Here is a 57,671-nt window from a genome sequence, read left to right on the forward strand (position 1 = left end):
CAATTGCCCACGGGTCAAGTTGGTTTCGCCCTGCCAGCGGATGCGTCCACCCTCCAGCGTTGCCGAGCCCTCCAGTTTGGCCAAGCCCACAGATGCGCCCGTGGGCCACTTCAGGTCATTGGCCTTGAGCACCACATCCCCCAGCGACAGCTGGGTGGGCACAGGTGTGCTGGCATCGACCCAATGCACTTGCCCGCCCGAAATGTTCAGGCGCTGCAAACTGAATACAGACGTCGGCCCAGAAGTCGTATCGAGTGCAGGCGCATCGTGGCCGGGTGCCTTGTCCGAAGCCACTGGCCACAAGGCCTGTAACTGTCCCTGTGCATTCCGGCGCACATGCAGCACCGGCTTGACCACGTCCAGCGAAGCGAGCTTGAACACCTGCTCGAGCGGTCGCCATTCATCGACTTTCAGCGCCAGGCTGGCCACTTCAAACAGCGACAAAGCGGCATTTTGTCCGGCAGCCTTTTCCTGCAATTGCACGCCCTGTGCCGACAACTGCCCCGAGATCCCTACTTGGGGACTGTCCGTTTGCTTGAACGTGACCGTCAAGTCCAGATCCCCACGCCCCTGCGTCCAGCGCACGGGCCAGGCAGCAGGCCAGTAGCGCACATAAGGCGCCACATCCAGCCCTTTGATGTGAAGCTGGGCCTGGGCGCGCCTGTCTTGGGCAAAAGGCGCCGTTTCGGCTTCGCTGTCGAACGCCACACCGTTGAGCTTGAATGCCAAACGTGGGTGTGTGCTGACCTCGCGGCGCGCACCGATGTTGCTCAAAAACGGGATGTGCAGCGTCACCTCATCCAGGGTGTGCGTCAGCGACTTGGGCGCATCGTGAAACACCACACGCCCCCCTTCAATGCGCACATTGAACAACGAAAACCGAGGCATCTGTCCTGGGCCATCGCCTGGACTGCGCCCCAGGCCCAGCAAATCGTCCACATCAAAATGCCCCTGCCCTGAATGCGTCAGCTGCCACAGTGGCTGGCGCACCACCACTTCGTCCAGCACAGGCGCCCCATGCCACAAAGACGCCAGCGCCAGATTCAGGCGCACCTCCTCAATTTGCAAGGGCGGCGACGCTGTAAGCTGCGCAGCGCCTGCCGGCCCCACGCGCAAGCCCCGCAGCACCAGCGCCATCGACCAAGGCTGAAACGAAACGGAATCGACCTGGACGACACGCCCCAGCGCCTGACTGCCCTGCGTCTGCACCAGCCAACGCGTCCCCAAAGGAACGCACAGGGCGCTGAGCCCCCACAGCAGCGCCCAGCCCACCAGCACACCCGCCACCCAACGCCAGCCGCTGTGCAGGCGACGCCATTTTGGAAATAATTCTTTGTGATTCATAGAGGCCCCGATTCTCTATGATCCTCGGGCCCCCCATCGCTGCCGATGGTGCATCGACTCACTTCAGCCGAAAACGCTGCAAGGCTTGCACGGCCACCGGGGACTGTGCAAGCCAAGGCAGCACAAAAAGGCTTTGGAAGCAATTTTTCCTAACCCGCGCCATTTGCCTGCGCGCGCCTTCCTATTGATTCGGCACGCTGAAGTTTGAATTTTTTGCGCCGTCACTGCTTATAAATTCGGCCCGATGAAGTCTGAGCCGTGTGTGGCCAGTTGGGAGGATTTTGTGGGAGCTTGCCAGCCAAGCGAAAAGCCTGTGGTCCACAAGCGTCTGATCGCCAGCAGGGCTAGCTCCCACAAGGTGCAAGATTGAAGTCACCCTGCAAACTTCACAGGGCCGGATCAATAGAAAGAACGCTCAAGTAGCACTTGCTCTACCCCCTCACGTCCCGGAAACAGGCTGCACAGCATGAGGCTGCAGGGAATGACGACACACCGTATCCACATCCAAGTCAGTCAAAGTACCCGGGCCTGTCATGGGTCGGAATTTATCGATCAAGCTGCTGGATGCGGAAAGCACTCGCCCATCCTTGTCCTTGAACCACTCCATGCCGGACGGCTTGACTGAGAAATCCTGATGCTGCTGACGCTCTTGCTCCAAAAGATCGGCCATGAGCTTTTTCTCCTGAGTCACATCAATCAAGACCAGCGCACACTCCTCACCCAAGTCATCAAGCGTACCCTCAATACGCACGGTCATGTCTGCCCGACGTCCTGTACCGGACAAGGTGACCTCCAAATGGTCGCGGCACTTGCCGCTGAGCACCGACTGGTGAAACGCCAGGAATCGTTCGTGATCCTCTGCAGAAATGAAGCTCAAAAAAGAATGCTTGCTGCGACTCGATCGCTGAACACCCAGCATGATGGCCCCCGCCAAATTGGTGTGAACGACCTGACACTGGGCATTCAAACTGACAAAACCCACCGGGGCGAAATCGTAGGCATCTTGATACTTTTGCAACAAACGCGCATCCGGTGTTGACAATGCATCGCCTGTCTGAAGCGTCTCTGATTCAACGCTGCTCATGCGCAGGGCACGCTCGTACAAGCGTTGCTTTTCCGCTGTTACCAAAGAAAAACATTCACACACCTGCCGCGTCAAACCTTCGCGGTCCAATATGGCAATTTTTCCACGTCCACTGGACACCAGTCCTGCCGATTGCAACTTGCCCAAAGCCTGCGTCACAGATTCCCGGCGAACACCCAACATGTGGGCAATCATCTCATGGGTGATTTTGATGGGCTCTTCAGGCAGGGCATCGCCATTGAACAGTAGCCAATAACACAGTCGCTCACTGACCGCATGGTGCCCAATGCAAAGAATGCTTTGCGACATTTGCGTGATCATGGCTTGCACATAAGACAAAGCCAAATGCTGCAAAGCCTTGGAATGCAGCAACTCTGCCTCAAAAACATCGGCAGACATTCTGAACGCACGCCCAGCGCGCTGCACCATGACACGGTGATTCATGGATGCCCCACCCAAAACCAGGGGGATACCCACCAACCCATCACGACCTGTCATCGCCAGCTCGGAGGTTTCACCATCTTGCGTCTGCAACACGAGACTTGTCGTGCATGTGGTTGGGAAATACACAAAGTCCAAACTCTCCCCTGGTTCATAAATCACTTGCCCTGTGAGCAGATCAATTGACTTCAAGTGCTCTGCAATGCGGGCGTATTGACTCAAGGGCAATGCGGCTAAAATAAGATTTTTGCGCGCACTTTCAAGCATAGGGTAAGACATAAATATCCTCTTCAAGCGTTGTGAAAATGCAAGCCGATACAGCTTTCACGCCAGAGACAGGTCCTAAAAAAAACCCATTGGCTCTACTGCATGGTCTGCGAATGGTTCTCCAATTGCTATTGATCAAACGATATGAAATCATTGGCATTTCGATATCTATCTTTCGATCTATCCGGCAGCACTATGGACTCGTACACACCGCGCATTGAGCATGCACTGATCGAAGCTTTGAACCCTCTGCAAGAAGCTCTGACATCAAGTTCAGCGACACACCTTGATGATGTGAAAGCGTCCATATCACTGGCACCCAAGTCCTTAATTTAGTACCTATCGCGTGGCCTGTCCGTTCGTTGAACGACATGCCACCTGCAGACGCCAAGCAGGAAGTAACCCAAAACACACAACCGAATTTTGCGTGCTCTGGCGCACATACTTATTGCCCTAAAAAATGCACCATATGCGGTGCACAGGGACAAAAAATTCAAAAATGGTCAGACATACCAGTGCTGATTTTTCCGCGCCAGGGCGGCAAATTTTCACGGCATGTCTGCACAAAGAGCCCATCTGCCAGACCCATTGACCGGGTTTCAAGCGCAAATGACCTGGGGGTATCAAGCCCCAGATGAATCCATTGCACCTGATCTTCAACCTTCACCGAGGACTCTCCATGAGTGGCATCATCGGCGCAGTCTCGCAAAGAAACATCGTTCCCGCATTGGTCAAGGGTCTGCAGCATATGGCGTTACATGCTCATGACACTTGCGGTCTGGCCGTGCATGGCATGTTGAACGCAAAAATTGCACCCTCCAAATTGCTCAGGATGCGCAGTGTCCACGGCATGGCCGACTTAGCTTCACGGTCCACAGACCCACTGCTGGGCCTGCAAGGCACAACCGGAATGGGACACATACGATCAGCCACGCAGGCCGAAGCCACCCTTTGCAATGCACATCCGCACTTCAGCTATGGCCCACACGCAGATCTGAGTCAACCGGCACAGGTGGCCTTGGTGCATAACGGCACCATCGACAACCACCAGGGTCTACGCACCAACCTCATGGAACGGGCCTACACCTTCACCAGCCAAACAGACACCGAAGTCATTGCACACCTGATGAACGCCACCTACCAAGGCGATGCCCTGCAGGCCGTTCAACGGACTCTGGGACTGCTACAAGGCACTTACGCCTTGGCCGTCATGTTTCATGACCAGCCTCAGCGCATCCTTGCAACTCATTCGGGTTTACCTTTGATTTTGGGCATCGTTCAGCAGGCGCTTTATATCGCCAGTGACAAGATGGCCTTGCCTGAAAACACAGAACATGTGGTGTACCTGTGCGAGGGCGATGTGGTCGACATTCGCCACAAGCAATACGCCATCACTGACCGGACGGGCAAACACCTCAATCGCCCCATTCACGACGTGCGGACTTGCCACTGACAGCGCAAGCCTGGATATGTAAGCCCGGGCCTTCAAGCCCACCCTGGATGCAGACCGCGAGCTGCTCAATCAGGTGTCTGAAGTGACTCGCCCATTCGCGCCACACGGCGCAGCACCTCGGCAGTTGTGGTGGGCAAGCCGAAAAATTCCAGATAGGCCGGGATCTGTTCGTACAGCATGTCGGTGCCCACCTGGGTGCAGCAGCCGCGTGATTGCGCTTCGGCCAGAAATGCGGTGGTTTCGGCACGCATGACCACTTCGCCCACGAAGGTGCCCGGTGAAAAGCGCGACACATCCACCGGCAGCGGGTCGCCCTCGTTCATGCCCAGGGGCGTGGCGTTGACCACCAGGTCGTGGTCCGCCGGGTCATTTGATCCGGTGCGCACTTCAATTTGGGGGTGAGTGTTTTTCAGGCGTTGGGCCAGCGCGTTGCAGCTGGCGCCGTTCACATCGAACAAACTGATAGCCGCCACGCCTGCGCCAGCCAGCGAGGCGGCTATGGCACACCCCACGCCCCCCGTGCCCACCACCAGCACGCGCTTGGCGGCCACATCAAAACCTTTGCGCTGCACACCGCGCACAAAACCCGCACCGTCAAACATGTCGCCCACCAAGCGGCCATCCGGTAAGCGCTTGACGGCGTTGCACGCTCCGGCCACGCGCACGGTGTCTGTGACCTCATCCAACAAGCCAACGGTGCTGACTTTGTGCGGCATGGTGATCAAAGCGCCACGGATATTTTCAAGCGTGAACACCGACTTCAAAAATGCCGGGTAATTCTCGCTTTTGCAACCCATGGGCACGACGACGGCGTTGATACCCGCCTGCTCAAAATAAGGGTTGTAGATCATCGGCGACTTGAAGCTGTGGGTGGGGTAGCCGATGTGGGCAATGATGTCTGTGTGGCCGTTGATCATGGGAAAAGTTGGCGTGTCAAAAAAGGTCGGGCCAACAAGCAAGCCAGCCCAGCGGCCTCACGCAGGCGAAAGACGCAGGCGTGAGGCTGCTTGTGTGGCTTTACTTGCCCGACTTCTTGGCCGGTGCAGCAGCAGTGCGCACCTTCTCGATTTCGGCTTGCAGTTCCTTGACCAGGTCCTGTCCCACGGTCACGCCGTATTTGGCGGTCACGGGGCGCATCTTGTCGCGCAGCTTGGCCATTTCGGACTCAGGCAGTTGCGACACTTGCATGCCGTTTTTCTTCAGGTTGTCCAAAATGCTGGCTTCCAGAGTGCGGGCTTTTTCGCGTTGAAACTTGGCCGATTCGGTGGCCGCATCGGACACGATTTTCTTTTCGGCAGCCGACAATTTATCCCAGAATTTCTTGCTGATCACGACCGACTGGGGGTTGTACTGGTGACCGGTCAACGCCAGGTGCTTTTGCACTTCGTACAGCTTGGCACCATTGATGGTGGCCACCGGGTTTTCCTGTCCGTCCACGGCTTTTTGCTCCAACGCCGCATAAAGCTCAGGAAACGGCAGCGGTGTGGGGTTGGCCCCCAAGGCTTTGACCCAGTCCACGTTGATCGGGTTGGGGATCACGCGCAATTTGAGGCCTTCGAGGTCTTCCACCTTGTTGATGGCACGCTTGCTGTTGGTGATGTTGCGAAAGCCCAGCTCGTAAAAGCCCAGGCCGATGATGCCCTTGTCCTCGAGTTTGGCGTGCAGCTTTTTGCCAAACGCGCCGTCCACCGCCGCATCAGCTTCTTTGCCCGAACCGAACATGAAGGGGAAGTCAAAAATCGCGAACTCCTTGACCTGCGAGGCAAAGATACCCGAGTTCATGGAGGCCATCTCCAAAGTGCCGCCCTGAATGGCCGACACGTTGGCCTGGTCGCTGCCCAGTGCGCCGCCAGGGAACACGTTGACCTTGATTTTGCCGCCCGAATTCTTCTCGACAATTTCCTTGAACTTTTCCATGCCCAGCACGATGGGGTGGCCTGCTGCGTTCTGGTTGGCGAACTTGATGGTTTTGTCCTGCGCCGAAGCCACGCCCATGGCGGCCAGCGCCACGGTGGCGATCAGGGATTGGATGAATACACGTTTCATGAGATGTCTCCAGAAAAAAGAAGGACGTACGCTGTGCATCAAAGGGAGGTTGTCAGGCGTACCCGGTCAGACAACCCTACCCACATCAAATCAATAGAACCAACGCGCCGGCACCATCACCAAAGCCGGGAAGGCCACCATGGCGAACAGGATGGTGAACTGGGCCAGCATGAAGGGCATCACGCCGCGCGTGACTTCATCCATGCTGATTTTGCCCACCCCCGCCACCGCGTTGAGCACCGTGCCCACAGGCGGGGTGATCAGACCAATGGCGTTGTTGATGATGAACAGCACGCCAAAGTAAACCGGGTCAATGCCCGCAGCCTTGACCACCGGCATCAACACGGGTGTCAACAGCAAGATGGTTGGCGTCATGTCCAGCGCGGTGCCCACCACCAGGGTGATCACCATGATGGTCAGCATCAGCAGGCGTGGGCTGTCCAGCAAAGGCTGCAGCAACTCGATCAACTGGGCGGGCAAATTGGCCACCGTGATGAGCCAGGCCGAGACCATGGCCGCGGCCACCAAGAACATCACGATGGCGCTGGTTTTGGCGGCACTCACAAACAAGGGGTACATGTCTTTCAGACCCAGCTCGCGGTAAATGAAGGTCGAAATGAACAAGGCATACACGGCGGCCACCACCGCCGCTTCGGTCGGGGTAAAGACCCCAAACTTCAGTCCAAAAACCACAATGAGCGGCATCACCAGGGCCCAGGTGGCTTCGCGCATGGCCACGCCAATTTCACCCATGGATTTGCGCGGAGGCACCTGCACCACTTCGCGCCGCGCCAACCACCACCAAGTGACCCAGAGGGAAACGCCCAGCAGGATGCCCGGCACGATACCGGCCATGAAGAGCTTGGAAATGGACACATTGCCCGCCACACCAAAGATCACAAAACCAATGCTGGGCGGAATCACCGGAGCGATGATGCCGGCCGAAGCGATCAAGCCCGCCGAGCGAGCCCGGTCATGGCCTGCCGACACCATCATGGGCAAGAGCAAAGCCGACAAGGCCGCCGCATCGGCCACCGCCGAGCCCGACAGCGCCGCCATGATCACCGCAGCCATGATGGTCACATAGCCCAAGCCGCCTTTGATGTGCCCCACGCAGGCCATGGCAAAGTTCACAATGCGGCGCGACAAACCGCCCGCATTCATGACCTCTCCGGCCAACATGAAAAACGGCACGGCCAGCAAAGGAAAGCTGTTCGATCCTTCGAGCAGGTTTTGCGCCAGGATTTGCGCGTCGAACATGTCCAGGTGCCACATCAAAGCCACACCGCAAAGCAGCAGTGAAAAAGCGATCGGGATGCCGATGGCCATCGCGCCCAGCAGAGACAAAACAAAAATGGCAATCGTCATGTCGGTCCCCTGCCCGCTCAGGCTTGGCCTGCGCCGTGGGGCGACTCTTCGGATTCCTGGACCATGACCAGGTCTTCATCGCGCATTTGCCCCGTGAGCAAACGCAGCAACTCGGTCAGCAGCATCATGCCCCCCAACACCGCAAACACCACACCGGGCGCATAAACCCAGGCCATGGACACTTCCATCACTGCACTGGTGCTGTCCCAATTGATCAGGGTTTGCTGGTAGGCACCGCTGAACAACAGCCAGCAGATGTACAGCATCAAGCCATAAGACAGCGCCAAGCAAAACTTTTTGCCGCCGGGCCCCAACTTGCCCACCAGCATGTCAGTGCCCAGGTGGCCACGCTCCTTCAAGGCCACGATCGCACCCATGAAGGTCATCCACACAAACAACCAGCGCGACAACTCTTCGGACAAGGTGATGCCCGAGTTGAAGGCATAGCGCATGACCACATTGCCAAACACCAGCACCACCATCACGGCCAGGCAAGCGGCCATGACCATGCTCAGGGCGATGCAAAACCTGTCGATGACTTTTTGGACCATCGCACGACTCCAAGTATGAATTCGCCGATTATGTACGAACTGGTTAGTTTTTCAGGGGCGGATTTACCCGTACAGGCCCACGACATCAACACATGCACCGATGCATCCGGCTTGTTGAAGCCCCTCCACCAGCTGCAAGGCGTTGGGCTTTGAACCGAATCAAGCGGGCGGAATCGACCGGCTGACGAAACGCAAAATCAACTCGACCACATGCACCCGCTTGAGGGTATTGGCCTTGTCCTGGCTGGCGCGGTCCTGAAAAATCAGGCCAAAGGTGTGGCGGTTGGAGACGTTGAAGAACGTGAAGGCTGAAATCGCCGAGTGGATGTCCACCGGGTCCAGCCCAGACCGGAACAGGCCCTCGGCCACACCCCGGTCATACACCTCGCGCACCGACTCGATGGCCTTGGAGTTGAGCTGCTGGATGCTCTGGCTTTGGCGCAAATAGTCGCCGCGCTGAATGTTCTCGTTCATCACCAAGCGGATGAAGTCTTCATTGTCGCGGTGGTGGTCGTAGGTGAATTCCACCAGCCGCTGCAAGGCCTGCACGGGCGGCAAATCGTCCAGATGCAGGTCAGATTCGATGGCCCGCATGCGCCGATAGGCTTCTTCCAGCACCGCCAGATACAGGCCGTCCTTGCTGCCGAAGTAGTAATAGATCATGCGCTTGCTGGTGCGCGTGGCCGCTGCGATCTCGTCGATGCGGGCCCCGGTGAGTCCTTTGTCGGCAAACTCATGCGTGGCCACGGCCAGAATCTCGGCCATGGTGCGCGCCGGGTCGTTGGTGCGGCCGGTGCCTGTGCTCGTGGGCGGTTGTGGCTCTGAAAAATGCACCGGTTCATTCATTCGGGGAGTATAGAGGGCCTGCGCTTGCTTCTAAGCCGCCCTGCTCGCCAGATTGGCAAACAAGTGACGCCCTGCTGCGCAAGTCCCGGCTACAGTTGCCGCCAATCTGTTCACTCAAAGGTACACGCATGAAAACAATCGGCATGATCGGCATCGGCATGATGGGCCACGGCATCGCAAGCAATTTGCTCAAGCACGGCCAAAGCCTCATGGTGCTCGAACACCCTGGCAACCAGCCGCTGGATGCCCTGCTGGCCGCAGGCGCACGCACCTGCACCACGCCCCAGGCCTTGGCGGCGCAGTCGGATGTGATCATTTTGTGCGTGACCGGCACGCCCCAGGTCGAGGCCGTGCTGCTGGGTGAAGACGGCGTGCTCAAGGGCATGCGTCCCGGCACCATCGTCATCGACTGTTCCACCGCCGTGCCCGCCTCCACCGAAAAAGTCGCGGCCTTGGTCACGGCGCAAGGCGGGCAGTTTCTGGACTCGCCCATGACCCGCACCCCCAAAGAAGCCGCCGAAGGCCGACTGAACTTGCTGGTCGGTGGTGATGCCGCCTTGTTTGAGGTTTGCAAGCCCATCCTGTCGTGCTTTGCTGAAAACATCGTGCACACCGGCCCGATTGGCTCGGGCCACCGCATGAAGCTTTTGCACAACTACGTCTCACTGGGCACCGTCACCCTGCTGGCCGAAGCCGCCGCGTGCGCGCAGCTGTCGGGCGTGAATGCCCAGACCTTTGTGGACGTGCTGGCCATGGGCGGCGGCTGGGGCGCGGCGCTGGAACGCCTCAAGCCCACGCTGGCCACAGGCGACACGTCGGGCCTGCGCTTTTCCATGAGCAATGCGCTCAAGGACCTGAGTTACTACAACCAGATGGCCAGCGACACCCACGCCGACCACACCGTGGCACAAGCCGTCAAAAACACGCTGGAAGCCGCCTGCCAAGAAGGCGACCCGAACGCCCTGGTGCCCGAATTGATTGGCTTGTTGGTCAAGCGCCAAGGGGCTTGAAACTCGGCACGGATTGGCAGCTCAAGCAACTGACCATGGACTGGCGACATGCCCTCGGGATGAAGGGCCGTGGTATGCGCGGCCTCATGGCGGCGAGGGCACCTCTGCTAACGGTGATGGTGTCTTGATCATCGTGATCACCCCAAACGGACAACGCCGGGCGCACAGGCTGCAACCGGTGCAAGCTTCGGGCTCATGCAGCACCGAATGCTTGCGCCAGGCCACGACCTGCAAGCTCAGCACATGCGGGGGACACGCCGCCACACACCAGCCGCAACCGGTGCAACGGGGGGTGTTGATGTGGGGCAACAGCATGTCAACACCCATGCTCAGCGGCTTGACGGCAAGATTTCCAGCACTGTCTGTGGTGGGCGGCACACCCGCACGCCCAAAGGTGTGACCACGATCGGACGCTGGATCAGAGCCGGGTGCTGCGCGATGAAGGCCAGCAGTTGTGCATCTGTCCACTTCGGGTTGCCCAGGTCCAGTTCTTCATATGGCGTGCCTTTTTGGCGCATTACATCGCGCACGCCGGCGCCCATGCGTTGCACCAGCGACAGGATTTCATCGCTGCTGGGCGGGGTCTTGAGGTATTCCACCACGGTGGGCTCCACACCGCTTTCGCGAATCAGGGCCAGCGCACCGCGCGAGTTGCTGCATTGGGGGTTGTGATAGATGGTGATGCTGGACATGGTGGTTTCGATTTCAATGTTTCCGATTGTCACCGTCAGATGTCAGTGATCGCAGTCTGTGAATTTTCACATCGCTGGATTCGACTTGTCTCAACCCATTTCACATTCTGCGCACACTCAGGTACCGCCAAACGGCCTTTTCGAGTTCGACCAAAAGGAACACCGCACAGGCCAGAACACCGATAAGCACCCAACTTGTGGTGTCCAGGGACTGCGTCTGAAAGGCCGCTTGCATGAAGGGCGCGTAGGTAAACAGCAACTGAATCACCACCATGAGCAGGCCCACACCGATGGCCACCGGGTTGCCGGTGAGCGTTTCCAGGCGAAAAGCCGAGCGGGTGAAGTGGCGCGCATGGAACAGGTAAAACAACTCGCTCAGGACCAGCATATTGACGGCGCCAGTGCGGGCCAACTCCAGGCTACTGCCGCGTGCAAGCTCCCATTCAAACACAAAGAAGGTGACCACCACCATGAGCAGACTGACGAAAACGATGCGCAGCACCAATGGTCGTGTCAGCAAAGGCTCTTGCGGCGGGCGTGGACCATGCCGCATGACCCCCTCTTCACCTGGCTCGAAAGCCAGTGCCAAGGACAGCGTGACGGCGGTGATCAGATTGACCCACAAAATTTGTCCTGCCGTCACCGGCATCGCCACTCCCGCAAAAATAGCCAACAAAATCACGCCCGCCTCGCCGCCGTTGGTGGGCAGGGTGAACAACAGGGTTTTCTTGATGTTGTCAAACACCACGCGGCCCTCACGCACGGCACGGGCGATGGTGGCGAAATTGTCATCGGTCAGCACCATGTCTGCGGCCTCGCGAGCCGCATCCGTGCCTTTGTGCCCCATGGCCACGCCCAGATTAGCCGCCTTCAGTGCCGGGGCATCGTTCACCCCATCGCCAGTCATGGCCACCAGATGCCCTTGTGCTTGCAGTGCGTGCACCAGGCGCAGCTTGTGCACCGGGCTGGATCGGGCAAACACATCGGTTTGCAGCGCACAGGTTTTCAGGGTCTCGTCATCCATCGCCTCAATGGCTTCGCCTGTGAGGGTGTGGTCTGCGGTCAGACCCAGTTGCGCGCCGATGGCCGCTGCCGTGAGGGCGTGGTCGCCGGTGATCATCTTCACGCGGATACCAGCCTGCTGACATTGCGCCACTGCGTCCATGGCCTCGGGCCTTGGGGGGTCAATGAGGCCCACCAAACCCAGCAACTCAAAGCGCGGCGTGATGTCGTCCATGCTTACATGCCGTGTGCCCTCGGGCACAGCGCATTGCGCCAGCGCCAGCACACGCTGGCCCAAGGCCGCAGAGTCAGCCACCGCCGCTTGCCAATGCGCCAGGTCCAAAGGCATGCCGCCACTGGTGGTGCACAGATTGAGTACCACCTCGGGGGCACCCTTGAGCAACAACAGACACTGATCCTGCGCCCCGGCATCTTGCGGCAACGCCCCCTGCACCAGCGTCGCCATGAAACGGTGTTGCGATTCAAAAGGAATCACATCGAGCCGCTGATAGGTTCGGCCCAGCACATCGGCGGTCAATCCAGCTTTGCAGGCCAAGGTGATGAGTGCGCCTTCGGTCGGGTCACCCACCATCTGCCAGACCCCAGCCGCGCCAGCAGCACCATCGTCTGCATTGCCCTTTGCAACGCGCTCAATCCGCGCCTCGTTGCACAAACCAGCACAACGGGCCAAGGCCAGCAAGGCAGGCTCTTGGGCAGGGTCCACGGCTTGATCGCCGTCCCAAAAACCGCCCACGGGTGCGTACCCTACACCTTCAATGCGCAGCTCACGCTGGGGCAGCGCCAGATGCACAGCGGTCATTTCATTTTGAGTCAGCGTCCCGGTTTTGTCAGTGCAAATGACGCTGACTGACCCCAGCGCCTCCACCGCTGGCAAGCGCCGAACAATCGCTTTTTGCCGTGCCATGTTGCGCGTACCAATGGCCAGCACCACCGTTACCATGGCAGGCAAACCCTCTGGAATGGCGGCCACCGCCAAGCCCACAACCGCCATGAACAGGTCATGCACGGGCATGTGCATCACCGCATAGCCATAGGCAAAAGACAAAGCCCCCACGCCCAAAATGAAAGCGGTGATCTGAGTCGCAAATTGATCGAGCCGGTGCGTCAACGGCGTGACCAAGGACTGCACGCCCCCCACCAGCGTGCCGATCTGCCCGATCGCTGTGCGCGCCCCGGTCGCCACCACCACACCCATGCCCTGCCCCACGGCCACCAGCGTGCCGGAATACGCCATGCTGCTGCGATCGCCCATCGGCGCAGTCTCTGGCACTGCATCGCTGTGTTTATTGACCGGCACCGACTCGCCCGTGAGCGCAGCCTCGGTGATGCGCAGGTTTTTACAGCGCACCAGGCGCATGTCGGCGGGCACCTTGTCACCCGATTCCAGCAACACCAAGTCGCCCGGAACCAGTTGTTCGGCCGTGATTTGTTGACGCACGCCATCGCGCCACACCATGGCCCGGCTGGCCAGCATGCCGCGTACCGCGTTCATGGCTTTTTCGGCCTGGCCTTCCTGCACAAAGCCAATCAGGGCGTTGATCACCACGACGAGCAAGATCACCGCCGCATCCATGTAGGCCTGTAGCGCCATGGTGAGCACACCGGCGATCAGCAAAACGTAGATCAAGGGGTTGTGAAACTGCAGCAACAAGCGCCGCCAAGCGGGCTGACCCGGCACGACAGGCAAACGGTTGAAGCCATGCTGCTGCAAGCGCAAGGCCACAGCCGAGCTGCTCAGTCCGTTTTGTATTTCTACCGCTTGGTCTTGCAACACCTGCTGCAGGTTTTGGGCATGCCAGTTGGTGGGGCGCTGCGCTGAGTTGTCAGGCGCCGCGCCAGATGGCGAGGAAACTCGCAGAAGCGGCCAAACCATGCCGCCCTCAGGCCCTCAAGACCATCACGGGCACCGTTGACTGTGCCAGCACTTTTTGCGCAACACTGCCCAGCACCAGGGCCGAAACGCCACCGCGCCCATGCGAACCCAGTGCAATCAAGTCACAGCCCAGCGATTGTTGCGCCTCCAAAATGCCTTTGATCACCGACTTGTTTTCGACCGTGGCGCTGTGAAAGGGCAGCTTCAAACCGTCGCACTCGCGGCGCAAAACGCCCAAGTGCTGCTCGGCCCATGCCATAGCCTCTTGGCTATGGGCTTGCTGCCCCCAAGTGGACGCCTGCCCCACCCCGATGTACAGGTAAGGGTCAATGACCACCAGGCCAAACACCTCGGCACCCTGGCATTGAGCAAATTCAATGGCCATGTGGGCTGCAGCCATAGACGCCTCAGACCCATCAATGGGCAGCAAAATTTTTTTGACCACGGCAGATACTCCTTTTGATGCATCGAAAGAAACATCCTAAAGACAAGCGCCGGTCAGTTTCTTGACCTAAGTCGTGAAAACCCGCTCCAATGGACTCAAGGCTTCAGTGAGGATGGATGCCATCAAGCTTGCACGGCCCTTCAAGCCTGTTGGTACTGCAAATAGTCCACCAAGCGCTTGGATTCACTGACGCCATCGTGCGGTATCAGCAAATATTTCCAGGGCTTGCCACCAACAGAAGCCGCGTAGTCTGAGGCGTGCTTGCACCACTGCACCGCCGCATCGGCTTTGGCCAACACTTCGCCAGATTTCAACTCGTCTTTGGCCTTGGTTTCGGCCATCAAAATAAAGCCATCGGTCTCGACCACAAAGTCCGGAATGTATTCAGGCTGCTCGGTGCCCAACTTGTAGAAAATCTGAAACTGCCCCTTCGCAGGTTTGAACCACTTGATCGCATCGCGTTCCAAGATCACCGCAAAGCGGCGCTCGGTGTCCGAGTCAAACTTTTGCAGCGGGTACAAACACTTGGCAAAGCCACCAAACAACATCTGGCGAATCTTGCTGACCTCCTTCAGCGTTTCGCGAATCAGCTGCACGGGCTGGCCCGATACCGCCGTGTAGTTGCAGGGCCGCAGCTCGGTAAAGCCCCGGCTGACCTTCACTTCGTAACTGCTGGCCTTCTCCCAAAAGTGCGCCATCATTTGCGCATGAATGGCGTTGGCAATCGTGCGGCGATGCCCATCCAACACATTCACAATGTCGGCCTCTTCGGTCAAATACGTCTTGAGGTGCGCCACCATCTGCCCGGCCAAGTCATACAGCAAATCAGCCTGGGTGAAGTAATCGATGTCGTCAAACTCCACCAACTCTCGGACGATGTAATCCTCCAGCCGTGACTCGTCCTGGCGCACTTGCGAAGCCAATTGCCTTTGCAAGTTGGTCTGCAAACTCTGGATCAAGATTTCGCGTTCACTCGGCTGCAAATGCAGACCGGCCACATCCAGCTTGAACGGGTGAAACCCCGTAGTCACGTCCCCCGAAGGCACCACCGCAATGCGAGGAATGTCGATGGTCTGCTGCACCACCACCTCGGCGGTTTTGGCGACCACCGCCGCAACATCCAGCAAATGGGCTTGGCTGTCGGCATCGCCCAGCACATCGCCCTGCTTGGGCTGCAGGCGGGCCTGCACCTCGGCCACAATTTGCGCCTGCACAGCGGGCGTGAGCAATGCGCCGCTGGTGGGCACGGTGTCACGCTTGACCTCGTACTGTGCAATCACCTCCAAGGCAATGACGGCTGCACTGCGCTCGGCATCGGTCGTGAACAAGGGCTTGGCCGCAGGCTGCACCGGGTCTTGAGTCGGGCTTTGCGGGGAACCTGTAGGCGATACGGTCGGCTGACCAGGTATCACTGGCGCAGCAGGTGTCAGTCCCAAGGCCGACATCACCCCCGACTGCACCTGCACACTCACCTTGCGTTCTTCTTTGTCGGTCGGCTCCAAGATGATGGTCTTGAGCTTGAGTGGCGAGTCCCCTTTGTTGGCCTCGTCGACGATCTCTTGAAACTTGTCGTGCGCCACGATGGTCAGGCGGTCCACCACCTCCACGCCCGTGCGCTTGCCGTAGGGCAGGCGCAAGCCCCGGCCAATGGACTGCTCCACCAGCGTACGGGCATTGGCTGCACGCAGCGGAACGATGGTGTAAAGGTTGGTCACGTCCCAGCCCTCTTTGAGCATGTTGACGTGAATCACAATTTCGGTCGGCTCGTCCACGCTCTCCACCGCCAGCAGGCGGGAAATCATTTCTTCTTCCTCTGCCCCGGTGCGGCTGGAGTCCACCTGAATCACCTTGCCCGTGTAACGGCCTTCAAAGAACGCAGGCGACTCGATCAGGTCTTTCAGCTGCGCGGCATGCGTGGTGTCGCGGGCAATAACAAGCATGAAGGGCTTCACCCGCTTCACGCCGTTGTCCAGCGCATAGGTTTGCAGCTCCACCTTGGTGTTTTCGTGCAGGCGCACGCCGTCTTCGAGCTTGATCTTTTCAATCTCTTCGGCGCTGTGCGCTTTCGCGTCAAAGTTGCGCTGGGTGGCTACCGCAGGCTCTTTCACAAACCCGTCTTCCATGGCCCGGGCCAGTGGGTAGTCCATCACCACGTTCTTGAAAGGCACAGGACCTTTGGTGGATTCCACAAACGGCGTGGCCGTAACTTCCAAGCCCATCAAAGGCCGCAACTCGTTGATGGAGCGCACACCCGCGCTGGCGCGGTAACGGTGCGACTCGTCCATCAGCATCACCAAGTCCGGCAAATTGGCCAAGTGGTTGAAATAGCTGTCGCCCAGCACCACTTTCATCCGCTTGATGCGCGGCTCTTTGCCGCCGCGCACTTCGGAGTTGATTTTGGAAATGTTGAAGATGTTGATGCGCACATCGTGCGCAAAGCCAACGGGCGCATCGGCCACAGCCGCACCCGACTGGTCGTAGTTGTCGCCCGTGATGATCAGCGGGGGCTGCTGCGCAAACTCGGCAATGCCCTTGAACACATACTTGGCCGTGTTGGGCGTGAAGTCGGCAATCAGCTTGTTGTAAATCGTCAGGTTGGGGGCCAAAACAAAGAAGTTGTTGATGCCATGCGCCAAATGCAGATAAGTCACAAAAGCGCCCATCAACCGTGTTTTGCCCACGCCCGTGGCCAAGGCAAAACACAGCGAAGGAAACTCGCGTTCAAAGTCTTCCAGCGTGGCGAACTGGCCCTTCAGGCTGTTCAAAATCGCGCTCACATCACGGGCCTGGCCATCCACCAGGTGGGTCAGCAATTCGGGCGCGGCATCCAAAGCTGCGATCAGCTTGGCCACCGACTCGGCCTGCGGTGGCCGCAGCGACAAGCGGCCTGCCACATGGTGTTGCACACGGGTGTTCATGCTGCGCCCTCTTCGTTGTTCTTGTTGTTGTCAAGTTGCCTGAGCATCCGGTCAAAATCACTCTCAAACATCCGATCCTGCACGATCCGGTATTTTTCGAACTCGGTTTCGGCATGGAGCTTGGCTTGCTCGTGTGAGATTTTTCCTGCCCCCAGCAAAATCTCGTTGCCATTGAACTCCAAAAAACCATCCAGCCGCTTCGCCCAGTCCTGCATGGACATGGGAATCTTGCGTAGGGTTTGCAATTCAGCAAAGTCCAAATAAATAGACACAATGCGCTGCAAATAGTCCAGTTCTTCGGCGCTCAAGTAGTTCTTCGCCACCGACACATCGGACTTCAGGATCTTGCCGCTTGGCGCTGCTTCCCACGCGCTCAAACCCATGTTCGGCTTGTCTGCATCGGCACGTTTCACAATGATTTCAGCCGCCGTGTGACGATGTACCGCCCAATGCAGCTTGTTCTGCACCAGCGCGAAGAACTCCCGCGTTGTGGGTGCACTGCTGTCGTAGTCAAAGGCAGTGGCGTACAGGTCAGTCACCTTCTGGTAGAACTTTCGCTCAGACAGGCGAATCTCACGGATGTATTCCAGCTGTCGGTTGAAATACTCGTCAGTAAACAGATGGCCTTTCTTCAGGCGATCCACATCCATCGTCCAGCCCTGAATGGTGTAGTCCTTGACAATCTGCCCGGACCACTTGCGAAACTGCACCGCTCTTGGGTTGTTCACCTTGAAGCCCACCGCGATGATGGCCTGCAGGTTGTAGTGCTTGGTATCGCGCGACACCTGCCGCTCGCCTTCGGCCTGAACTATCCGGAAATTCCGGACAGTTGCCGCGTCTTCCCCCAATTCGCCATCCGCAAAGACTTTTTGCAGGTGTTCATTGATGGTGCGTACATCGACGTCGTAGAGCGCCGCCATCATCTTTTGTGTGAGCCAAATATTCTCGTTTTCGTAGCGCATTTCCACGCTGGTTTCGGATGACCCGGTCGCCGCAACAAAAGTGAGGTACTCCGCCGCCGAAGAGCGAACCAGAGAAACTTCCTGCTTATTCTTCGCCATCAAGCTTCCTCCTCGCTGTCGTCCTGGTTCTCGCCAAACAAACCCGGTTGCGGCGCAGCTTGTTTTTTGGTCCGGGTGGCCTTGGCCGCAGGGGCTGCAACGGGCTCTTCCTGGGCCATGGGCAAATTGGCCACGTTCAGGCTGTAGTCGTCATGGCCCCATTCGCAGCGACTGAGCACCATCTTGGGGATTTTCTTGAGCGTCAGGTTGGGCCAACGCTCGGCAGCTTTGGCCGCCGTCACGCCGTGGTAGGCCGCACAACACACCAACAGGCTTTGCTCTTCACCCACCTCGTCGGCCAAGGCCTGTAGCTGGTCGGCAGACAGGTTTTGAGTGGTCACAACAATGAAATCACGCTCGCTCGAATGGCCGTGCTGCCACCAACGCGTTTCAGATGGCGCATAGGTAAACGCCTCAAGCTTGCACAAAGCCTCAGACAACTGCGCCGGGTTGTACTCGGGGTTGATGACCGGATTACCCCAACGGTCGTTCACGATCAGGCTGGGGGCCAGGCTGTAGTAACGGAAACCGCCGCCGCCTTTCCAGCCCGTGGCCTCGGTCACGCCACCGGGGTCTTGCCCGTCAATGACTTTTTGCAGGCGTGGAATGATGTGCGTGTGGCAATGCTCGCCCAGCTCCACCATGATCCAGCGGCGGCCCATTTTGTGGGCGACTGCGCCGGTGGTGCCGGAACCGGCAAAGGAGTCCAAAACAACATCGCCGGGATTAGTTGAAATATGAAGGACAAGTTTCAGCAACTCCTCAGGCTTTGGAGTCGCAAACGGTTCAATCTCTGGAAGTAACTTGCGCAAATGGTCGCGCTTTGCGGACTGATTACTCCCTGCCTCCTCTGCAGTCCACCAAGTTCTCGGAACGACTCCATCCTGTACCTCTGATAGGTACCGCTTGATAATCGGCATCCCATCGCCATTTGCACCAAAGTAAACACGCCCCTCAGCTCGGGCTTGTTCAAAGTTGGCAATAGAAAAACGCCAATAATTTCCAGACGGTGGAACTACAACTCTTCCAGAAGGCAACGTAATGGGGAATCTCGCGTTTTCACCACCACTTTTTGCAGTCCCGTTATCTCCTTGAAGCCAAGGTCCGTTTGCATCTCCATCAGGATTCCGATATCGAGCTTTTTGCGCATCTGTCCTTGGGAGTGGATTTCGAACTTTTCGCCATGTATCTCTGTTTTTGGCATAGAGCAAAACGTGATCGTGAGCACTTGAAATGTCAGTGTCGTTTCTTCGCCCTTTGTCCTTTTCCCAAGCAAATGTGGCAACAAAACTAGCTCGTCCGAAAATTTCGTCACACAAGACTTTTAAATAGTGACACTCGTTGTCATCAATCGTGATCCACAACGACCCATCGTCTGACAACAATCGACGAATGATTTCCAAACGATCCCGAATCAACCCCAACCAAATCGAATGTTCAATCCCATCGTCGTAATGAGTGAACGCACTGCCCGTGTTGTAAGGCGGGTCAATGAACACACACTTGACCTTGCCCGCAAACTCCTGCTCCAGCGCCTTGAGCGCCAACAAGTTGTCCCCAAAGATCAGCCGGTTGTCAAAAATGTCCGCATCCGAAATCCGCTGCTTCGCGTGATACGACCGTTCCGGGTCCTCCAGCAGAATGCGCGGCTCCAATTGCGGCCGCTTCTCCTTGCCAATCCAGGTCAGTTCCAGTTTTTGTTTTGTCATTTAAAAGAGGGGATTTAAGTGTTTAGTGACTGACCAATGGCTCGCAACCACCCTCTTACTTCACCATTAGCATCAGAGGATGTAAGCAACGCAGGTGTCATCTTCTGAACAAGATTGTTGTTCAGGTCTTTTTTTGCTCTGGACACCTTATTTTTACGGTCTTTCTCGGATAGTTCATTCCATGGAGTAAGCGACTCTGAAGCCGTATGCTTGGCCTCTGCAACAAGGGCTGGAACGTCATCAAAGTCCGCCCCAGTACCAGAATAATTTTGATACTCACTCTGTAGCAACGACAGATGTAAAAAATTCTCAAGCTCTAATTTGGAAGTGATCCAAGCAGTGCAATTTTCACGGCCATTCCACTCATCGACATATTTTTGGTAAGCGGCTGTCGAAGGTGGTTGAGCATCACGATCAGTCAAATAGAATTCTGGGCGATTCATGTTTTCGAGTCGATTACGCCACAAATCCAAGCTACTGCCGCCCAAAGGTACGAAAACCAAAGCTCCTGATTTTTCAGCCTCAATTAAATTAGGAATATCTGGCTCAAGTGCAGACAAAATATTTGAAATATGCCCCAAGAAACTAATGTCGTGCTTTCCTTCAACACCAAAGAAAACCTTGATATCGTTGTCTGGCAAAACCCCCAGTGTTGAGATAACTTTCGGCAATGTTGACTCATTTGAGCCAAGCTCAACTTTCGGTTCGCCATCCAGTTTATGAATCAATCGTAAGCAGCTCTGATTTACTCGCCTTGCTAATGTTGGTGTGTGCGTTGTCAAAAGAACTTGACAACGATTCTGCTCAACAAGTTGCTCAAAGGCTTTTAGCAGCATCTTTTGATGATCAGGGTGCTGGCTTGTTTCTGGCTCTTCAACAGCGTAAATGATGCCAGTATCTCGTTCCCCAACAGCACTTTCTGCTTGTGCACGGAAAAAATTCAACAAGACTAAACGTCGAGTTCCACTGCCTCGCTTATTAATCGGTATGTCATCCTCGCCTGTCAATGACACCTTAAACAACGAATCCCAATTCTTGTTTTCAACGGAGGGATTCATCTGACTAGCGAGCTCAGGGTTCATCTCTCGAATTTTCTCTACCGTCTTATTAGCGACTGATTTAAGTTCAGCTTGAATGTCTGCAATCACATTGTTCAATTCAACTTCTTTACGACGAATGACCTCTTTGATTGCTATTTTCATGGGATCTTGTGCCTCAGCATCTTGATCAGTACTGGCTCTGTCAGACTTGAACAACGCGTACACAGGCATGTACTTCTCAATTTGGTCCCAAGCATCTTTGGCGGATTCTTTTTTCAAGGCCACTTCGCGCTCTTGAACTTGAAGGTTTGTTATTGACTGCCAGATCGCTGCACGGACTTGAGCCTTTATCGTCTGGTTCACACTTGAAAGATCAACATTCAGTTGCTGCGCTTTAGCCCTGAGCTCTGTCAATTTGAGCGATAACAAATCATCAACACCCGCTGCTGAAGGATGATTTGCAATCGCAAATGCAGACATTTTCCCGCTTGCACCACTGCAATCGTATTTTTTCACGATCTCTAATCGACCATCGGATCGAACCAAGTATTCCGCCTGCAACGTAGTTGGGCTCAACTCATCAATAATGAGTGAGGCTGGAAGCTCGTCGAAAACACATGAAATTTTCACATCCGTAGAACCACTGCGGACACAGCAATCGGAGCGATCAATTTTTTCATTATTAAAGTAAATATCGAGCGCTTCTAGAATCGTTGACTTACCTGCGTCATTGCGACCCACCAGAACTGTCAACGCATCGACTGGAATTACAGTTTCCTGTTCGTATCCGCGAAAATTTTTCAGTTTAATTTCAGCCAACTTCATTTTTTATCTCCCTTGTCATTATTTATACGGCACAACATTAGTCAGACCCAATAAATCCAACTCATGCATTAATTAAATCAAATTCATGGAAATTGATCTGGCAGCTCGAAGGCCTTCAGTACTAGAAGCCCAAATTCATCAAGCTGCTGTTTGTGTCTGAGGAATGCTCTCGTCGGGCACCGCAAGGTTCTCACTGAAAAACATGACCTCATTGCCAACGTAGCGCCGCTGCGCGGTGTACTTGAGACCGTAGGTTTTTTCATTGATCAGTTGGTACATGGCGCGGATTTCATCGGCGTTGTCATACGACACGACCCAATGCCGCTTGAAGCCCTTTGCCTTGATGGTTTTCGCAATCGCAACGTGGTCATCGTGCTCGTAGTAGTTGCGGTACAGGCCCTTGCCTTTGACGTAATAAGGTGGGTCAAGATAGATCAGCGATTCTTTTGGCAAGAAGTCTTTGCAGCGCTTCAAAAGATCCAGCGAATCTTCGCTGTACACGGTGATGTCATCGGCACGGTTGGCAATCGCCAGGATGCGTGCAGCAATCACATCTTTTTTGAACCGTGCATCCAGCTTGTAAGCACCCGACTGGTCTTTGCCGCCAATCACACCCGCCTTCAAGATGCCCGACCGATTGGTACGGTTCATGAAGAGCGTGGCAAAGCCCTTTTCGACCATGCTGGCCTGGCAGTCTTCGCGCAACACCGAGCGCCACTTGAACCACTCGGCCATGGTGATGGGCGTTTTCTCCAGCAGGTCCAGCAATTCATCGGCGTGCTGCGTTACAGACTTCCAGAACGCATAAACCGCCGGGTCAGCGTCGTTGATGTGGATGTGACTGGCTTGGCCATGAAAAAGCAAATCCAGCGCCACACCAGCCCCGCCCGCGTAAGGCTCCAAGTAATGACCACCCGCAACGCCGTTGACCTCCATCAGCTTGGCGATGAAAGGTGCAAAAGGCGCTTTACCACCGGGGTAGCGCAGAGGGCTGTAGAGACGGTTAGAGAACATTGGGCACTTTCTTGAGCTTGACTTCCAATGCTGTGAGCTTGGCTTCGTCCACGGCGTAGCCGTTTTTCATGACGCCATAGATTGTGGCCTTGAATTGCTCTAAAAATTTGTTGGCGAGTGCCGGATTTTTTTCGATCCAGTGCATCCAAGCGTTGTGGGGTTTACCACCACCGCTGAATAATTTATGCAGTTCAGAGCCATTATAGAAATTCTTGAAAATATCGCGTGGCTTCTGCTCACCCTTGTAAGCCTTGATTCTTTCAACAAGATCAACTTTTACACCCTTGATTTTTAACTCTTTGATGGTTTCTCTTGCTTCATTGGTGAAAATATCACGGGTAAATTGCAAATCGTTTTTCCAAAAATCATCGGCAGCTGGTAGGTTATACAGATGTTGAAAGATCAGTTGATCAGGTGGCAATTGACCTGGCAAAAGGACAACTGTCTTGAAATTTTTACCTTTGACGTGCGTTTGCGCATCAGAATCTAGACAGACAATACTTTTTTCGCTGAATTCAGGGACTTTATTTTTTATAAGATTGACATAATTGGTGCATCCAAGAGTCACCTCTGACATTGATGTTGTGAATTTCTTTAAAGGCTGCCTAGCCATTAGCGCATTAAAAAAATCTTCCGCCTCTTTATCTTCAAAATATAAATTGATAGGTGGCAGAAAATCCTTGACGCTTGCACCGACAGTTTTCGTATGAATATCAGCACTGATATTCGCCCAAGACCAATCGTGCATGACCTGAACAGATCCATATGTATTGCTCAGATAAACAGTTTTAAATTTCTTACTATACTTCTGCTGGCTTTTCTCAAATGCATGTTCAATCATGACCGGCGAATGTGAAGTCATGATCACTTGCAAATCGAGTTTCTTGCATTCACGATCAAGGATTTTTAACAAATTTATTTGTGCCGTCGGAAACAACCCAGCATCAGCTTCATCAATAAGCAGAAGTCCACCTTTATAGTCTGGATACTCCTCTTTAAGTTTTTGGAATGACATAAGAGCCATTATAATCTGACCAGCATTATCTTCACCGGCGGAAACAGACTCATGGTTGTAATCATCACCATGAGCTACAGCAGATGTAATTGTACCGTGCGTACCTGTTGCCATAGTAGAGTTTCGATTAAGAAGTTCATTTGTCAACGCGATAAAATCTTGTTCATGATCCTTCAAATAATCAAAGTCGATAGCTTTATAATCACGATCGGCAATTGGATAAAGTCGTTTTAGGCTAAGAAAAATAACAGGATGAGTAAAGTTTCTGCTTGTGTTACCCGTAGCTGAACTATTTTTTCTGATAACGGGGCGCGGCACTATTTTGCTTGACACATTTTCAGTGCGCGTCATCAGCTCTAAATTGGCCGTTGCATCTTGATCGGTATATCCATCATGCAAGTGGATGCTGGCGGAAAGTGAACCTGGAACATCAAATTTTTTGGATATTCTGATGTGTTCACTGTATTTAGATTTAAATCCTTTGCCGCTGATTTCCTTGAAGTTTGCGAGACTTTCACTTGTGACGTAATTTTTTTCAAAATTGAAAATCTGCGCTGCAATCCCAAGGATAGAGGACTTGGATGTGCCATTCTTCCCGCAAATGACGGTGATGTAATCACCGAACTCGACTTCAACGTTGTTGAGTGCGCGAAATTTTTCTATGGTTATTTTTTTGAGTTGTGTTTTCGCCATGTTGTCTCCCCTTTTTTTCCCCAATCTGCACCGGCCTCAAGAACTATGACGTTTGAGGCTTCTTACCTGCACTTCATCCTGATCACTTTGCCGACACCGGCAAACCGATCAAGCCAGATCACAGGCAGTCAATTATGAATATTTTTAGATGCATTTTTAGGCCAGCGACCATTCCACACTGAATAAAGTCTGCTCGTCCACCTTCTGCCCCAGCTGCCCTTCCAGCCCCTCAATCAACTCATTGCGCTGGGCCTCGATTTCATCTTGCCGGGTGAACAGCTCCCTGCGCAGTTGGGTGCGTTTGGCTTCCAGCTCGCGCTGGCGTTTTTGGCATGTCAGCTTGTCTTCCAGCGTGGCGGCGGTGGCAGCGGTGCGGCGCACTTCTTTGATGGCCAGATCGACGGCCTTAATTTCTTGCTCCAGCCCCAGCTTCAGGTCATCGGCCCAGGCGTCGAGCTTTTCCACTTCTTTTTCGAAGTGCCCCAGGTTGCGGCGGTTCACGTCGCGCAAAAAGTCGCTCTGGCGCTCTAGCAGCGAGGCGTCCAGCGCTTGGTTGGCAGCGTCAAACAGGCCAGCGGTCAAGACTGCGCTGGTCTGTGTGCGGGCAGGCAAACGCAAGAGTTTTTCGGGCACGTCGTCGGGCAAGGTTTGCCCCGCGTGGGTGGCGGCTGCCACCAACAGGCGCTGCTCCATGGTGCCCAGCGCGTGCACGGTGACCAGCTTCACGGTCATCCAGCCGCCCTGCCCTCTGAACGGCTTGAGGCTGCTGACGGTGTTGCCATAAGCGCTGTAGTCAAACTGCAATTGGCCGTGGGGCAGTTGGCGGGACTTGGCGCGTTCAATGGCCCATTCGGCCAGCGGGTGGTCGGGTTTGTAGATGTGGGCTTCGCCCGTACGGCGGGGCAGTTCATAGCGGCCCAGCTCGGCGTTGGGCAGGCCTTCGGGGGTGCGGTGCAGGTCAAAACCGTCCACATCAAAGCGGGCGCAGTCGGCCAGCTCGGCTTGGGTCAGGGCCATGAGCATTTGCTCGAAGCGGCCACGGGCGCTGCGGCTGTCTTCGGCACGCAGGCGCAGTTTGTCTTGCACCTCTTCGTCAAAGTTTTCCAGCAGGATTTGCCGGGTTTTGACCATGGCCTCGTCGATCTCGCCTTTCAGGTCCAGCTGCAGTTGCTCAAAGCTGGTTTTGATCTCTTGCGGGTCGCGGCAGTTTTGGTAGATGTCGGCAATGCGGCGCTCAAAATCCACGCCCGAGCCTATCGCGCCCAGCACTTCGTCGCTGGCACCAAACACACCCTCAAAGAGCTGGAATTTTTCGGCCAGCAGTTCATAAACACGGGCGTCTGCTTCGTTGGTGCGGTCCACAAAGTTGACCACCACCACATCAAACTTTTGTCCGTAGCGGTGGCAGCGACCAATGCGCTGCTCGATGCGTTGGGGGTTCCAGGGCAAGTCGTAGTTGATGACCAGCGAGCAAAACTGCAGGTTGATGCCTTCTGCACCGGCCTCGGTGGCGATCATCACCCGCCCCTCGTCCTTGAAATATTCCACCAAGGCAGCACGGGTGTCGGCGGTTTTAGATCCGGTGATGCGGTCAGTGCCCTGATGCTTCTTGATCCAGTCTTTGTAGATGGCTTGGGCGCGTGCGTCGCTGTTGGTGCCATTGAAAAGCACGAGGCCATCGCCATAGGGTGTGCCAGCCAAGAGTTCCAGCAAATAGTCTTGCGTGCGGCGGGACTCGGTGAAGATGATGGCCTTTTGCGGTGCACCCAAACGCGCCAGCTCTGAGAATGACCGGGCCAATGCCGTGAGCAGGGCCTGGCCTTTGGCGTCGCCTTGTATTTGCATGGCCAGTTGTTTGAAGTGGCGCAGCTCTTCAATCTCTGTGGCAATGGCTTGGCGTTGGCTGGCGTTTTCTGGGCGGCTTTGCCCCAGGGCACCCTCTTCGGAGCCACTTTCGTCGGCCATTTGGTCCAACGCTTCGTAGTCTTGGTCCAGCTGGTCGATCATGTCCAGGTCGTCTGGCGTTTCGTCCAGCACGCCTTGCAGGCGTTTGGCCATGGTGTCCAGTGCGCCTGCAATGGCGTGGCTGGACGAGGCCAGCAGCTTCCACAAGACCAGCGAAATCAGGTGCCGCTGCCCTTCGGGCATGGCCTGCAAATTGGGGCGGCGCAGGTAGTCGGCCACCAAGTTGGAGAACTCTTTTTCTTGAACGGTCGGCGTGAACTCTTGCACGATGGCGCGGCGTGCCGTGTATGACACATAGGGCTGCACTTGTCGGCGTAAGGTGCGTTTGCACAGCGGGGCCAAGCGGTGGCGCAGGGCTTCAAAGGTTTGGCCCTTGGTGGGCGTGGCGTATTGCGCACGAAAGCTGTCGGCGTCGCCAAAGACCCGGTCGTCGATCATGCTGACCAAGCCATACAGCTCCAACAGTGAGTTTTGCAAAGGCGTGGCCGTCAGCAGCACTTTGGAATGCACTTTGAACAGCGCGTCCTTGAGCGTCTTGCCAATGACGTTGTTCTTTTTGTGGACGTTGCGCAGGCGGTGCGCTTCGTCCATGACCACCAAATCCCAAGCCACGGCCTTGATGTCTTTGGCCTTGGCTTTGGCGAACTGGTAGGAGCAAATGACCGGGCCAGTGGGGCAAACAAACGGATGGGTTTGTCCGGATTTTCGCAATGCATTGAAGCTCTTGGCCTCCAAAATGGTGGCCTGCAGGCTGAACTTGTCTTGCAGCTCTTGGTGCCATTGCTTGCGCAAGTTGGCTGGCACGACGATCAGCACCTTGCGCCGCCGCTCGGCCCAGCGCTGCGAGATGACCAACCCAGCCTCGATGGTTTTGCCCAAACCCACTTCGTCGGCCAGGATCACGCCACGCGACAAGGGGTTTTGGCAGGCAAACAGCGCGGCCTCCACCTGGTGCGGGTTCAGGTCTACTTGGGAGTTGACCAAGGTCGAAGCCAGAGCCTCAACCGAGTCGGCCGCCGCCCGCCGTGTGAGTTGCCATGCGTAGTATTGGCTTTGGTAGGGCGTGATGCCAGATACCGTCATGGGTCTATGCATCAAACCAAAGGCACCGTCAGCCGTTCAATCACCGCCGCCGTATCCGGCCTGACCCCGCGCCACCAGGCAAAGGCTTCGGCCGCTTGTTCGGCCAGCATGCCCACGCCATCGGCCAGCTGCGTCACGCCCGCTTGCTGCGCCAGCTTCAAAAACGGCGTAAGGCCTTTGCCATAGGTCAGGTCGTAGGCCAGGCACCCGGGTGCAAACACACTGGCGGGCAGTGGCGGCAGCTCGGCACTCAGGCTGGACGAGCTGGCGTTGAGCACCACGTCAAACGTCTGCCCCTGCAAGTCGGCATAGCCCAGCCCCTGCACGGGCACTTGGCCGGTTTGATGTTGCTGTGCCAAAGCCGCCAACTCCTGCGCCTTGGCCACCGTGCGGTTGACGATCACCAGCTCGGCAGGCTGCTCGGCCAGCAGGGGCAGCAAAGCGCCTCGCGTGGCACCACCCGCCCCCAAAATCAACACGCGCCGCCCCTTGAGCGGACAGGCCAGGTTGTGCACCAGATCGCGCACCAAGCCCACGCCGTCGAAGTTTTCCGCATAGACCTTGCCGCCCTCGAACTTCATCGCATTCACCGCCCCCGCCATTTGCGCGCTGGGGGCCAGGTCGGTGGCGTAGGCAAAAGCATCGAGCTTGAAAGGCGCGGTCACGTTCATGCCCCGCCCGCCACTGGCGCGAAACGTGTCCACCACTTCGGCGAATCCGCCCAAGGGGGCCAGCAGCTTGGTGTAGTCCATGTTCTGCCCGGTGACCTGCGCAAAGGCGGTGTGGATGAGGGGCGACTTGCTTTGTTCGATGGGGTTGCCGATGACGGCGTAGCGGTCGGTGGTCGGGGCAGAAATCGGGGCGTTCATGGAGAGGTTTCCAGCAAAATTTGCAGCGTTGATATTTGAATCTTAGCCGCCAAGACCAACACCCGACCGACTACAACATCAGGAAAGGTCTGCAACAAAGCACCTGACGACTCCATAAACGCCGCAAGCTCAGTCACAATCAAGGACAAATCAAAATGCGGGAGGCCCTTGATGTCACAAGAAAAAATGCAAGCGTTTGCGCAGGATGTGGACACCTCCATCCAGCAAGCCCGGCACGGCGAAGGCCGGGTGCACCAGGTCACGTTGTCTGCAGCAGCCGAGGCGCGCGCCAAAGTGGGTTTGACGCAATCGGCCTTTGCGCAGTTGATGGGCGTGTCGGTGCGCACGTTGCAAAACTGGGAACAGGGCCGCAGCCAGCCCTCCGGGGCCGCGAAAACCTTGATCAAAGTCGCTCAACAGTGGCCCGATGTGCTGCGTTCGATGGTCTAAATTGACAAACGCACACGCCCCCCTCCCCCCCGCTGGCTTCAAGCCTTCCCTGGCGGTGGCCCTCATTGTTCTGGCCCAGTGCCTGAGCACCTCGCTGTGGTTCAGCCCCAGCGGGGTGGCCGACAGCCTGATGCAGGCCTGGCAACTGAGCGCAACTTCCTTTGGCTGGCTGCTGGCCGCCACCCAACTGGGCTTCATCGCGGGCACGCTGGCCTTTGCCTTCAGCGGTGCGGCCGACCGCTTTGCCCCCACGCGCATTTTTGTGGCGTGCAGCTCGCTGGGGGCGCTGGCCAACGCCGCCGTCACCTGGGGCGTGACCGATTACGGGCTGTTCTGGAGCCTGCGCTTTGTGGTGGGCATGTGCCTGGCCGGCATCTACCCGCTGGGCATGAAGATGCTGGTGCAGCGCGTGGGCAGCAAACCGGCCGCCGCGCTGGGTTGGCTGGTGGGCATGCTGACCTTGGGCACGGCCATGCCACACGGCTTGCGGGCTCTTGGCCAAAGCTGGCCCTGGCCCGAGGTGCTGCTGGGCTCGTCGGTGCTGGCCTTGGTGGGCGCGGCGCTGGTGGCCTGGATGGGCCAACCGCCCAAGCAGGCCGCATCTGCGAGTCAAACCCCAGCCCCTGCCCCCCTTCGCCTGAACACCAAGGCCTTGCGCGAGGTCATTGCAGTGCGCGGCTTTCGCGCGTCGGCGTTGGGCTACTTTGGCCACATGTGGGAGCTGTATGCTTTTTGGAGCGTGCTGCCTTGGCTCAGCCTGCCCATCCACCGTTCGTTGGTGGCCGCTGGCTACGGCTGGGCACCGTCGGTGGCGCTGATGAGTTTCGCGGTCATCGGCATCGGCTTTTTCGGCTGCGTGTTAGGCGGCATGTGGAGCCGCCGCGTGGGCAGTGCGCGGGTGGCGGCCACAGCCTTGACCGCATCGGGCCTGATGTGCCTGGGCTACCCCTTCATCCCTGACACCTGGCCCCTTGTGCAGCTGGGGGCCTTGCTGTTTTGGGGCGTTTGTGTGGTGGCCGATTCGCCGCAGTTTTCGGCCATGTCCTCGCAACACGCACCGCCGCAGTGGCTGGGCAGCGCCTTGGTGCTGCAAAACGGCGTGGGCTTTTTGATCACCGTGCTCAGCATCTTGCTGCTGGGCTGGGCCGTGCAGCAGTGGGGCAGCATGGCCCTGTGGCTGCTGGCCCCCGGCCCCGTGCTGGGCCTGTGGGCCTTGCGGCCTTTGCTCAAAGAGGTCTGAGCCTTTGAGGCTCAGTGCCGACCCACCAGTCTGTACACCAGCACCCCCAGGCCCGACACGCCCACGGCCGCTGCCGTGAAGGCATAGGCCAGCCAACCCTGGTCCACACTTTGGGCCATGAGCAGCACCCCGGTGGATTGGCCAAAAAACAGCGAGCAAGCGAACAAGGTCACGGCCGAGCCGCGTGCGGCCGGGGCCATTTGGGTGGCCTGCACCTGCAGCGTGTTGTGCAACATGTAAAAGCCCAGCCCCGTCATCAGGCAAGCCAGCATGCCCAGCCACACCCCACTGCCCCAGGCCAGCACCAGCAAACCCACCACCACCAAAGCGGCCCCCGTGCGCACCAGACCGCGCTCGCCTAGCCAAGCCAGCCAGCGCCGCGCCATCTGGCTGTAGAGCAAACCGCCCACACCATAGAGCATCATCACCGAGCCGGCAGCCACCACGCTCAAACCAAACTGCTGGTGCAAATGCGTGGGCATGAAGGCCATGGCTCCGAACACCAAAGCGCCCTCGGCCGCCGTGACGGTCAAGATCCAGCGCACGCGCGGTGTGCCCAAGAGCTGGCCTGTCAGGCGAAACGCCGCCCACAAGCCCGGGGCCGCCACCGGCACCGACTGAGCCTGTCGCTTGGCTTGCTGGCGCAAACGGCGCAGCAGCAGCACAGCGGCCACACCAAACATGGCCGCCAGCAACACAAAAGCGCTGCGCCAGCCCACCGTGTCGGCCGCAAAGCCACCAAACCACAACCCACTCATCATGCCGAGCACAGTGGCGCTCATGAGCTTGGCCAGTATTTCCTGACGGCGCTCATAAGGCACTTGGTCACCCACCCAAGCCATCGACAGCGGGATGATGCCCGCCGCCGCTGCGCCCATGAAGCCGCGCATGATGACCAGCATGGGCAGGTTGACAGACAGCGCCGTGATGGCACTGAACACCGCGCAAGCCGACACAGCGAGCGACACCACCCGCAGCTTACCGAAGCGCTCACCCAGCGGCCCGTAAAACAACTGCAAAACGCCGTAGACCACGGCAAACACGGACACCACCGCCGACGCATCGCCTGTGCTGACCTGGAACTCCTGGCCCAGCACCACCAGCATCGGGTCGCAAATGCGCATTGAGGCCATGCTGGCAAAACCGGCCAGGCCCAAGAGCGTCAGGTGCTGGCGTTCGTCTGCGGGTGTCAAAGTACTCATGTTCAGGCCAGTTGTTGCTCCAGGTCGTGCAGGACCTGGTAGCAAGGCAGCACTTGCGCGATGGAACTGTTGGGCTCGCGGCCTTCGCGGATCGCGGCGAAGAACTCGCGGTCTTGCAACTCAATGCCGTTCATCGACACCGCCACTTGCGACACATCGATCTTTTCTTCCTTGCCGGTGAACAGGTCGTCGTAACGCGCCAGGTAGGTGCCCGTGTCACCGATATAGCGGAAGTACGTGCCCAAAGGCCCGTCGTTGTTGAAGCTGAGTGACAAAGTGCAGATCGCGCCATTGGCGGCTTTGAGCTGGATGCTCATGTCCATGGCGATGCCCAGCGTCGGGTGGATCGGGCCCTGCACCGCGTTGGCTTTGACGATGGGGCTGCCGCATTGGTAAGCGAACAGGTCCACCGTGTGCGCGGCATGGTGCCACAGCAGGTGGTCGGTCCAGCTGCGGGCTTGGCCGAGCGCGTTCATGTTGGTACGGCGAAAGAAATAGGTCTGCACGTCCATCTGCTGGATGTTGAACTCGCCCGCCTTGATCTTGTGGTTCACCCACTGGTGGCTGGGGTTGAAGCGCCGGGTGTGGCCCACCATGGCCACCAAGCCGGTTTCCTTTTGCACGCGCAGCACTTCCTGGCCGTCCTTGTACACATCACACAGCGGAATTTCCACCTGCACATGCTTGCCCGCCTTCAGGCAAGCCAGGGTCTGGCTGGCGTGCATTTGCGTGGGCGTACACAAGATGACGGCGTCGACTTCTTTCAACGCCAACGATTCACTCAGGTCGGTCGTGACATGGCCAATGCCGTATTTGTCCGCCACCTCTTTGGTTTTGGTGAACTCGCGGCCGATCAGCGAGACGACTTCCACGCCGTCGATGTTTTTAATGCCGTCCAGGTGTTTGATGCCGAAGGCACCTGCGCCTGCGAGGGCGACTTTGATGGGTTTGCTCATGGGTATTTCCTTTTGAACATGCGAAAGCATTGAAAAATCATTTGAGTTTGAAGAGGTTGCGAAGAGCCAGGCCGATGAAGAACAGGACTGCGAGGCTGAGGGTTTTGTGGAGGATGACCAGAGCCGATAAGCCGAAACTCCACCAGGCACCTTGGGGCCAAAACGCTTTGCTGGCGGCTTCACTCAACTTGTCCAAGCCAGGCAAAGGCAAGGTCTGCAACAGTGAAAACTCCAGCCATTGCGGGGCAAAGTGGCAAGCCTGCACGCTCAGGCCACACTGCCCCAGCCAAGACAACAGGCCATAAAGAGCTGTGAGAACCAACACGGCCAAGCCACCGTATTTCAGCGGGCGGGTGATGCTGAACCCGTAATCGCTGAATGTCTTGTACGCCTGGAAAAGCAAGCGCTTGAGGCCTGTTTCACGCAGCGTTTCTTCTTCCATCTCCAAACGAAAAAACCGCTGCTCTTCTCGAATGGCTTGCTGTTTGCTGAAAGCGAGTTTGAGGGTGCGGTAGGCACGCGGGGCATCCTCGCTACCTGCAGGCAAGGGAAACTCAGCACCGTCAAAATTGGTATCAGAGTGAAGGTCACAGCCGTGAAAAATTGGGGCTATCGCGAACTTGGTGTTATTGAATTTTGTAGTTCCCAAGAATTTTCGGTTTAAAAAGGAAGCTTGATCAAAAAAGATGGCTTTCGAAAAGTCAATTTCGAAGAAATTTCCATCTTCATTTACCTTTGAGCCGAAATATGCATGCTGAAAAAATTTCGCATTTGAAAAACATACCCGCCGACCAAAACGAGTGCTTGCAAAATTTGCATCTTTCCAACTGGTTTCAGAAAAATCAGCTACATCACCGAAGACTGCTTGTTCAAACTGAATATTTTCTCCCCAGCGCGAACCTTTGAATCTAGCCCAATTTCCCCACTGTACATTTTGAAAAATTATCGACGACTGCCATTCAGAATTTTCAAAATTCGCATCACACCCAAAAATCGCACCGTTTAGGTTGGTATCGTGACTCCAAATCGAGTTTTGGAAATCAACTCCATCGTCAAATTTGAATTTAGAAAAATTTCTCAAATACACAAAGGGAAGACCATTGTTCAACGTGAAATCAACAGACGAAAAATCTGCCACATTTACCCATGAACTCACTTTTAACTCGGTTGAACCTTTTTGAAATCTAACGAAATCCTTCCGCGCAGGAAAAACCATTCGCCACGCATTCCAAACCACATACCCTTTATCACGCCCCCCGACTTCATTGCTCTTCAACGCCAACGCCAAACACCCCGCCTTGCTGATGTTGTCCGGGGTGCCATTCTCAGGGTTGCGAAAAATCTCTCGGATGGTTTCGCGCACAGGAATGCCATCAATCTCCAGCGGGAGCTTTTCGATGTCAGGATGCTCGCTCATGTCTGCACCCCCAACACCCGTGCCACATCCAACAGTGGGATCACCTGCGCGTTGTCGGCCAAGGGCCAGGACGAGCTGACGGGGGCGACCACATAAGCGCGGCTCAGTTGCAAATCGGTGCAGGCGTTCCAAAAACCTTTGGTCACGCGCGGCGCGTTAGAGAGTTTGATTTCAAATCCGATGCGTTCAGATCCGGTGTCCACCACCGCGTCCATTTCTGCGCCTGCTGCTGTGCGGTAGAAATTGAGCGTAGCGTTGCCGCCCGCCATCAAGGGCAACAAGGCTGCGATGTGATTCACCACCAGTCCTTCCCACGAATAGCCCGACATCGGGTGCCCCTGCAAGTCATCGGCATTGCCAATCCCCAGCAAGGCGTGCAACAAACCTGTGTCGCGAAAATAAATTTTGGGCGACTTGACCAAGCGTTTACCCAAGTTGACGAAATACGGCCCCACTTTTCGCACGATCAGTGCATCGCAAAAAATATCGAGGTAGCGACCCACTGTGATGGGGGAGATACCGCCCATGGCCACGGCCAAGCTCGACGCATTGAACAGTTGCCCATGTTGGTGCGCCAGCATTCGCAAAAAGCGCCACAGGGTTTCGCCCGGAATGGTGATGCCCAAAGCAGGCAAATCGCGGCGCACAATGGACTGCAAGTAATCGTTGCGCCAGCGCAGTGATTGCGCATCGGTTTTGGCCATTGTGCTCAAGGGCATGCCGCCGCGCTGCCAATGCGATTGCAGGGCCAACAACCTTGACGTGGCATCTTGGCTGGCTGTGACGGTTTGTACTTCGTTCCACAACAATGGCGGCAATTCAAAATAGCTCACACGCCCAGCCAATGACTCTGCCGATTGCCGCAACAACGCGCCACTGGCTGAGCCCAAGAGCAAAAAGCGTCCCGGCCTGCGGTCAGCATCGATTTCGGGTCGAAGCTGTACAAACAACTCAGGCATGGTTTGCACTTCATCAAGCACGATCAAGCGGCTTCGGTTCGCTGCAAAAAATGCACTCGCCTGGTCCAGCTTGGCCCGATCTTCAGGCAATTCCAAATCCAAAAAAACCGAATTCGATGATTGTGCAGCCCAAGCTCGCGCCAGAGTGGATTTGCCCACCTGTCGCGCACCCAGCACGACCACACCGGGCGAATAGTCCAAGCGATCTTGCAACTCACGGTTAAATATGCGATCAATCATCATTGTATTTTGTTACATCAAATATCAAAATGCAAGGATAAAAATCACTCACTTAACCTTCAAGTGCTTCAAGAATTTTCCAAAATCACATGCCCGACCGCCGTGTTGCTGGCAGGCACATGGTAAAAGCGGTGACGCAGCTTGGGCGCGGGGCCGCTGACCTGGCCATTGTGGATGTCGCTCATGGCGCCACGGGCGATCAACCACATGACCAGCTCAATGCCCTCACTGCCCGCTTCACGCACGTAGTCGATGTGCGGTGTGGCAGCGGCAGCCACCGGGTCGTTGATGAGTTGGTCCAACCAGGCGTTGTCCCATTCGCGGTTGATCAGGCCCGCTCGCGCGCCTTGCAGCTGGTGGCTCATGCCGCCTGTGCCCCAGATGTGCACATTGATGTCTTCGTCGTAGCTCTCCACCGCTTTGCGAATCGCTTGCCCCAGGTTGAAGCAGCGCTGGCCACTGGGCACGGGGTACTGCACCACGTTCACGGCGAACGGGATCACCGGGCAAGGCCAGGCGTCTTTGACCGGGTCCAGCGGGCCGCACATCAGCGACAGCGGCACTGTGAGGCCGTGGTCCACGTCCATCTTGTTGACGATGGTCAGGTCAAAGTCTTGCTGAATGACCGACTGCGCGATGTGGCTGGCCAACTCGGGGTGGCCTTTAACGACCGGAACCGGGCGTGGCCCCCAGCCTTCATCGGCAGGCTGGTACTCGGCAGCGGTGCCAATCGCAAAGGTCGGAATCAGGTCGGAGCTGAAGGCTGTGGCATGGTCGTTGAACACCAGAAAAATCACGTCGTGTTTGTTGTCCTTCATCCATTGCTTGGAGAATTCGTAGCCCGCGAACACGGGCTTCCAATAGTCTTCCTGCGTTTTGCCAAGGTCCATGGCCGCACCGATGGCGGGCACATGCGAGGTGTAGACGGATGCGGTGATTTTGGCCATGTTTATGCTTTCTTCCCGGCTGCGATGGACTGTTGCCCGGCTGCGCCTTGGGGCTGGTTGTGGGCTTGGGCGCTGCCGTTTTCGCCGATGTAGCGGTTGCCCTCGATGCTGCGCCCGCCTGCGATCATCATGTTGCGGTATTCCTCTTCGGTCATGCCGGTCATCGAGCCCGCCATTTGCTGGAAGCTCTTGCCGTCGGTCGCGCCGATTTTGGCGAGGAAGTAAATGTTGCCGCCCGTGCGCATGCACCAGTTGAGGTCTCGCGCCAGCACGGCCTGCTTTTGCTCTTCGGTCATGGGCCACTCGTCCAGATAGGCGCGTTCGTCGGCCTTGAAGCGCTCGCGGTTTTCGGCCTTCATGAGCGACATGCAGAACTGGTTGAGCCAATAGCCTTTGCGCGATTGCTCGGCATCAAAAATGATCGTGCCGGGCACGTCTTTGTAGGGTTTGTCTAGAGCCATGGTGGTATTCCGTTGGGCGTTGGGCGTTGAGCGCTTTAGGTTGAGGGTTGAGCGTTGGGCGTTGATTTGTTCACGCTGAACGCTGAACTCTCAACGCTAAACCTCTTCAGGCCAGTACAGCCGCATCGGGTTGTCCACCAGCAGCTTGCGCTGCAACTCGGCGGTCGGTGCGATGTGCGGGATGAAATCGACGAGCAGACCATCGTCGGGCATGTGGTCTTTCAGGTTGGGGTGTGGCCAGTCGGTGCCCCAGAGCACGCGGTTCGGAAACTCCTCGACGATGCGCTTGGCAAAAGGGATAACGTCCTGATACGCGTTTTGCTCGCCGTTCAAAGCCTTGGGGCCAGTCACCGACAAACGCTCAGGGCAAGACACTTTGCTCCACACATTGCTGTGCTCGCGCATGAACTTCTGGAACAGCGCAAACTGCGGGCCGTCCACGGGCAGCGACGCATCGGGGCGGCCCATGTGGTCCACCACCACGGTGGTGGGCAGCGCGGTAAAAAAGTCCCACAGCTCGGGCAGGTCCACCGCCTCGAAGTAGATGACCACATGCCAGCCCCACTTCTGGATGCGGCCCGCGACCTCCATCAACTCGTCCTTGGGCGTGAAGTCCACCAAACGCTTGACGAAGTTGAAGCGCACGCCGCGCACACCCGCGTCGTGCATGGCCTGAATTTCTTCGTCCGTCACACTGCGCTTGACCGTGGCCACGCCACGCGCCATTCCGTTTGAATTGACCAGTGCATCCACCATGGCGCGGTTGTCTGCGCCGTGGCAGGTGGCCTGCACCACCACATTGCGCGCAAAGCCCAGGTGGTCACGCAGCGCATACAGCTGGTGCTTGCTGGCATCACACGGCGTGTATTTGCGCTCGGGGGCGTAGGGAAATTCAGCGCCGGGACCAAACACATGGCAGTGCGCATCTACCGCACCTGTAGGCAATTGGAAACGCGGCTTGGACGGTCCGGTGTACCAGTCCATCCAGCCTGCGGTTTTGGTGAAATCACCCGTGGTTGGTTTATTCATGTCGAACGCCTTTTAATGTGTCTTTTTTGTAGGAGCCCACCCCGTGGGCGATGAAACGCATCGTGGTCCACCAGCCATCGCCCACAGGGGTGGGCTCCTACAAAGTCAAAAAATCAGTCGATGTACTTCAAGCCCGCCGCCGCCAAGGGCTCGCGCATTTTGTACATGTCCAGACCCAGCACGCCCGACGCCAGCTTGGCGCGTTTTTCGCCTTCGTTGGCTTCACGCGCTTGCGCGGCAGCCAACGTTTTGGCGGCCAGTGCCTGGGGCACACACACCACGCCGTCGTCGTCGGCCACGATCACGTCACCGGGGTGGACGATCATGCCGGCGCACACCACGGGGATGTTGACCGAGCCGATGGTGGCCTTGATGCAGCCCTTGCTGCTGATGGCTTTGCTCCACACCGGGAAGTTCATCTTCTGCAGCTCTTTCACATCGCGCACCCCGGCGTCGATGATCAAAGCGCGGGCGCCTCGGGCCTGAAACGATGTGGCCAGCAGGTCACCAAAATAACCATCGGTGCAATCGGCCGTGATGGCTGCGACCACGATGTCGCCGGGCTGAATCTGCTCGGCCACCACATGCATCATCCAGTTGTCACCGGGGTGCAGCAGCACCGTCACGGCCGTGCCCGACACCTGCGCGCCGGGGTAGATGGGGCGCATGTAAGGCTTCATGAGGCCCACGCGGCCCATGGCCTCGTGCACCGTGGCCGAGCCCAACGCGCCCAGGCCGTCAGCGCCTGCGCGGTCCGCGCGGGTGATGTTGCGGTAAACAACGCCGAGTTCGTACATGGTTTTTCTCCTGAAAATAATTGGGTTCTGACCCCAATTGTTGATTGGAATCTGACCCCAATTGTTGATTGGAATCTGACCCCAATTTTTGGGGCTTCGTAGGAGCCCACCCCTGTGGGCGATGGCTTGTGAACGCTTGTCGTTTGTTCAACGCACAAGCCCCAAACCACCCATCGCCCACGGGGTAGGCTCCTACAACATGTTCACTGGCCTTTGGCCTTGAGCTGGTCGTCCAGCCGCTTGAACACGCGGCGCGCATTACCCTCATAGACCATGTAACGCTCTTCGTCGTTCAGGTTGACCGTAGCTTGCACGTAGCGCTTGGTGTCGTCAAAGTAGTGGCCAGTTTCGGGGTCAATGCCGCGCACAGCCCCAATCATCTCGGACGCAAACAAGATGTTCTTGACCGGGATGACCTTGGTGAGCAGATCGATGCCGGGCTGGTGGTACACGCAGGTGTCAAAGAAGATGTTGTTGAGCAGGTGCTCTGTCAGCAAAGGCTTTTTGAGTTCTTGCGCCAAACCACGGAAACGGCCCCAGTGGTAAGGCACCGCGCCGCCGCCGTGCGGAATCAAGAACTTCAGCGTCGGGAAGTCCTTGAACAAATCGCTGGTCAGGCACTGCATGAACGCGGTGGTGTCCGCGTTCAGATAGTGCGCGCCGGTGGTGTGGAAGCATGAATTGCAGCTGGTGCTCACATGGATCATGGCGGGGATGTCGTACTCGACCATTTTTTCGTAGATGGGGTACCAGGCCTTGTCGGACAGCGGAGGCGATGTCCAGTGACCACCTGACGGGTCGGGGTTCAGGTTGATGCCCACGTTGCCGTACTGCTCCACGCACTTGACCAGCTCGGGGATACAAGTGGCCGGGTCCACGCCGGGCGACTGGGGCAGCATGGCCGCAGGCACGAAATGGTCGGGGAAGAGTTGACTCACGCGATAGCACAGCTCGTTGCAAATCGCCGCCCAGGTGGACGACACATTGAAGTCGCCAATGTGGTGCGCCATGAAGCTGGCGCGGGGGCTGAAGATGGTGATGTCCGAGCCGCGCTCTTTCATCTTGGCCAGCTGGTTGGTCTCGATGCTCTCGCGCAACTCGTCGTCGCTGATCTTCAGCTCGGAGACTTTGGGCATGGACGCCGGGTCCTTGATGCCGGCAATCTGACGATTGCGCCAGTCTTCCAGCGCCTTGGGGGCGGTGGTGTAGTGGCCGTGCACGTCGATGATCAAGGGGTTCGTTTGGCTCATGGGCAATCCTGATGGAACAAGGGTTTGCGCAGATTGTGCAGCTTCACCCCGCCAACGCCCAGCCCCCCAGCACATCTACCAGCTAGAACAAATGGGCATAACAAAGACTTGGGTATGACAAAATCAGTTCAACCGAAAGCCCCCTCCCCAGATCCTCATGGACCTCAAACAGCTCGAATACTTTGTGCGCGTGGCCGAACTGGGCAGCTTCACCCGGGCCGCCCAGGCCCTGAACATCGCCCAACCTGCGCTCAGCCGACAGGTGCGCCTGCTTGAAGTGGAGCTGCGGCAAAACCTGCTGGTGCGAAACGGGCGCGGCGCCACGCCCACCCAAGCCGGGCTGCTGCTGCTGGAGCACGGCCGGGGCATCTTGCACCAGGTCGAGCGGGCGCGGGAAGAACTGGGCCGGGTGCGCACGGGCCTGACGGGGCGCGTCGCTTTGGGCCTGCCGCCCAGCGTGGCGCGGGTGCTGACGGTGCCATTCACCCGGGCCTTTCGCGCCAAGATGCCAGATGCCCAACTGTCCATCAGCGAAGGCTTGTCGAGCGCGATGCAGGAAAACCTGCAAAACGGCCGCTTGGACATCGCTGTGCTCTACAACCCCAGCCCCATGCCAGGCATCGAGCACACCCCGCTGGTGCAAGAGGAATTGCTGCTGGTGCAGCCGCGCCCGCCCGGCTTGCAAGAAGACCCGCCCCCGCCCGCCATAAGCCTGCAAGAAGTCGCCGCCCTGCCCTTGGTCATCCCCACCCGCCCGAACGCCATCCGCATGCATGTGGAGTCTGAAATGGCCGCCATCGGCTGCCGCCCCCTCATTGCGCTGGAGATTGACGGCGTGAGCGCCATCCTCGACTTGGTGGCCGACGGCGCGGGCTACGCCATCTTGCCGCGCAACGCCGTCATGCGCTCGGTGCGGCCATCGGCGTTTTCGGTGCGCCCCCTCCAGCAACCGGCCCTGCACATCCAACTGACCACCGCCATCAGCGCACACCGCCCCAGCACCCTCACCCAGCAAGCCACCCTGGCCCTGCTGACCGAGATGGCCGTGCAGTGGCTCAGACCGCCTTGAGGGTCGAACACCCCCGCCGCTCACAAGCCCGCGTGACGAAATGAAGCCATTCACAACTGATCTACCGATTGAAGTCACCGCGGCGTTTAAACCCATTGATTCGGCCGGTGAAGTTTTCAATGCGCAAAGCTGTTGTAGGTCGGCGGTCGCAGACCCCGACATGGGCCTGTGCCGAACCCCATCATCTCGGAGGGTGCGAGTACCGACCTACGAGAGGACATTTCTCACTTCAGCATGCCAAATCAATAAGTTAAAACCGGATGTCTTCGTCTGCGCGACCTAAAATTGCAGGAATAACGTCACCCCCCTTCCAAAGACTCTGCATGCAAATCAATGCCATACCGTTCGGGACGACTGATTGGTCGAATGTTGCACGTACTGAGCATCCAGGTGAACGCGGTATCGCCTATTGGCGAACGCAAGTCTTTGGTGACGTCCGCGTCCGCATGGTCGAATACACACCGGGTTATCTGGCAGATCATTGGTGCACAAAAGGCCATATCCTTTTGTGCATGAACGGCGAGCTTCACACCGAACTTAAAGATGGCCGTGTTTTCAAGCTTCTCCCGGGCATGAGTTACCAAGTTGCCGACAATGCCGAACCCCATCGGTCCTACACAGAGGTCGGTGCCACACTCTTTATCGTGGACTGATGGATCTTTCGGGCAGACTACAGAAATACGTCACGCCAGAAATTCACCGGGCTTGACTGAGGCCGCATAAATCACATGGGAAAGCCGACGAAAGACGGTTTTATAGATGCGGCCCTGTGAAGTTTGCAGGGCTGTGCCATCGAGTGCGCAGCGGTGTCACTCACAAGTTGAGCGTCTTCGTGGTCGCAGCGTTCAGGATGCCAACGGGTTCAAACCGGTCAACTGGGTTTCCCTGGTTAAACGTGCAGGTGGCATTGATGCTGACTGCGCGCAGTGCCGGGGTAAAGCCGCCGACCTACAAAATGCCGGCAGATCCGAGCATCCGCTGCGTCGCAACGGCCCTCAGTGCGCCTGCTCCCAGTTCGGCCCAAAGCCCACTTCGGCCAGCAGCGGCACTTTCAGATCGGCCACACCCGCCATGATGCGCGGCACCTCGGTGCGCACCCATTCCACCTCGGCCTCGGGCACTTCAAACACCAATTCATCGTGAACCTGCATGATGACTTTGGTGGCTTTGCCTTGTTCGTCCAGCGCTTTTTGCACCGCCACCATGCTCAGCTTGATCAGGTCAGCGGCCGTGCCCTGCATGGGCGCGTTGATGGCGGCGCGCTCGGCCCCGGCGCGGCGCGGGCCGTTGGGGCTGTTGATCTCGGGCAGCATCAGGCGGCGGCCAAACACGGTCTCCACATAGCCCAGCGCCTTGGCCTGCTCGCGGGTGGCGTCCATGTAGTGTTTGACACCCGCAAAGCGCTCGAAGTAGCGGGTGATGTAATTCTTGGCGGCGGTGTTGTCGATGCCCAAGGCCTTGGCCAAACCAAACGCGCTCATGCCGTAAATCAGGCCGAAGTTGATGGTCTTGGCGTAGCGGCGCTGCTCGCTGCTCACCGTGTCAGGGGTCCCGCCAAACACCTCGGCCGCGGTGGCTTTGTGCACGTCCAGCCCGTCATGGAAGGCCTTGAGCAAGGCCGCGTCGTCGCTCAGGTGCGCCATGATGCGCAGCTCAATCTGGCTGTAGTCGGCGCTCGCAATCACGCAGCCTGCGGGGGCCACAAAGGCCTCGCGCACCTTGCGCCCTTCGGCCGTGCGCACCGGGATGTTTTGCAGGTTGGGCTCGTTGCTCGACAAGCGGCCTGTGACGGCCACGGCTTGTGCATAGTTGGTGTGCACACGCCCCGTTCGCGGCAAAGCCAGCTGCGCCAGCTTGTCGGTGTAAGTGCCTTTGAGCTTGGAAAGGCTGCGGTGCTCCAGGATGCGGGCGGGCAGCGGGTAGTCTTCGGCCAGTTTCTCCAGCACCTCTTCGTCGGTGCTGCGCGCTCCGGTGGCGGTTTTCTTGATGACGGGCAGGCCCAGCTTGTCAAAAAAGATCTCGCCCAGCTGCTTGGGGCTGGACAGGTTGAAGGGCTGCCCGGCGATCTCGTAGGCCTCGGTTTCAAGCTGCACGATGCGCTCGCCCAGCGCCTGGCTTTGTGCGGCCAGCGTGGGCGCATCGATCAGCACGCCGTTGCGCTCAATGCGGTACAGCGCTTCGCTGGTGGCGATTTCCAGGTCGTAAACGTACTTGAGACCCGCATGCGCCTCGATCTGCGGCCACAGCGCCAAGTGCACGTCCAGGCACTGGTCCGAGTCTTCGCACGAATAGTGCGCCGCCTTGTCCACGTCCACCTGCGCAAACGGGATCTGGTGCGCACCCTTGCCGCACAGGTCCTCATACGTCACGCCTTTGCGGCCCACATGGCGCTCGGCAAGACTGGAGAGGCCATGCGGTTTGTGCACTTCAAGCACGTAGCTTTCGAGCATGGTGTCGTGCGCATAGCCCTGCACCTCAATGCCATGGTTGGCAAACACATGGCGGTCGTATTTGATGTTTTGGCCCAGCTTGTGGCGGGCGGGGTTTTCGAGCCAAGGCTTCAATTTGGCCAGCACATCGGCCAGAGGCAATTGCTCGGGCGCACCCGGGCCGTTGTGGGCCAACGGGATGTAGGCCGCCTCGCCGGGCGTGACGCTCAGCGAGATGCCCACGATCTCGGCGCGCATGGCGTCCAAAGAAGTGGTTTCGGTGTCAATGGCGGTGAGCGGGGCTTGCTCGATGCGGGCCAGCCAGGTGTCGAATGCGGCCCAATCGAGAACGGTGTCGTATTTCAACTCGCCTTGCACCGAGCTGGCTGCGGTGTCGAGCACGGGGGCAGCTGCAGGCTCCTCGTCAGGTGCCGATCCAAACAAATCCCCCATGCCCGTGTCTTTGGGCTTGGCGGTTTTGGCTTTGGCCACAGGCGCAGGCACGGCCCCACCCAGCGACTGCACCAGCCCTTTGAAGCCATAGGTTTGGTAAAAATTGAGCAGCTTGTCTTTGTCCGGCGCGTGCAGGTGCAAGCTGGCGAGCGAGGGCAAATCGGGCACCCAGCCATTCAGGTCGCAATCGGTTTTCATGGACACCAAGGCGCGGCCCTTGGGCAGCCAATCCACCGCCTGGCGCAGGTTCTCACCCGCCACGCCCTTGATCTCATGGGCATGCGCCATCAAATTGTCAAGCGAGCCATATTCCATCAGCCACTTGGCAGCCGTCTTGGGGCCCACCTTGGCCACGCCGGGCACGTTGTCCACCGTATCGCCCACCAGGGTCTGGTAGTCGATCATGAGCGAGGGCGGCACGCCAAACTCGGCCGTGACGCCGGCCACGTCACGCACCTTGCCGTTCATGGTGTCGATGATGGTGATGTGCTCGTTGACCAACTGGCTCAAGTCCTTGTCGCCGCTCGACACGGTGACTTCGATGCCTTGCTGCGCGGCCACATGGGCCAAGGTGGCGATCACGTCGTCGGCTTCCACGCCTGGCACGTCCAGCACGGTCCAGCCCATCAGGCGCACCAGCTCGTGGATAGGCTCGATTTGGCTGCGCAAGTCGTCGGGCATGGGGCTGCGGTTGGCTTTGTACGCGGGGTACAGCTCGTCGCGGAAAGTGGGGCCCTTGGCATCGAACACGCAGGCGGCATAGGTGGCCGGCACATCTTTTCGCAGCCGCTCCATCATGTTGATCATGCCGCGAATGGCCCCAGTGGCGGGGCTGCTGGGGTCGCCCGGCACGGCCCGCAGATCGGGCATGGCGTGGAAGGCGCGGTACAGGTAGCTGGAGCCGTCGACCAGCAGCAAGGCGGGTTTGGCTGAAGAAGTGGGGATGGAAGTGTCTGGATTCGTGTCGCTCATGCCCCGATTGTGCATGGGACCACTTGCACAGATAGGTGTCCGGGCCATGAAAATTCGATGAACAGGAAGATCACACTGCGGAAGATCGGTCGAAAATGCAACGAGCCGCAACACACGACTTTTATTGCCCACCATGTGCCCCACATATCGGCTGGCTGTCAATGCACCGTAACAAGGCTGGGGTCTATCAAATGAAGTCTCGAAACCCGCATGAATACTAGGTTCTTGATTTCATCAACCAGATTTGTTCCCCGGTTTGGTCTTTGCTCCCCCCCTTTTACGGGCTTCGTCATGGCTTTGGCCACTGCTCCGGCATGAGCTCGGAAAATTTGCCGCTGTCTCATTTACGCACCAGGCAGGCAAAGCACAGGCCCGGCCCACTGGATCACCATGCAGGCAGCACCCTCCTCCAAAACTCGCGCAGGTAAAAATTCAGGGAACCGGTCGGTTTCCGGAGCGGTTACTCAGAGTTTTGAAGCCCCCCTCCCCCATGGCCACCAGCGAAGGGCTGGGCACCGTGGGCACTGGATCACGCCACCGACCTGAACAGCAGCCCCAGCAAGCAACCCGCCCGGCAATCGCTGGCGCAGGGCACCGGGCGGGCCATGGCCACCAGCAGCCGCACCAGGTCAGCATCACAGCACCCGCCTGATCCGGGCCGGGCTGGTTCAGCACACCGGGTAGGCCGTGGCCACCAGCTCAGACGCAAGCAACAACCACAGACGGACAAAACCGCCCGTGGGCGGTTTGTTGCAGGGGTTGCCGTGGATGCAGGTTCAGGCTGCTAAGGGGAGCGCGTATGGCCCGTGGCGTGGTACGTGTGGTGGTTCGTGCGGGTTTGACCGAGGCCTCTGTGCTGGCCTGCCAACCTTTGGCCGTCTCGCTCAGGGTCACGGTGAAGCGTTCGGATTCATTCAAGGCCGTGACGATGTTTTTGACCTGTTCGTGTCCGTTGGTGTGGGCCGTGTAGAACAGGCGAATCATGGCGTCTGCCATTTTGGGCACCCGCCCGGTTTTCTCCCACAGGGCCACAGCCTGCCCACTCACACCCAGCATTTGCCCCAGGCTGGGCTGGGACAACATCAGGCCGTTTCGCAGGTAACGGAATTCGGCCCCTGTCAGCTTGGATGGTTTCTTGGTCAGGGCCGTGCAAATGGTTGGCGTCAAGCCTTGCAGGTCATCAATCGCCACCGCTTGACCATAGGGTTTTTTTTGCACCCGGTAGCCGTTGACAAGCCGCACGTTTTGCAAGCCCCCGTCTGTGTAGTGGTACATGGTCATTCTCCAATCAGTAACGCAGTGACAACAATTCCAGCCCCGGCGCTGGTTGGCTCAGTCGTCATAGTGAAAGCGACAGGCCACGATCAACACAGACACTTCATCGGCTTCGTAAACCAGACGGTTGGTGTCATCGATGCGCCTTGACCAAAACCCCGCCAAGTTGCCCACCAGGGGCTCGGGCTTGCCTATTCCTTCAAATGGATCGCGGCAAGCGGCATCGATCAGGGCGTTGATTCGCTTTAGTGTTTTTCGGTCTTGCCCTTGCCACCAGGTGTAGGCGTCCCAGCCGTCAGGGGTGAATCGAACCTCTCTCATGCGTCTATCAGGTTGCGCCGCTTGGCCTTACCGGCTTTGGCTTGGTCAACAGACCGCATCAGGGCGCGGGCGTTGGCCGGGCTTGAAAGCAGGTAAAGCGTTTCCTGAATGGATGAATATGCCTGTTCAGACAGGATCACGGCGTTGCCCCCTTCACGCCTGTGAATCAGCGTAGGGGCTTGATCGTCAATCACTTGATCAATCACCGCTTTGAGTGAGTTACGGGCATCGGTGTAGCTAATCACTTGCATGGTGGGAACCTGTTCAGGTAGTTGAACATCTATTTTAAGGGCACAGGCCCGGCCATGCAAAGCGCCGCCGAAGGCGGGGCCATGGGGGAAACCCTTTTCGCGACCATTTCCGGGGCGGTCTATTGCAGGCCGTGGCCCTGCGGTAGTGGGCACCGGGCAAGGGCACCCCGGGCGGGAATCAATCGAGCCACCAGCAGCAGCAAGGGCAAAGGGCACAGGACAGGGCAATGCATGGGGCAAAAATGAAGGATTGAAGGGGCTGAATGTATATGTATGAGTAATTTTTTCACATATTGATATTGCCCCCGCACTGTCCCCGCTTCGTCCCCGTTTTGTCCCCGCACCTCAAACCGCTGTAAACCCGCATAAAACCTCAGTTCTTCCAATTTGTCCCCGCTGTCCCCGCACTTTTTCAAAATAGCAGCCACCAAAAATCGCAAGCACACCGCCGGAGCGCAAAAAAACCGCCTCGGTCGGCGGTTTTCGCTGGGGCTGGGCACCGGGGCAGGGCTGCATCACGCCGCCCTGTGCGCCTCCAGGTCGATCACGTTCCCCTGTGTCAGCCGGTCCACGTAATCGGCCCACAGTTGAATCTGTTCAAACCGTTTTTTGATGTATAGGGTCCGGTTGTAGCTTCGCCCGTTGGCATCCTTCACGGCATGGGCTAGGTTCGCTTCAATGGCCAGGGGGTGCGCGTCCAATTCGTCAACCATCGCATCAGTTCGCCAAACCGGGCAGGCTCGGTGATCGCTGCAAAGTGACCTTTAACCCGGGGTGTCAGCCTAGCCTTCAAGCCCTCGGTAATGTTCCTGTATTGGGGTGGGGCCATGGGCAACCGGTGTTTGAACACCTGCCCCGCCGTGTCCAGGACTCGCCGGGCCGCTTCCATTGCGCCGGGTTCGCGTGGCGTGGTTCTCACTCCAGCCCGGTTCCTGCACAGCGAACCATCCCAGGGCAACAGACTTGAAGGTGTCGCCGTCCGGGTTGCTGGCCTTCAGCTTTTCCAGCTTCCTCGCTTGGACTGGATCAACCCCCTCCCCCTTCAGCGCCTTTGCAGCATCTCGAGCTTTGCCGGCCTCTACAACATTGACAGCCGGGTAAGACCCCAGCGCCATACGCCCTTCTTTGCCGTCTTGGTAGGTCTTCCAAAACCAGCGTTTTGACCCAGCTGGGGAAACCTCCAGGTAAAGCCCCTCGGCATCGGTCAGGCGTAGGCGTTTTTGTCAGCGGGACACAAGGGGTTTTTGCATTGAACATCGGTCAGCATCGGGGGCGTTCTCTCAGTTGTGCAGGGGGCTGATTGTTCCCCGGGATGTTCCCCGGTTTGGTTCCGGCTGTCAATGCACCTTAACGAACGTCACCGGACTGCAAACCCTTGATTTCCCAATGAAAAAGGGCGTTTACTGGATGCCAGTAAACGCCCTTGGAAGTGCATATGGTGGAGCTGGGGGGATTTGAACCCCCGTCCATAAGTCTTTTTCGTACAGTTCTACATGTGTAGTCGTCTGATTTGAATCTCGCCAAATGCACCGCGCAGCGACACGCTGAACATCCAGCCAGCACCCTTTTTTCTCACACCACCCCAAGGTACCCGAGGTGATGCCAGCCCATATGTTTTACCTTGCAGCCAGGACTTTGGGGGCTTTAACACCCTCATCACCCTAACCCAGCCTATCGGCCAACTGTTGCAAGGCTCACCGGATTAAGCGGCGAGTGCGAAACGTTCGTCGTTTGCAGTTAGTTTTTTTTCCGAAGATTAACGAGGATCAGAACCTCGACATGCCCTGCCACGCGTCCGAACCCATGTCGAAACCAGTGCAGCCCCTAAGGGACGTATTTTAGGCGCTCTTGAGGAATTTCAAGAGGTCCATCGGTGAATCAATGTGCAAATGGGCATTCCAGCGCGAAATATCGCTCTGTTGGCCCAAATACCCATAGGTGGCGGCCACGGTGCCCATGCCTGCAGCCAGGCCTGCGACGATGTCGCGCTCGTCGTCGCCAACGTACACGCAACGCGCCGGGTCAATCGATAACCGCCGTGCAGCCTCAAACAAAGGCTCGGGGTGCGGTTTGGCGTGGGGTGTGGTGTTGCCGCTGACGATGGCGCCGGCCGTGGCAAACAAAGGAATAGCCGCGGTCAGCGGGTCGGTGAATCGGCTGGATTTGTTGGTGACCACGCCCCAGGGCAGCCCCAAGGCCACTAGGCGTTCGATCATTTCAACCACGCCGTCGAAGATGCGGGTTCGTTCGGTCATGCAGTTTTCGTAGGTGACGAAAAACTCTTCTTTCATGACCTCAAAATCGGGGTGCTCGGGTGTCATGCCAAAGGCAAGGCCCAGCATACCCCGGGCTCCGGCGCCGGCCATGGGCCGGTAGTGCTCGAGTGAAAGGGACGACAAACCGCGTGCCACACGCATTTGGTCCACGGCTGCACCCAGATCAGGCGCGCTGTCTATGAGGGTGCCGTCGAGATCAAACAAGACGGCTTGAGCGTTGTGGAACATGGTCAGGCTTTCCGGCAAGCGAGCAAATAATTCACGCTGGTGTCCTGGCTAAGCCAATAGCGTTTGGTTAAGGGGTTGTATTCCATGCCCTTGAAGCCTTTGGCGTCCAGCCCGAAATCACGCGCCCAAGTGGTCAACTCACTGGGCTTGATCAGGCGGGCAAATTCGTGGGTGCCCTTGGGCAGCAAATTGAGGATGTATTCGGCCCCGACGATGGCAAACAAAAAGGATTTGGGATTGCGGTTGAGCGTAGAAAAGAACACCCAGCCACCGGGTTTGACCAGTTGGGCGCAGGCTTTGACGACGGCAGAGGGGTCGGGCACGTGTTCCAGCATTTCCATGCAGGTGACCACATCGAACTGCTCGGGTTGTTCTTCTGCCAGCCCTTCTGCGCTGAGTTCGCGGTATTGCACACCTTGAGTGCCCGCTTCCAGAGCATGCAATTGGGCCACCTTGAGGGATTTTATGGCCAGATCAATGCCCAAAACCTGCGCACCTTTGCGGGCCATGGCATCGGCCAAAATGCCGCCACCACAACCAATGTCCACGACATTCAGGCCTGTCAAGGGCACCAAGCTGTTGATCCACTCCAGGCGCAGCGGGTTGATCTGGTGCAAGGGACGAAATTCGCTTTCAGGGTCCCACCAGCGGTGGGCCAGGTCAGAAAACTTGGCCAGTTCGGCCGGATCAACGTTGGAATGGCTTGTAGTCATGAGACTGATTGTCGGTGAACAGCTGCACGACATGAACGACAGACGAAAAAAAGCCCCATCGCTGGGGCTTTTTTTCGGTCTTGTCAAAGATCAGTTAGGGCGTGTACCGACCACTTCGATTTCAACGCGGCGGTTCTTGGAACGGCCAGCGGATGTCTTGTTGTCAGCAACTGGCTGCTTCTCGCCTTTGCCTTCAGTGTAGACACGGTTCTTTTCGATGCCCTTGGACACCAAATAGGCCTTCACAGCGTCAGCACGCTTGACCGACAGCTTCTGGTTGTAAGCATCCGAGCCCACGGAGTCGGTGTGACCCACGGCGATGATGACTTCCAGGTTGATGCCCTTGACTTTGCCAACCAGATCGTCCAGCTTGGCTTTGCCTTCAGCTTTCAGGACCGATTTGTCGAAGTCGAAGAAAGCGTCAGCGGCGTAGGTGACTTTGGTGGCGGCGGCTGGTGCAACAGCAGCTGCGGGTGCTGCTGCTTTGGGAGCTGGAGCTGCGGCGGCAGGTGCTACAGGAGCAGGAGCAGGAGCGGCAGCCTTAGGGGCCACAATAGCGCCGTCACAACCGGCAGCTGCAGTTGCAGGTGTCCAGTTGGCATCGCGCCAGCACAGCTCTTGAGTGCCGTTTTTCCAGACCAGATCGCCAGAGCCATTGCGCCAGTTGTCAACGGTTTGAGCGCTGGCAACGGTTGCGAGAGCTGCGGAGGCCAACAACATTGCCACTTTGCTGAGTTTTTTCATGTTCTTCCTCTTGAGAGATAAAGCCGCAGACTCGCTGCGAAAAATGACGGACCGGATGACCTTCACCCGATTCGTTACCAAATATTGTGCCATAGACAACGGACTGAATCGTGAAATGAACCACACACCTGCTCTTTCAAGCCTGGAACGAATAGCAGTTGTTGCATGTATGCGACACTCAGTTGCACCTAAAATCTACACTTTGCATAGCGCCCCTCACCCTGCCTTATTGATATATGACCCAGTTCGCCAAAGAAACACTGCCCATCAGTCTGGAAGAGGAAATGCGGCGCAGCTACCTCGATTACGCCATGAGCGTGATCGTCGGTCGCGCCCTGCCCGATGCGCGCGACGGCTTAAAACCCGTGCACCGCAGGGTTTTGTTCGCCATGCACGAGCTCAACAACGACTGGAACCGTCCTTACAAGAAGTCGGCCCGTATCGTGGGTGACGTGATCGGTAAATACCACCCGCACGGCGACCAGTCGGTGTACGACACCATCGTTCGCATGGCGCAAGACTTTTCCATGCGCCACATGCTGGTGGACGGCCAGGGTAATTTCGGCTCGGTGGACGGTGACAACGCAGCGGCGATGCGTTACACCGAAATCCGTTTGGCCAAGATCGCCCACGAGATGCTGGGCGACATCGACAAGGAAACGGTTGACTTTGGCCCCAACTACGACGGCTCGGAAAAAGAGCCGCTGGTGCTGCCCTCGCGCCTGCCCAATTTGCTGATCAACGGCTCGGGCGGTATCGCGGTGGGCATGGCCACCAACATCCCGCCACACAACCTGAACGAAGTGGTGGACGCCTGCCTGCACCTGCTGCGCAACCCCGAAGCCTCGATCGACGAGCTGATGGAGATCGTGCCCGCGCCCGACTTCCCCACAGGCGCCATCATTTACGGCATGACCGGTGTCAAGGAAGGCTACCGTACCGGGCGCGGCCGCGTGGTCATGCGGGCCAAGTGCCACTTTGAAGACATCGACAAAGGCCAGCGCCAGTGCATCGTGGTCGATGAACTGCCCTACCAGGTCAACAAAAAGACCCTGCAAGAGCGCATGGCCGAGTTGGTGCACGAGAAAAAGATTGAAGACATCAGCCACATCCAGGACGAGTCCGACAAGTCGGGCATGCGCTTGGTGATCGAGCTCAAGCGCGGTGCCGTGCCCGAGGTGGTGCTCAACAACCTCTACAAACAGACGCAGCTGCAAGACACCTTCGGCATGAACATGGTGGCCTTGATCGACGGCCAGCCCAAGCTGTGCAACCTGAAAGACCTGATCCAGGTCTTCCTGCAGCACCGCCGTGAAGTGGTGACGCGCCGCACGGTATTCGAGCTGCGCAAAGCGCGTGACCGTGGCCATGTGCTCGAAGGCCTGGCGGTGGCTTTGGCCAACATCGACGACTTCATCGCGATCATCCGTGGCGCGCCCACACCCCCTGTGGCCAAGGCCGAGTTGATGACCCGCGCCTGGGACAGCCAGATGGTGCGCACCATGCTGACCCGCGCCCGCGATGACGGCTCGGTGGTGAACGCCGACGACTACCGCCCCGAGGGTCTGGAGCGCGAATACGGTTTGGGCCAGGATGGCCTCTACCGCCTGTCGGACACACAAGCGCAAGAGATTTTGCAAATGCGCCTGCAGCGCCTGACCGGGCTGGAGCAAGACAAGATCGTGGCCGAGTACAAAGAGGTCATGTCCGAAATCGAAGACCTGCTGGACATTCTGGCCAAACCCGAACGCGTGTCGACCATCATTGGCGACGAGCTGGGCACCGTGCGCCAGGAATTCGGCCAAACCAAGATTGGCGCTCGCCGCAGCGAGATCGAGCACAGCGCGCAAGACCTGTCCACCGAAGACCTGATCACGCCCACCGATATGGTGGTCACGCTCAGCCACAGCGGTTACATCAAGAGCCAACCTTTGAGTGAATACCGCTCGCAAAAGCGTGGCGGCCGTGGCAAACAAGCCGCTGCGACCAAAGAAGACGACTGGATCGACCAGCTCTTCATCGCCAACACACACGACTACCTGCTGTGCTTCTCCAACCGGGGTCGTTTGTATTGGCTCAAGGTCTGGGAAGTGCCTGCTGGTTCGCGCGGCTCACGCGGTCGCCCCATCGTCAACATGTTCCCTTTGCAAGAAGGCGAAAAGATCAACGTGGTGCTGGCCCTGACCGGCCAGGCCCGCACCTTCCCCGAGAACCAATACGTCTTCATGGCCACCTCCATGGGCACGGTCAAGAAGACATCGCTCGACGAATTCAGCAACCCGCGCAAGGGCGGCATCATCGCCGTCAATTTGGACGAGGGTGACTTCCTGATTGGTGCGGCCCTCACGGACGGCCAGCACGACGTGATGCTGTTCAGCGATGGCGGCAAGGCCGTGCGCTTTGACGAAAACGATGTGCGCCCCCTGGGCCGCAGTGCACGCGGTGTGCGCGGCATGATGATCGAAGACCACCAAAGCGTGATCGCGATGTTGGTGTCGGAGCAAGAAAACCCCGATGCACCCACCGACGAGGCCAAAGCCCGCGCCAGCGTGCTCACGGCCACCGAAAACGGCTACGGCAAACGCACCAGCATCACCGAATACACCCGTCACGGACGTGGCACCAAGGGCATGATCGCCATCCAGCAATCCGAGCGCAACGGCAAAGTCGTGGCCGCCACCTTGGTGCACGCCGATGACGAGATCATGCTGATCACCGACACCGGTGTTTTGGTGCGCACACGCGTGTCCGAAATCCGCGAGCTGGGCCGCGCCACACAAGGCGTGACCCTGATCGGCCTGGACGAAGGCGCCAAGCTGTCGGGCCTGCAACGCATCGTGGAAAACGACGCGAATGCCGCTGAAGGCGAGGCCGATGCACCGACAGACGACAGCGCACCTGCAGCGGAATAAGTGATGGGGCGCGCTTTCAACTTCTCGGCGGGTCCCGCCGTCATGCCCGAGGCTGTGTTGCAGCAAGCCGCCTCCGAGATGCTGGACTGGCACGGCTCAGGCATGAGCGTGATGGAGATGAGCCACCGCGGCAAGGAGTTCATCAGCATTTACGAGCAGGCCGAAGCCGACCTGCGTGAGCTGCTGGCCGTGCCCGCCCATTTCAAGATTTTGTTTATGCAAGGCGGTGGCCTGGCTGAAAACGCCATCGTGCCGCTGAACCTGTCGCAAGGCGGGGCCATGGACTTTGTGCTGACCGGCAGCTGGAGCCAAAAATCACTTCAAGAGGCTGGTAAATACGGGCCAGCACGCGTGGCGGCCTCGGCGCAAGCAGACGGTTTCACCACCCTGCCCGCGCCAGCGTCTTGGCAAATCGACCCTGACAGCCGGTATGTGCACATTTGCGGCAACGAAACCATCCACGGTGTGGAGTTCCATGAATTGCCCGACCTCAAGGCTTTAGGCTGCGACGCCCCGCTGGTGGTGGATTTTTCATCGCATGTGGCCTCCCGTCCGGTGGACTGGTCGCGTGTGGGCCTGGCCTTTGGCGGTGCGCAAAAGAATTTGGGCCCAGCAGGCTTGACCTTGGTCATCGTGCGCGAAGACCTGATCGGCCATGCACTGCCGCATTGCCCCAGCGCCTTTGATTACAAGCTGGTGAGTGACAACCAGTCGATGTACAACACGCCGCCCACTTACAGCATTTACATCGCCGGGCTGGTGTTCCAGTGGCTCAAAAAAAATGGCGGCATCGCCGCCATGGAGCAACGCAACATCGCCAAGGCACAACTGTTGTACGACTTTTTCGACAGCTCCAGCTTGTTTGAAAACCGTGTCGCCAAAGACTGCCGCTCACGCATGAACGTGCCCTTCTTCTTGCGCGACGAATCGCGCAACGACGCCTTTCTGGCCGGTGCCAAAGCAGCCAATTTGTTGCAGCTCAAGGGCCACAAATCAGTGGGTGGCATGCGCGCGAGCATTTACAACGCCATGTCGATCGAAGGCGTGCAGGCTTTGGTGGCCTACATGCGCGAATTTGAAAAAACACAGGCCTGAAGCTCCTCCAGCAGGCCGCCAGAAAGAAAACGAGACATGAGCCAACAACCCATTCAGTCGGATGCCTTGGGCGCTTTGCGTGTGCAAATTGATGCGCTGGACAAACAGCTGCTGAGCCTGCTGAACCAACGCGCCCATGTGGCCGAGCAAGTGGGCGAGATCAAGCGTGCAGAAGGCTCGCCTTTCTTCCGTCCCGACCGTGTGGCCCAGGTCATCGACAAGATCACCCATGCCAACCCAGGGCCTCTGAAAAACGAACACGTCGCCTCCATCTGGCGCGAGATCATGTCGGCCTGCCTGGCCTTGGAGGCCCCACAACGCGTGGCGGTGCTCGGGCCACAAGGTACGTTTTGTGAACAAGCAGCGATTGAATTTTTTGGCAGCGCGGCCAACCTGATTTACTGCGCCAACTTCGACGAAGTCTTCCACGCCACCGCTGCGGGCACCGCCCAGTACGGCGTGGTCGGCATGGAGAACTCCACCGAAGGTGTGGTCGCGCGCTCGCTCGATTTGTTTTTGCGTTCGCCCGTGCATGTGGTGGGCGAAGTCAGCCTGCAGGTGCGCTTCAATTTGCTGCGCCAACTCAATTCCGACGCAGGCATTGAGGTCGTGATGGCCCACCCCCAAGCGCTGGCCCAGTGCCAGGGTTGGCTGTCCAAGCACCTGCCGCATGTGGAGCGCCGCGCCGTGTCCAGCAACGCCGAAGGCGCGCGCCTGGCCGCCACCAACCCCGCTTGGGCGGCGCTGGCCAGCGAACGCGCTGCCAGCCAGTTTGGCCTGCACATCGTGCACCACGCCATCCAGGACGAAGCGTTCAACCGCACACGCTTTGCCGTGATCAGTTTGCCCCAAACCTTGGCCACGCCACCCGCTTCGGGCAAGGACTGCACCAGCTTGGTGGTGTCGGTGCCCAACCGCCCCGGTGCGGTGCACGACTTGTTGGTGCCGCTCAAGAACAACGGCGTGTCCATGACGCGTTTTGAGTCGCGCCCTGCCAAATCGGGCCAGTGGGAGTATTACTTCTACATCGACCTGCAAGGCCACATCAGCGAGCCGCATGTGGCGGCGGCCCTGCAAGAGCTGCAAGGCCTGTGCGCGTTTTACAAGGTGCTGGGTTCTTACCCCGTGCCCGAGTGAGTACGCGGTGAAATTTCAACGCCTGGCCCTGATTGGCTGCGGCCTGATGGGCGGCTCGTTTGCGCTCGCGCTGCGCCAAGCGGGTCTGGTGCAGCACATCACCGGTTTCAGCGCCTCCGAAAAAACACGCCAACGCGCAGTGGACCTGAAGGTCATCGACCAAGCCTGCAGCAGCGTGGCCGAGGCGGTGCAAGGTGCCGATTTGGTCTTGCTGGCCGTGCCCGTGGGGGCCATGCACAGCAGCTTTGTTGCGCTTCGAGAGACCCTGTCACCCAACGCCTTGCTGATGGACGTGGGCTCCACCAAATGCGACGTGATCGCGGCAGCCCAGGCCGCATTGGGCGAACGCCTCAATTGCTTGGTGCCTGCCCACCCGATTGCGGGCAAAGAAGTGGCCGGCATCGAGCATGCCGAAGGCACGCTCTACCAAGCGCGCCGCACCATCCTCACGCCCTTGCCACACAACAGCATCCGCCAAATCAAAACTGCGAGTGAGGTCTGGACCGCCATCGGCAGCCATGTGAGCCACATGACGCCTGAGGCGCATGACGCCACCTTTGCGGCCGTCAGCCACTTGCCTCACCTGTTGGCCTTTGCGGCCGTCAATGCGCTCACTGCACAGCCGCAAGGCGCTGCGTTTTTGGAGATGGCAGGCCCGGGCTTCAGGGATTTTTCACGCATCGCCGCCAGCGACCCCGCCGTCTGGCGCGACATCCTGAGCGCCAACCGGGCCGAAGTGCTCACGCAGATGGCGCACTTTCGCGCTGCGCTCGACCAGTTTGAAAACACATTGACCCAAGGCGACACCGCCGCGCTGCAGCAACTGATTCAACAAGCCAGCGAGGTGCGCTCGGCCTGGACGCTGCAAGCGGGCCACGCTTGCCACCCAGCCTCTGAAGACTGACCCATGTTCTCCACCGCCTTCCTCGACCTTCCTGCGCTGCAAGGCGCGTCCGGCACCGTCACCCTGCCCGGCTCCAAAAGCATTTCTAACCGCGTGCTGCTGCTATCGGCGCTGTGCCAAGGCACCACCGTGGTCCACGACCTGCTGGATTCGGACGACACCCGCGTGATGCTGGCCGCGCTGCGCCAACTGGGCTGCGGTGTCGAGGTGCAAGGCACCACGGTGACCATCACTGGCCTGGGCGGCCGCACATGGCCCACCGAAGCGATTGAATTTTTCATGGGCAACGCGGGCACGGCCATGCGCCCGCTCACAGCGGCTTTGGCGGTGCAAGGCGGCGACTTCACGCTCAAAGGCGTGCCCCGCATGCACGAGAGGCCCATCGGCGACTTGGTGGACGCCCTGCGCGAGCTGGGCTGCGCCATCGACTACCTGGGCAACGAAGGCTACCCGCCGCTGCGTATTCGTCAGCCTGCCTTGCAACTGGACAAACCCATTCCCGTGCGTGGCGATGTATCCAGCCAGTTCCTCACGGCGCTGCTAATGGCATTGCCGCTTGCAGCCCAAGACCGCGCCATCACCATCGAGGTGGTGGGCGAACTCATCAGCAAACCCTACATCGAGATCACGCTCAACCTGCTGGCGCGTTACGGCATTGCCGTGGAGCGCCAAGGCTGGGAACGCTTTGTGATCCCGGCGGGCAGCCGCTACCAGTCGCCCGGCACGATCCACGTCGAAGCCGATGCGTCATCGGCCAGCTACTTCATCGCACTCGGTGCCATTGCAAAAGGCGATGGCATCCGCATCCAGGGCGTGGGCGCTGACTCCATCCAGGGCGACATCCGCTTCATGGACGCCGCAGCCCAAATGGGCGCAAAAATCACCAGCGGCCCCAACTGGCTGGAGATTCAGCGCGGCGCTTGGCCCCTGAAGGGCATCACGCTCGACTGCAACCACATTCCCGACGCGGCCATGACGCTGGCCGTGATGGCGCTGTACGCCGACGGCCCGACCACGCTGCGCAACATCGCCAGCTGGCGCGTGAAAGAAACCGACCGCATCGTGGCCATGGCCACCGAAAGCCGCAACCTCGGGGCTACTGTGGAAGAAGGCCCGGACTGGATCACCATCCACCCCCTGCCTGCCGGAAAGTGGCAACGCGCCAGCATCCACACCTACGACGACCACCGCGTGGCCATGTGCTTCTCGCTCGCGGCCTTCAACGCCGACCAGGTTCCGGTGCGCATCGAAGACCCCAAGTGCGTGGCCAAGACCTTTCCCGATTATTTCGAGGCGCTCTTCTCGGTGG

50 protein-coding genes and 1 other RNA gene (2 of these 51 only partly in view) are annotated in these 57,671 nt (G+C 58.0%); 12 read left to right on the forward strand and 39 right to left on the reverse strand.

Translation table 11 applies throughout. The features are described 5' to 3' along the window. The 3 genes from AMM33_RS10700 to AMM33_RS22440 form a co-directional block, all read right to left on the reverse strand. Window positions 1–1,344: the 5' portion of a DUF748 domain-containing protein gene (locus tag AMM33_RS10700; RefSeq protein WP_090141152.1), read on the reverse strand. The gene continues 2,391 nt to the left of window position 1, outside the view; the window shows 1,344 of its 3,735 coding nt (coding positions 1–1,344); its start codon is at window positions 1,342–1,344; its stop codon lies off the left edge, out of view. Window positions 1,345–1,783: 439 nt separating this feature from the next. After that, entirely contained in the window at window positions 1,784–3,136 is a 1,353-nt protein-coding gene (locus AMM33_RS10705; protein WP_194945384.1) for a helix-turn-helix domain-containing protein, read from the reverse strand. A gap of 493 nt (window positions 3,137–3,629) precedes the next feature. Next, entirely contained in the window at window positions 3,630–3,803 is a 174-nt protein-coding gene (locus AMM33_RS22440) for a hypothetical protein (protein WP_228768071.1), read from the reverse strand. A 12-nt stretch (window positions 3,804–3,815) separates the two neighbouring features. On the opposite strand from AMM33_RS22440, the gene AMM33_RS10710 reads away from it, so the two are divergent. Continuing rightward, a complete protein-coding gene (locus tag AMM33_RS10710) occupies window positions 3,816–4,589 on the forward strand; it encodes a glutamine--fructose-6-phosphate aminotransferase (protein ID WP_194945385.1) in 774 nt (257 codons plus the stop codon). A 65-nt stretch (window positions 4,590–4,654) separates the two neighbouring features. Here the strand turns inward: AMM33_RS10710 and AMM33_RS10715 are convergent, their stop codons facing one another. The 5 genes from AMM33_RS10715 to AMM33_RS10735 form a co-directional block, all read right to left on the reverse strand. Then, window positions 4,655–5,506, reverse strand: a complete 852-nt coding sequence (locus AMM33_RS10715; protein WP_090141159.1) for a shikimate dehydrogenase family protein — start codon at window positions 5,504–5,506, stop codon at window positions 4,655–4,657. A gap of 100 nt (window positions 5,507–5,606) precedes the next feature. Then, window positions 5,607–6,635, reverse strand: coding sequence for a TRAP transporter substrate-binding protein (locus AMM33_RS10720; protein ID WP_090141160.1), 1,029 nt, complete (start codon window positions 6,633–6,635; stop codon window positions 5,607–5,609). Between the two features lie 90 nt (window positions 6,636–6,725). Further along, the gene (locus AMM33_RS10725; RefSeq protein ID WP_090141162.1) at window positions 6,726–8,003 is read right to left on the reverse strand and encodes a TRAP transporter large permease subunit; all 1,278 of its coding nucleotides are present in this window, start codon (window positions 8,001–8,003) and stop codon (window positions 6,726–6,728) included. Window positions 8,004–8,020: 17 nt separating this feature from the next. Then, the gene (locus AMM33_RS10730) at window positions 8,021–8,554 is read right to left on the reverse strand and encodes a TRAP transporter small permease (protein ID WP_090141164.1); all 534 of its coding nucleotides are present in this window, start codon (window positions 8,552–8,554) and stop codon (window positions 8,021–8,023) included. Between the two features lie 159 nt (window positions 8,555–8,713). After that, window positions 8,714–9,400, reverse strand: a complete 687-nt coding sequence (locus AMM33_RS10735; RefSeq protein ID WP_090141166.1) for a TetR/AcrR family transcriptional regulator — start codon at window positions 9,398–9,400, stop codon at window positions 8,714–8,716. 104 nt (window positions 9,401–9,504) lie between these two features. Between AMM33_RS10735 and AMM33_RS10740 the strand changes: the two genes are divergently transcribed. Next, entirely contained in the window at window positions 9,505–10,410 is a 906-nt protein-coding gene (locus tag AMM33_RS10740) for an NAD(P)-dependent oxidoreductase (RefSeq protein WP_255350688.1), read from the forward strand. 84 nt (window positions 10,411–10,494) lie between these two features. Here AMM33_RS10740 and AMM33_RS10745 read toward each other — a convergent pair whose 3' ends face one another. From AMM33_RS10745 to aroE, 12 genes are all read right to left on the reverse strand, one after another. Next, window positions 10,495–10,725, reverse strand: coding sequence for an ATP-binding protein (locus AMM33_RS10745; RefSeq protein WP_228768072.1), 231 nt, complete (start codon window positions 10,723–10,725; stop codon window positions 10,495–10,497). A 14-nt stretch (window positions 10,726–10,739) separates the two neighbouring features. After that, complete coding sequence (gene arsC / locus AMM33_RS10750; RefSeq protein WP_090141325.1) at window positions 10,740–11,102, reverse strand: arsenate reductase (glutaredoxin); 363 nt, start codon at window positions 11,100–11,102, stop codon at window positions 10,740–10,742. A 100-nt stretch (window positions 11,103–11,202) separates the two neighbouring features. Further along, window positions 11,203–13,998 carry an HAD-IC family P-type ATPase gene (locus AMM33_RS10755; protein ID WP_090141173.1) on the reverse strand — a complete coding sequence of 932 codons (2,796 nt, stop codon included), beginning with the start codon at window positions 13,996–13,998 and terminating at the stop codon, window positions 11,203–11,205. Window positions 13,999–14,005: 7 nt separating this feature from the next. After that, on the reverse strand, window positions 14,006–14,443 hold the full coding sequence (locus tag AMM33_RS10760) for a universal stress protein (RefSeq protein WP_255350685.1): 438 nt from the start codon (window positions 14,441–14,443) through the stop codon (window positions 14,006–14,008). A 140-nt stretch (window positions 14,444–14,583) separates the two neighbouring features. Further along, window positions 14,584–17,361, reverse strand: a complete 2,778-nt coding sequence (locus AMM33_RS10765; protein ID WP_090141177.1) for a DEAD/DEAH box helicase family protein — start codon at window positions 17,359–17,361, stop codon at window positions 14,584–14,586. Beyond that, the gene (locus tag AMM33_RS10770) at window positions 17,358–18,422 is read right to left on the reverse strand and encodes a virulence RhuM family protein (RefSeq protein WP_090141179.1); all 1,065 of its coding nucleotides are present in this window, start codon (window positions 18,420–18,422) and stop codon (window positions 17,358–17,360) included. Before AMM33_RS10770 ends, AMM33_RS10765 begins: the two co-directional genes overlap by 4 nt. Further along, the gene (locus AMM33_RS10775; protein WP_090141181.1) at window positions 18,422–20,131 is read right to left on the reverse strand and encodes a site-specific DNA-methyltransferase; all 1,710 of its coding nucleotides are present in this window, start codon (window positions 20,129–20,131) and stop codon (window positions 18,422–18,424) included. The genes AMM33_RS10770 and AMM33_RS10775 overlap by 1 nt, the downstream gene beginning before the upstream one ends. 14 nt (window positions 20,132–20,145) lie before the next feature. Further along, a complete protein-coding gene (locus AMM33_RS10780) occupies window positions 20,146–21,996 on the reverse strand; it encodes an ATP-binding protein (RefSeq protein WP_090141183.1) in 1,851 nt (616 codons plus the stop codon). Between the two features lie 138 nt (window positions 21,997–22,134). Further along, entirely contained in the window at window positions 22,135–23,010 is an 876-nt protein-coding gene (locus AMM33_RS10785) for a DNA adenine methylase (RefSeq protein ID WP_090141185.1), read from the reverse strand. Continuing rightward, window positions 23,000–24,718, reverse strand: coding sequence for an AAA family ATPase (locus AMM33_RS10790; RefSeq protein ID WP_194945386.1), 1,719 nt, complete (start codon window positions 24,716–24,718; stop codon window positions 23,000–23,002). Before AMM33_RS10790 ends, AMM33_RS10785 begins: the two co-directional genes overlap by 11 nt. A gap of 156 nt (window positions 24,719–24,874) precedes the next feature. Next, the gene (locus tag AMM33_RS10795) at window positions 24,875–27,766 is read right to left on the reverse strand and encodes an SNF2-related protein (RefSeq protein ID WP_090141189.1); all 2,892 of its coding nucleotides are present in this window, start codon (window positions 27,764–27,766) and stop codon (window positions 24,875–24,877) included. Between the two features lie 11 nt (window positions 27,767–27,777). Next, window positions 27,778–28,635 carry a shikimate dehydrogenase gene (gene aroE, locus AMM33_RS10800; protein ID WP_090141191.1) on the reverse strand — a complete coding sequence of 286 codons (858 nt, stop codon included), beginning with the start codon at window positions 28,633–28,635 and terminating at the stop codon, window positions 27,778–27,780. Window positions 28,636–28,773: 138 nt separating this feature from the next. On the opposite strand from aroE, the gene AMM33_RS10805 reads away from it, so the two are divergent. After that, the gene (locus AMM33_RS10805) at window positions 28,774–29,085 is read left to right on the forward strand and encodes a helix-turn-helix domain-containing protein (protein ID WP_255350689.1); all 312 of its coding nucleotides are present in this window, start codon (window positions 28,774–28,776) and stop codon (window positions 29,083–29,085) included. Between the two features lie 55 nt (window positions 29,086–29,140). Continuing rightward, window positions 29,141–30,325 (forward strand): MFS transporter, encoded by a 1,185-nt coding sequence (locus AMM33_RS10810; RefSeq protein ID WP_228768073.1) that lies wholly within the window; start codon window positions 29,141–29,143, stop codon window positions 30,323–30,325. Window positions 30,326–30,336: 11 nt separating this feature from the next. Here AMM33_RS10810 and AMM33_RS10815 read toward each other — a convergent pair whose 3' ends face one another. The 9 genes from AMM33_RS10815 to AMM33_RS10855 all read right to left on the reverse strand — a co-directional run bounded on the left by AMM33_RS10815 (window position 30,337) and on the right by AMM33_RS10855 (window position 39,565). After that, window positions 30,337–31,527, reverse strand: a complete 1,191-nt coding sequence (locus AMM33_RS10815; RefSeq protein ID WP_090141197.1) for an MFS transporter — start codon at window positions 31,525–31,527, stop codon at window positions 30,337–30,339. A 2-nt stretch (window positions 31,528–31,529) separates the two neighbouring features. Then, the gene (locus AMM33_RS10820; protein ID WP_090141199.1) at window positions 31,530–32,483 is read right to left on the reverse strand and encodes a Gfo/Idh/MocA family oxidoreductase; all 954 of its coding nucleotides are present in this window, start codon (window positions 32,481–32,483) and stop codon (window positions 31,530–31,532) included. Between the two features lie 37 nt (window positions 32,484–32,520). Continuing rightward, the gene (locus AMM33_RS21955; RefSeq protein WP_194945388.1) at window positions 32,521–33,900 is read right to left on the reverse strand and encodes a pentapeptide repeat-containing protein; all 1,380 of its coding nucleotides are present in this window, start codon (window positions 33,898–33,900) and stop codon (window positions 32,521–32,523) included. Continuing rightward, window positions 33,897–35,099: an ATP-binding protein gene (locus tag AMM33_RS10830; protein WP_194945389.1), complete on the reverse strand. Its 1,203-nt coding sequence runs from the start codon at window positions 35,097–35,099 to the stop codon at window positions 33,897–33,899. The genes AMM33_RS21955 and AMM33_RS10830 overlap by 4 nt, the downstream gene beginning before the upstream one ends. A gap of 68 nt (window positions 35,100–35,167) precedes the next feature. Then, window positions 35,168–36,046, reverse strand: coding sequence for a class III extradiol dioxygenase subunit beta (locus AMM33_RS10835; RefSeq protein WP_090141205.1), 879 nt, complete (start codon window positions 36,044–36,046; stop codon window positions 35,168–35,170). A gap of 2 nt (window positions 36,047–36,048) precedes the next feature. Beyond that, complete coding sequence (ligA, locus tag AMM33_RS10840; RefSeq protein WP_090141208.1) at window positions 36,049–36,507, reverse strand: protocatechuate 4,5-dioxygenase subunit alpha; 459 nt, start codon at window positions 36,505–36,507, stop codon at window positions 36,049–36,051. 96 nt (window positions 36,508–36,603) lie between these two features. Continuing rightward, window positions 36,604–37,536 carry an amidohydrolase family protein gene (locus AMM33_RS10845; protein ID WP_090141210.1) on the reverse strand — a complete coding sequence of 311 codons (933 nt, stop codon included), beginning with the start codon at window positions 37,534–37,536 and terminating at the stop codon, window positions 36,604–36,606. Window positions 37,537–37,649: 113 nt separating this feature from the next. Further along, the gene (gene ligK, locus AMM33_RS10850) at window positions 37,650–38,333 is read right to left on the reverse strand and encodes a 4-carboxy-4-hydroxy-2-oxoadipate aldolase/oxaloacetate decarboxylase (protein ID WP_090141212.1); all 684 of its coding nucleotides are present in this window, start codon (window positions 38,331–38,333) and stop codon (window positions 37,650–37,652) included. A gap of 203 nt (window positions 38,334–38,536) precedes the next feature. Next, complete coding sequence (locus AMM33_RS10855) at window positions 38,537–39,565, reverse strand: amidohydrolase family protein (RefSeq protein WP_090141327.1); 1,029 nt, start codon at window positions 39,563–39,565, stop codon at window positions 38,537–38,539. A 175-nt stretch (window positions 39,566–39,740) separates the two neighbouring features. On the opposite strand from AMM33_RS10855, the gene AMM33_RS10860 reads away from it, so the two are divergent. Then, on the forward strand, window positions 39,741–40,652 hold the full coding sequence (locus AMM33_RS10860) for a LysR substrate-binding domain-containing protein (RefSeq protein WP_090141214.1): 912 nt from the start codon (window positions 39,741–39,743) through the stop codon (window positions 40,650–40,652). Between the two features lie 323 nt (window positions 40,653–40,975). Then, window positions 40,976–41,305 carry a DHCW motif cupin fold protein gene (locus tag AMM33_RS10865; RefSeq protein WP_090141216.1) on the forward strand — a complete coding sequence of 110 codons (330 nt, stop codon included), beginning with the start codon at window positions 40,976–40,978 and terminating at the stop codon, window positions 41,303–41,305. A 342-nt stretch (window positions 41,306–41,647) separates the two neighbouring features. Here AMM33_RS10865 and polA read toward each other — a convergent pair whose 3' ends face one another. Beyond that, entirely contained in the window at window positions 41,648–44,506 is a 2,859-nt protein-coding gene (polA, locus tag AMM33_RS10870) for a DNA polymerase I (protein WP_090141328.1), read from the reverse strand. 490 nt (window positions 44,507–44,996) lie between these two features. Here polA and AMM33_RS21960 point away from each other — a divergent pair, with 490 nt between their 5' ends. Beyond that, window positions 44,997–45,158 (forward strand): hypothetical protein, encoded by a 162-nt coding sequence (locus AMM33_RS21960; RefSeq protein WP_194945390.1) that lies wholly within the window; start codon window positions 44,997–44,999, stop codon window positions 45,156–45,158. Window positions 45,159–45,205: 47 nt separating this feature from the next. On the opposite strand, the gene AMM33_RS21965 is transcribed toward AMM33_RS21960, so the two are convergent. The 9 genes from AMM33_RS21965 to ompA all read right to left on the reverse strand — a co-directional run bounded on the left by AMM33_RS21965 (window position 45,206) and on the right by ompA (window position 50,314). Continuing rightward, complete coding sequence (locus AMM33_RS21965) at window positions 45,206–45,781, reverse strand: helix-turn-helix domain-containing protein (RefSeq protein ID WP_194945391.1); 576 nt, start codon at window positions 45,779–45,781, stop codon at window positions 45,206–45,208. Between the two features lie 57 nt (window positions 45,782–45,838). Then, window positions 45,839–46,102, reverse strand: a complete 264-nt coding sequence (locus AMM33_RS10880) for a Txe/YoeB family addiction module toxin (protein ID WP_090141218.1) — start codon at window positions 46,100–46,102, stop codon at window positions 45,839–45,841. Beyond that, window positions 46,099–46,353 carry a type II toxin-antitoxin system Phd/YefM family antitoxin gene (locus AMM33_RS10885; protein WP_090141220.1) on the reverse strand — a complete coding sequence of 85 codons (255 nt, stop codon included), beginning with the start codon at window positions 46,351–46,353 and terminating at the stop codon, window positions 46,099–46,101. The genes AMM33_RS10880 and AMM33_RS10885 overlap by 4 nt, the downstream gene beginning before the upstream one ends. Before the next feature lie 515 nt (window positions 46,354–46,868). Further along, window positions 46,869–47,066 carry a hypothetical protein gene (locus tag AMM33_RS22445; RefSeq protein ID WP_228768074.1) on the reverse strand — a complete coding sequence of 66 codons (198 nt, stop codon included), beginning with the start codon at window positions 47,064–47,066 and terminating at the stop codon, window positions 46,869–46,871. Between the two features lie 69 nt (window positions 47,067–47,135). Next, window positions 47,136–47,561 (reverse strand): tyrosine-type recombinase/integrase, encoded by a 426-nt coding sequence (locus AMM33_RS22450; protein ID WP_369802432.1) that lies wholly within the window; start codon window positions 47,559–47,561, stop codon window positions 47,136–47,138. A 228-nt stretch (window positions 47,562–47,789) separates the two neighbouring features. Beyond that, window positions 47,790–48,178: a transfer-messenger RNA gene (gene ssrA, locus AMM33_RS10895) on the reverse strand. A gap of 13 nt (window positions 48,179–48,191) precedes the next feature. Further along, entirely contained in the window at window positions 48,192–48,857 is a 666-nt protein-coding gene (locus tag AMM33_RS10900) for an HAD-IA family hydrolase (protein WP_090141221.1), read from the reverse strand. A gap of 2 nt (window positions 48,858–48,859) precedes the next feature. Then, window positions 48,860–49,570: a bifunctional 2-polyprenyl-6-hydroxyphenol methylase/3-demethylubiquinol 3-O-methyltransferase UbiG gene (ubiG, locus tag AMM33_RS10905; protein ID WP_090141222.1), complete on the reverse strand. Its 711-nt coding sequence runs from the start codon at window positions 49,568–49,570 to the stop codon at window positions 48,860–48,862. A gap of 90 nt (window positions 49,571–49,660) precedes the next feature. Further along, the gene (gene ompA / locus AMM33_RS10910; RefSeq protein WP_090141224.1) at window positions 49,661–50,314 is read right to left on the reverse strand and encodes an outer membrane protein OmpA; all 654 of its coding nucleotides are present in this window, start codon (window positions 50,312–50,314) and stop codon (window positions 49,661–49,663) included. Window positions 50,315–50,550: 236 nt separating this feature from the next. On the opposite strand from ompA, the gene gyrA reads away from it, so the two are divergent. The 5 genes in view from gyrA to AMM33_RS10935 are tightly spaced (at most 36 nt apart) and all read left to right on the forward strand, a layout consistent with a single transcriptional unit that may run on beyond the window. Then, window positions 50,551–53,226, forward strand: coding sequence for a DNA gyrase subunit A (gene gyrA, locus AMM33_RS10915; RefSeq protein ID WP_090141226.1), 2,676 nt, complete (start codon window positions 50,551–50,553; stop codon window positions 53,224–53,226). A gap of 3 nt (window positions 53,227–53,229) precedes the next feature. Continuing rightward, window positions 53,230–54,321, forward strand: a complete 1,092-nt coding sequence (serC, locus tag AMM33_RS10920; protein ID WP_090141228.1) for a 3-phosphoserine/phosphohydroxythreonine transaminase — start codon at window positions 53,230–53,232, stop codon at window positions 54,319–54,321. A gap of 36 nt (window positions 54,322–54,357) precedes the next feature. Beyond that, on the forward strand, window positions 54,358–55,458 hold the full coding sequence (pheA, locus tag AMM33_RS10925; RefSeq protein WP_090141230.1) for a prephenate dehydratase: 1,101 nt from the start codon (window positions 54,358–54,360) through the stop codon (window positions 55,456–55,458). A gap of 7 nt (window positions 55,459–55,465) precedes the next feature. Next, entirely contained in the window at window positions 55,466–56,362 is an 897-nt protein-coding gene (locus AMM33_RS10930) for a prephenate dehydrogenase (RefSeq protein ID WP_228768075.1), read from the forward strand. A 3-nt stretch (window positions 56,363–56,365) separates the two neighbouring features. Beyond that, a protein-coding gene (locus tag AMM33_RS10935) for a bifunctional 3-phosphoshikimate 1-carboxyvinyltransferase/cytidylate kinase (RefSeq protein WP_090141234.1) crosses the window boundary here: on the forward strand, window positions 56,366–57,671 show its 5' portion. 686 nt of this gene lie beyond the right edge of the window; the window shows 1,306 of its 1,992 coding nt (coding positions 1–1,306); its start codon is at window positions 56,366–56,368; its stop codon lies beyond the right edge, outside the window.

Source organism: Limnohabitans sp. DM1 (assembly GCF_001269385.1).
In the GTDB taxonomy this organism is placed as follows: Bacteria; Pseudomonadota; Gammaproteobacteria; order Burkholderiales; family Burkholderiaceae_C; genus Limnohabitans_A.

Bases quoted from the DNA above. Each gene is read 5' to 3' on its own strand.
- AMM33_RS10705 (WP_194945384.1), bottom strand. From the start codon at position 3,136: ATGCTTGAAAGTGCGCGCAAAAATCTTATTTTAGCCGCATTGCCCTTG.
- AMM33_RS10710 (WP_194945385.1), top strand. From the start codon at position 3,816: ATGAGTGGCATCATCGGCGCAGTCTCGCAAAGAAACATCGTTCCCGCA.
- AMM33_RS10715 (WP_090141159.1), bottom strand. From the start codon at position 5,506: ATGATCAACGGCCACACAGACATCATTGCCCACATCGGCTACCCCACC.
- AMM33_RS10720 (WP_090141160.1), bottom strand. From the start codon at position 6,635: ATGAAACGTGTATTCATCCAATCCCTGATCGCCACCGTGGCGCTGGCC.
- AMM33_RS10725 (WP_090141162.1), bottom strand. From the start codon at position 8,003: ATGACGATTGCCATTTTTGTTTTGTCTCTGCTGGGCGCGATGGCCATC.
- AMM33_RS10730 (WP_090141164.1), bottom strand. From the start codon at position 8,554: ATGGTCCAAAAAGTCATCGACAGGTTTTGCATCGCCCTGAGCATGGTC.
- AMM33_RS10735 (WP_090141166.1), bottom strand. From the start codon at position 9,400: ATGAATGAACCGGTGCATTTTTCAGAGCCACAACCGCCCACGAGCACA.
- AMM33_RS10745 (WP_228768072.1), bottom strand. From the start codon at position 10,725: ATGCTGTTGCCCCACATCAACACCCCCCGTTGCACCGGTTGCGGCTGG.
- arsC (WP_090141325.1), bottom strand. From the start codon at position 11,102: ATGTCCAGCATCACCATCTATCACAACCCCCAATGCAGCAACTCGCGC.
- AMM33_RS10755 (WP_090141173.1), bottom strand. From the start codon at position 13,998: ATGGTTTGGCCGCTTCTGCGAGTTTCCTCGCCATCTGGCGCGGCGCCT.
- AMM33_RS10765 (WP_090141177.1), bottom strand. From the start codon at position 17,361: ATGAACACCCGTGTGCAACACCATGTGGCAGGCCGCTTGTCGCTGCGG.
- AMM33_RS10770 (WP_090141179.1), bottom strand. From the start codon at position 18,422: ATGGCGAAGAATAAGCAGGAAGTTTCTCTGGTTCGCTCTTCGGCGGCG.
- AMM33_RS10775 (WP_090141181.1), bottom strand. From the start codon at position 20,131: ATGACAAAACAAAAACTGGAACTGACCTGGATTGGCAAGGAGAAGCGG.
- AMM33_RS10780 (WP_090141183.1), bottom strand. From the start codon at position 21,996: ATGAAGTTGGCTGAAATTAAACTGAAAAATTTTCGCGGATACGAACAG.
- AMM33_RS10785 (WP_090141185.1), bottom strand. From the start codon at position 23,010: ATGTTCTCTAACCGTCTCTACAGCCCTCTGCGCTACCCCGGTGGTAAA.
- AMM33_RS10790 (WP_194945386.1), bottom strand. From the start codon at position 24,718: ATGGCGAAAACACAACTCAAAAAAATAACCATAGAAAAATTTCGCGCA.
- AMM33_RS10795 (WP_090141189.1), bottom strand. From the start codon at position 27,766: ATGACGGTATCTGGCATCACGCCCTACCAAAGCCAATACTACGCATGG.
- aroE (WP_090141191.1), bottom strand. From the start codon at position 28,635: ATGAACGCCCCGATTTCTGCCCCGACCACCGACCGCTACGCCGTCATC.
- AMM33_RS10815 (WP_090141197.1), bottom strand. From the start codon at position 31,527: ATGAGTACTTTGACACCCGCAGACGAACGCCAGCACCTGACGCTCTTG.
- AMM33_RS10820 (WP_090141199.1), bottom strand. From the start codon at position 32,483: ATGAGCAAACCCATCAAAGTCGCCCTCGCAGGCGCAGGTGCCTTCGGC.
- AMM33_RS21955 (WP_194945388.1), bottom strand. From the start codon at position 33,900: ATGAGCGAGCATCCTGACATCGAAAAGCTCCCGCTGGAGATTGATGGC.
- AMM33_RS10830 (WP_194945389.1), bottom strand. From the start codon at position 35,099: ATGATTGATCGCATATTTAACCGTGAGTTGCAAGATCGCTTGGACTAT.
- AMM33_RS10835 (WP_090141205.1), bottom strand. From the start codon at position 36,046: ATGGCCAAAATCACCGCATCCGTCTACACCTCGCATGTGCCCGCCATC.
- ligA (WP_090141208.1), bottom strand. From the start codon at position 36,507: ATGGCTCTAGACAAACCCTACAAAGACGTGCCCGGCACGATCATTTTT.
- AMM33_RS10845 (WP_090141210.1), bottom strand. From the start codon at position 37,536: ATGAATAAACCAACCACGGGTGATTTCACCAAAACCGCAGGCTGGATG.
- ligK (WP_090141212.1), bottom strand. From the start codon at position 38,333: ATGTACGAACTCGGCGTTGTTTACCGCAACATCACCCGCGCGGACCGC.
- AMM33_RS10860 (WP_090141214.1), top strand. From the start codon at position 39,741: ATGGACCTCAAACAGCTCGAATACTTTGTGCGCGTGGCCGAACTGGGC.
- AMM33_RS10865 (WP_090141216.1), top strand. From the start codon at position 40,976: ATGCAAATCAATGCCATACCGTTCGGGACGACTGATTGGTCGAATGTT.
- polA (WP_090141328.1), bottom strand. From the start codon at position 44,506: ATGAGCGACACGAATCCAGACACTTCCATCCCCACTTCTTCAGCCAAA.
- AMM33_RS21960 (WP_194945390.1), top strand. From the start codon at position 44,997: ATGGCCACCAGCGAAGGGCTGGGCACCGTGGGCACTGGATCACGCCAC.
- AMM33_RS21965 (WP_194945391.1), bottom strand. From the start codon at position 45,781: ATGTACCACTACACAGACGGGGGCTTGCAAAACGTGCGGCTTGTCAAC.
- AMM33_RS10880 (WP_090141218.1), bottom strand. From the start codon at position 46,102: ATGAGAGAGGTTCGATTCACCCCTGACGGCTGGGACGCCTACACCTGG.
- AMM33_RS10885 (WP_090141220.1), bottom strand. From the start codon at position 46,353: ATGCAAGTGATTAGCTACACCGATGCCCGTAACTCACTCAAAGCGGTG.
- AMM33_RS22445 (WP_228768074.1), bottom strand. From the start codon at position 47,066: ATGGTTGACGAATTGGACGCGCACCCCCTGGCCATTGAAGCGAACCTA.
- AMM33_RS10900 (WP_090141221.1), bottom strand. From the start codon at position 48,857: ATGTTCCACAACGCTCAAGCCGTCTTGTTTGATCTCGACGGCACCCTC.
- ubiG (WP_090141222.1), bottom strand. From the start codon at position 49,570: ATGACTACAAGCCATTCCAACGTTGATCCGGCCGAACTGGCCAAGTTT.
- ompA (WP_090141224.1), bottom strand. From the start codon at position 50,314: ATGAAAAAACTCAGCAAAGTGGCAATGTTGTTGGCCTCCGCAGCTCTC.
- gyrA (WP_090141226.1), top strand. From the start codon at position 50,551: ATGACCCAGTTCGCCAAAGAAACACTGCCCATCAGTCTGGAAGAGGAA.
- serC (WP_090141228.1), top strand. From the start codon at position 53,230: ATGGGGCGCGCTTTCAACTTCTCGGCGGGTCCCGCCGTCATGCCCGAG.
- pheA (WP_090141230.1), top strand. From the start codon at position 54,358: ATGAGCCAACAACCCATTCAGTCGGATGCCTTGGGCGCTTTGCGTGTG.